This window comes from Halorientalis pallida (assembly GCF_049605515.1).
In the GTDB taxonomy this organism is placed as follows: domain Archaea; phylum Halobacteriota; class Halobacteria; order Halobacteriales; family Haloarculaceae; genus Halorientalis; species Halorientalis pallida_A.
In genome coordinates this window covers 57,672-115,342 of record NZ_CP187156.1, presented here as the reverse complement: position 1 = coordinate 115,342, position 57,671 = coordinate 57,672, and the positions used below count along the sequence as shown (strand labels likewise).

The 57,671-nt window shown below is 55.1% G+C and carries 49 protein-coding genes and 1 pseudogene; 21 read left to right on the top strand and 29 right to left on the bottom strand.

The features are described 5' to 3' along the window. Positions 1 to 112: 112 nt before the first annotated feature. Entirely contained in the window at positions 113 to 1,795 is a 1,683-nt protein-coding gene (locus ACOZ4N_RS00435) for an ATP-dependent DNA ligase (protein WP_424016265.1), read from the bottom strand. Positions 1,796 to 2,972: 1,177 nt separating this feature from the next. Here ACOZ4N_RS00435 and ACOZ4N_RS00430 point away from each other — a divergent pair. Then, complete coding sequence (locus ACOZ4N_RS00430; RefSeq protein WP_424016270.1) at positions 2,973 to 4,247, top strand: orc1/cdc6 family replication initiation protein; 1,275 nt, start codon at positions 2,973 to 2,975, stop codon at positions 4,245 to 4,247. Positions 4,248 to 4,701: 454 nt separating this feature from the next. Then, a complete protein-coding gene (locus ACOZ4N_RS00425) occupies positions 4,702 to 5,091 on the top strand; it encodes a hypothetical protein (protein ID WP_424016264.1) in 390 nt (129 codons plus the stop codon). Positions 5,092 to 5,212: 121 nt separating this feature from the next. On the opposite strand, the gene surE is transcribed toward ACOZ4N_RS00425, so the two are convergent. Beyond that, entirely contained in the window at positions 5,213 to 6,052 is an 840-nt protein-coding gene (gene surE, locus ACOZ4N_RS00420) for a 5'/3'-nucleotidase SurE (protein WP_424016263.1), read from the bottom strand. Between the two features lie 595 nt (positions 6,053 to 6,647). Here surE and ACOZ4N_RS00415 point away from each other — a divergent pair. From ACOZ4N_RS00415 to ACOZ4N_RS00405, 3 genes are all read left to right on the top strand, one after another. Then, positions 6,648 to 7,079, top strand: a complete 432-nt coding sequence (locus ACOZ4N_RS00415; RefSeq protein WP_424016262.1) for an Hsp20/alpha crystallin family protein — start codon at positions 6,648 to 6,650, stop codon at positions 7,077 to 7,079. A gap of 308 nt (positions 7,080 to 7,387) precedes the next feature. Further along, positions 7,388 to 8,059: a helix-turn-helix domain-containing protein gene (locus ACOZ4N_RS00410; RefSeq protein WP_424016261.1), complete on the top strand. Its 672-nt coding sequence runs from the start codon at positions 7,388 to 7,390 to the stop codon at positions 8,057 to 8,059. Next, complete coding sequence (locus ACOZ4N_RS00405) at positions 8,056 to 8,751, top strand: nucleotidyltransferase domain-containing protein (RefSeq protein ID WP_424016260.1); 696 nt, start codon at positions 8,056 to 8,058, stop codon at positions 8,749 to 8,751. Before ACOZ4N_RS00410 ends, ACOZ4N_RS00405 begins: the two co-directional genes overlap by 4 nt. 4 nt (positions 8,752 to 8,755) lie before the next feature. Here ACOZ4N_RS00405 and ACOZ4N_RS00400 read toward each other — a convergent pair whose 3' ends face one another. The 4 genes from ACOZ4N_RS00400 to ACOZ4N_RS00385 form a co-directional block, all read right to left on the bottom strand. Continuing rightward, positions 8,756 to 11,665 (bottom strand): UvrD-helicase domain-containing protein, encoded by a 2,910-nt coding sequence (locus ACOZ4N_RS00400; protein WP_424016259.1) that lies wholly within the window; start codon positions 11,663 to 11,665, stop codon positions 8,756 to 8,758. Next, a complete protein-coding gene (locus tag ACOZ4N_RS00395) occupies positions 11,662 to 14,241 on the bottom strand; it encodes a PD-(D/E)XK nuclease family protein (protein ID WP_424016258.1) in 2,580 nt (859 codons plus the stop codon). Before ACOZ4N_RS00395 ends, ACOZ4N_RS00400 begins: the two co-directional genes overlap by 4 nt. A 395-nt stretch (positions 14,242 to 14,636) precedes the next feature. Beyond that, entirely contained in the window at positions 14,637 to 15,392 is a 756-nt protein-coding gene (locus ACOZ4N_RS00390) for a hypothetical protein (protein ID WP_424016257.1), read from the bottom strand. Then, entirely contained in the window at positions 15,392 to 16,270 is an 879-nt protein-coding gene (locus ACOZ4N_RS00385; protein WP_424016256.1) for a hypothetical protein, read from the bottom strand. Before ACOZ4N_RS00385 ends, ACOZ4N_RS00390 begins: the two co-directional genes overlap by 1 nt. A gap of 211 nt (positions 16,271 to 16,481) precedes the next feature. Between ACOZ4N_RS00385 and ACOZ4N_RS00380 the strand changes: the two genes are divergently transcribed. Both ACOZ4N_RS00380 and ACOZ4N_RS00375 read left to right on the top strand, forming a co-directional pair. Continuing rightward, on the top strand, positions 16,482 to 17,801 hold the full coding sequence (locus ACOZ4N_RS00380; protein WP_424016255.1) for a hypothetical protein: 1,320 nt from the start codon (positions 16,482 to 16,484) through the stop codon (positions 17,799 to 17,801). Further along, positions 17,794 to 19,218: an argonaute/piwi family protein gene (locus ACOZ4N_RS00375; RefSeq protein WP_424016254.1), complete on the top strand. Its 1,425-nt coding sequence runs from the start codon at positions 17,794 to 17,796 to the stop codon at positions 19,216 to 19,218. Before ACOZ4N_RS00380 ends, ACOZ4N_RS00375 begins: the two co-directional genes overlap by 8 nt. Before the next feature lie 76 nt (positions 19,219 to 19,294). Here ACOZ4N_RS00375 and ACOZ4N_RS00370 read toward each other — a convergent pair whose 3' ends face one another. From ACOZ4N_RS00370 to ACOZ4N_RS00350, 5 genes are all read right to left on the bottom strand, one after another. Further along, positions 19,295 to 23,242, bottom strand: coding sequence for a helicase-related protein (locus ACOZ4N_RS00370; RefSeq protein WP_424016253.1), 3,948 nt, complete (start codon positions 23,240 to 23,242; stop codon positions 19,295 to 19,297). Positions 23,243 to 23,259: 17 nt separating this feature from the next. Beyond that, positions 23,260 to 26,151: a DUF1156 domain-containing protein gene (locus tag ACOZ4N_RS00365; RefSeq protein ID WP_424016252.1), complete on the bottom strand. Its 2,892-nt coding sequence runs from the start codon at positions 26,149 to 26,151 to the stop codon at positions 23,260 to 23,262. A 4-nt stretch (positions 26,152 to 26,155) separates the two neighbouring features. Beyond that, positions 26,156 to 26,716: a DUF7680 family protein gene (locus ACOZ4N_RS00360; protein WP_424016269.1), complete on the bottom strand. Its 561-nt coding sequence runs from the start codon at positions 26,714 to 26,716 to the stop codon at positions 26,156 to 26,158. Between the two features lie 80 nt (positions 26,717 to 26,796). Beyond that, a complete protein-coding gene (locus ACOZ4N_RS00355) occupies positions 26,797 to 30,096 on the bottom strand; it encodes an ATP-binding protein (RefSeq protein ID WP_424016251.1) in 3,300 nt (1,099 codons plus the stop codon). Further along, on the bottom strand, positions 30,089 to 30,316 hold the full coding sequence (locus tag ACOZ4N_RS00350; RefSeq protein WP_424016250.1) for a hypothetical protein: 228 nt from the start codon (positions 30,314 to 30,316) through the stop codon (positions 30,089 to 30,091). Before ACOZ4N_RS00350 ends, ACOZ4N_RS00355 begins: the two co-directional genes overlap by 8 nt. 209 nt (positions 30,317 to 30,525) lie before the next feature. Here ACOZ4N_RS00350 and ACOZ4N_RS00345 point away from each other — a divergent pair, with 209 nt between their 5' ends. The 4 genes from ACOZ4N_RS00345 to ACOZ4N_RS00330 all read left to right on the top strand — a co-directional run bounded on the left by ACOZ4N_RS00345 (position 30,526) and on the right by ACOZ4N_RS00330 (position 33,365). Continuing rightward, positions 30,526 to 31,434, top strand: a complete 909-nt coding sequence (locus tag ACOZ4N_RS00345) for a hypothetical protein (RefSeq protein WP_424016249.1) — start codon at positions 30,526 to 30,528, stop codon at positions 31,432 to 31,434. Positions 31,435 to 31,566: 132 nt separating this feature from the next. After that, positions 31,567 to 32,022, top strand: a complete 456-nt coding sequence (locus tag ACOZ4N_RS00340; RefSeq protein WP_424016248.1) for a hypothetical protein — start codon at positions 31,567 to 31,569, stop codon at positions 32,020 to 32,022. 45 nt (positions 32,023 to 32,067) lie between these two features. Further along, complete coding sequence (locus tag ACOZ4N_RS00335; RefSeq protein ID WP_424016247.1) at positions 32,068 to 32,310, top strand: hypothetical protein; 243 nt, start codon at positions 32,068 to 32,070, stop codon at positions 32,308 to 32,310. 197 nt (positions 32,311 to 32,507) lie between these two features. After that, positions 32,508 to 33,365: a hypothetical protein gene (locus tag ACOZ4N_RS00330; RefSeq protein ID WP_424016246.1), complete on the top strand. Its 858-nt coding sequence runs from the start codon at positions 32,508 to 32,510 to the stop codon at positions 33,363 to 33,365. A gap of 52 nt (positions 33,366 to 33,417) precedes the next feature. Here the strand turns inward: ACOZ4N_RS00330 and ACOZ4N_RS00325 are convergent, their stop codons facing one another. Further along, on the bottom strand, positions 33,418 to 33,666 hold the full coding sequence (locus ACOZ4N_RS00325) for a hypothetical protein (RefSeq protein ID WP_424016273.1): 249 nt from the start codon (positions 33,664 to 33,666) through the stop codon (positions 33,418 to 33,420). Positions 33,667 to 33,695: 29 nt separating this feature from the next. After that, positions 33,696 to 33,881, bottom strand: a pseudogene (locus tag ACOZ4N_RS00320) (SOS response-associated peptidase family protein); the annotation flags it as partial. A gap of 322 nt (positions 33,882 to 34,203) precedes the next feature. On the opposite strand from ACOZ4N_RS00320, the gene ACOZ4N_RS00315 reads away from it, so the two are divergent. Beyond that, complete coding sequence (locus tag ACOZ4N_RS00315; RefSeq protein ID WP_424016245.1) at positions 34,204 to 34,806, top strand: 5' nucleotidase, NT5C type; 603 nt, start codon at positions 34,204 to 34,206, stop codon at positions 34,804 to 34,806. A gap of 96 nt (positions 34,807 to 34,902) precedes the next feature. On the opposite strand, the gene ACOZ4N_RS00310 is transcribed toward ACOZ4N_RS00315, so the two are convergent. Together ACOZ4N_RS00310 and ACOZ4N_RS00305 are read right to left on the bottom strand one after the other, a co-directional pair. Beyond that, positions 34,903 to 35,628, bottom strand: a complete 726-nt coding sequence (locus ACOZ4N_RS00310) for a hypothetical protein (protein WP_424016244.1) — start codon at positions 35,626 to 35,628, stop codon at positions 34,903 to 34,905. Next, positions 35,628 to 36,362, bottom strand: coding sequence for a class I SAM-dependent methyltransferase (locus ACOZ4N_RS00305; protein WP_424016243.1), 735 nt, complete (start codon positions 36,360 to 36,362; stop codon positions 35,628 to 35,630). The genes ACOZ4N_RS00310 and ACOZ4N_RS00305 overlap by 1 nt, the downstream gene beginning before the upstream one ends. A gap of 1,023 nt (positions 36,363 to 37,385) precedes the next feature. Here ACOZ4N_RS00305 and ACOZ4N_RS00300 point away from each other — a divergent pair. Further along, positions 37,386 to 37,601 (top strand): HTH domain-containing protein, encoded by a 216-nt coding sequence (locus tag ACOZ4N_RS00300; protein ID WP_424016242.1) that lies wholly within the window; start codon positions 37,386 to 37,388, stop codon positions 37,599 to 37,601. On the opposite strand, the gene ACOZ4N_RS00295 is transcribed toward ACOZ4N_RS00300, so the two are convergent. Beyond that, positions 37,598 to 37,807: a winged helix-turn-helix domain-containing protein gene (locus tag ACOZ4N_RS00295; protein WP_424016268.1), complete on the bottom strand. Its 210-nt coding sequence runs from the start codon at positions 37,805 to 37,807 to the stop codon at positions 37,598 to 37,600. The two genes, ACOZ4N_RS00300 and ACOZ4N_RS00295, sit on opposite strands and share 4 nt — an antisense overlap. 308 nt (positions 37,808 to 38,115) lie before the next feature. On the opposite strand from ACOZ4N_RS00295, the gene ACOZ4N_RS00290 reads away from it, so the two are divergent. Then, positions 38,116 to 38,961: a hypothetical protein gene (locus tag ACOZ4N_RS00290; RefSeq protein ID WP_424016241.1), complete on the top strand. Its 846-nt coding sequence runs from the start codon at positions 38,116 to 38,118 to the stop codon at positions 38,959 to 38,961. A 320-nt stretch (positions 38,962 to 39,281) separates the two neighbouring features. Here ACOZ4N_RS00290 and ACOZ4N_RS00285 read toward each other — a convergent pair whose 3' ends face one another. Both ACOZ4N_RS00285 and ACOZ4N_RS00280 read right to left on the bottom strand, forming a co-directional pair. Further along, the gene (locus ACOZ4N_RS00285) at positions 39,282 to 39,770 is read right to left on the bottom strand and encodes a hypothetical protein (RefSeq protein ID WP_424016240.1); all 489 of its coding nucleotides are present in this window, start codon (positions 39,768 to 39,770) and stop codon (positions 39,282 to 39,284) included. 152 nt (positions 39,771 to 39,922) lie between these two features. Continuing rightward, the gene (locus ACOZ4N_RS00280; protein ID WP_424016239.1) at positions 39,923 to 41,326 is read right to left on the bottom strand and encodes a hypothetical protein; all 1,404 of its coding nucleotides are present in this window, start codon (positions 41,324 to 41,326) and stop codon (positions 39,923 to 39,925) included. Between the two features lie 235 nt (positions 41,327 to 41,561). Between ACOZ4N_RS00280 and ACOZ4N_RS00275 the strand changes: the two genes are divergently transcribed. After that, positions 41,562 to 41,756, top strand: a complete 195-nt coding sequence (locus tag ACOZ4N_RS00275; protein WP_424016238.1) for a hypothetical protein — start codon at positions 41,562 to 41,564, stop codon at positions 41,754 to 41,756. Between the two features lie 21 nt (positions 41,757 to 41,777). Here ACOZ4N_RS00275 and ACOZ4N_RS00270 read toward each other — a convergent pair whose 3' ends face one another. Further along, entirely contained in the window at positions 41,778 to 43,775 is a 1,998-nt protein-coding gene (locus ACOZ4N_RS00270) for a hypothetical protein (protein ID WP_424016237.1), read from the bottom strand. A gap of 660 nt (positions 43,776 to 44,435) precedes the next feature. After that, complete coding sequence (locus tag ACOZ4N_RS00265) at positions 44,436 to 44,834, bottom strand: hypothetical protein (protein WP_424016236.1); 399 nt, start codon at positions 44,832 to 44,834, stop codon at positions 44,436 to 44,438. Positions 44,835 to 45,077: 243 nt separating this feature from the next. On the opposite strand from ACOZ4N_RS00265, the gene ACOZ4N_RS00260 reads away from it, so the two are divergent. Beyond that, complete coding sequence (locus tag ACOZ4N_RS00260) at positions 45,078 to 45,689, top strand: hypothetical protein (protein ID WP_424016235.1); 612 nt, start codon at positions 45,078 to 45,080, stop codon at positions 45,687 to 45,689. 37 nt (positions 45,690 to 45,726) lie between these two features. Beyond that, positions 45,727 to 45,975 (top strand): type II toxin-antitoxin system HicA family toxin, encoded by a 249-nt coding sequence (locus ACOZ4N_RS00255; RefSeq protein ID WP_424016234.1) that lies wholly within the window; start codon positions 45,727 to 45,729, stop codon positions 45,973 to 45,975. A gap of 3 nt (positions 45,976 to 45,978) precedes the next feature. On the opposite strand, the gene ACOZ4N_RS00250 is transcribed toward ACOZ4N_RS00255, so the two are convergent. The 4 genes from ACOZ4N_RS00250 to ACOZ4N_RS00235 all read right to left on the bottom strand — a co-directional run bounded on the left by ACOZ4N_RS00250 (position 45,979) and on the right by ACOZ4N_RS00235 (position 48,658). Then, entirely contained in the window at positions 45,979 to 46,431 is a 453-nt protein-coding gene (locus ACOZ4N_RS00250) for a type II toxin-antitoxin system HicB family antitoxin (RefSeq protein ID WP_424016233.1), read from the bottom strand. A 163-nt stretch (positions 46,432 to 46,594) separates the two neighbouring features. Further along, positions 46,595 to 47,116: a hypothetical protein gene (locus tag ACOZ4N_RS00245; RefSeq protein ID WP_424016232.1), complete on the bottom strand. Its 522-nt coding sequence runs from the start codon at positions 47,114 to 47,116 to the stop codon at positions 46,595 to 46,597. Positions 47,117 to 48,247: 1,131 nt separating this feature from the next. Further along, on the bottom strand, positions 48,248 to 48,433 hold the full coding sequence (locus ACOZ4N_RS00240) for a hypothetical protein (RefSeq protein WP_424016231.1): 186 nt from the start codon (positions 48,431 to 48,433) through the stop codon (positions 48,248 to 48,250). Positions 48,434 to 48,472: 39 nt separating this feature from the next. Continuing rightward, entirely contained in the window at positions 48,473 to 48,658 is a 186-nt protein-coding gene (locus tag ACOZ4N_RS00235) for a group I intron-associated PD-(D/E)XK endonuclease (RefSeq protein WP_424016230.1), read from the bottom strand. Between the two features lie 766 nt (positions 48,659 to 49,424). Between ACOZ4N_RS00235 and ACOZ4N_RS00230 the strand changes: the two genes are divergently transcribed. Continuing rightward, positions 49,425 to 50,540, top strand: a complete 1,116-nt coding sequence (locus tag ACOZ4N_RS00230; protein ID WP_424016229.1) for a hypothetical protein — start codon at positions 49,425 to 49,427, stop codon at positions 50,538 to 50,540. A 5-nt stretch (positions 50,541 to 50,545) separates the two neighbouring features. Here ACOZ4N_RS00230 and ACOZ4N_RS00225 read toward each other — a convergent pair whose 3' ends face one another. The 5 genes from ACOZ4N_RS00225 to ACOZ4N_RS00205 all read right to left on the bottom strand — a co-directional run bounded on the left by ACOZ4N_RS00225 (position 50,546) and on the right by ACOZ4N_RS00205 (position 54,293). Continuing rightward, the gene (locus tag ACOZ4N_RS00225; RefSeq protein ID WP_424016228.1) at positions 50,546 to 51,799 is read right to left on the bottom strand and encodes a hypothetical protein; all 1,254 of its coding nucleotides are present in this window, start codon (positions 51,797 to 51,799) and stop codon (positions 50,546 to 50,548) included. Next, the gene (locus ACOZ4N_RS00220; protein ID WP_424016227.1) at positions 51,735 to 52,256 is read right to left on the bottom strand and encodes a hypothetical protein; all 522 of its coding nucleotides are present in this window, start codon (positions 52,254 to 52,256) and stop codon (positions 51,735 to 51,737) included. Before ACOZ4N_RS00220 ends, ACOZ4N_RS00225 begins: the two co-directional genes overlap by 65 nt. Before the next feature lie 9 nt (positions 52,257 to 52,265). Next, positions 52,266 to 52,778 carry a DUF4065 domain-containing protein gene (locus tag ACOZ4N_RS00215; RefSeq protein WP_424016226.1) on the bottom strand — a complete coding sequence of 171 codons (513 nt, stop codon included), beginning with the start codon at positions 52,776 to 52,778 and terminating at the stop codon, positions 52,266 to 52,268. A gap of 262 nt (positions 52,779 to 53,040) precedes the next feature. After that, a complete protein-coding gene (locus ACOZ4N_RS00210) occupies positions 53,041 to 53,250 on the bottom strand; it encodes a PRC-barrel domain-containing protein (protein ID WP_424016225.1) in 210 nt (69 codons plus the stop codon). Between the two features lie 266 nt (positions 53,251 to 53,516). Continuing rightward, positions 53,517 to 54,293, bottom strand: a complete 777-nt coding sequence (locus tag ACOZ4N_RS00205) for a methionyl-tRNA formyltransferase (protein ID WP_424016224.1) — start codon at positions 54,291 to 54,293, stop codon at positions 53,517 to 53,519. A gap of 83 nt (positions 54,294 to 54,376) precedes the next feature. On the opposite strand from ACOZ4N_RS00205, the gene ACOZ4N_RS00200 reads away from it, so the two are divergent. From ACOZ4N_RS00200 to ACOZ4N_RS00190, 3 genes are all read left to right on the top strand, one after another. Further along, positions 54,377 to 54,982 (top strand): hypothetical protein, encoded by a 606-nt coding sequence (locus ACOZ4N_RS00200; protein ID WP_424016223.1) that lies wholly within the window; start codon positions 54,377 to 54,379, stop codon positions 54,980 to 54,982. Positions 54,983 to 55,209: 227 nt separating this feature from the next. Beyond that, a complete protein-coding gene (locus ACOZ4N_RS00195; protein ID WP_424016222.1) occupies positions 55,210 to 56,712 on the top strand; it encodes a lamin tail domain-containing protein in 1,503 nt (500 codons plus the stop codon). After that, a complete protein-coding gene (locus ACOZ4N_RS00190; RefSeq protein WP_424016221.1) occupies positions 56,709 to 57,011 on the top strand; it encodes a DUF3006 domain-containing protein in 303 nt (100 codons plus the stop codon). Before ACOZ4N_RS00195 ends, ACOZ4N_RS00190 begins: the two co-directional genes overlap by 4 nt. The last annotated feature ends 660 nt before the right edge of the window (positions 57,012 to 57,671 follow it).

Below are 57,671 nucleotides of genomic sequence, written 5' to 3'. Positions count from 1 at the left end.
CGGGCAACTCAACCTCGATACCGTCGGTGTGCCGAACGGTCGTCACTGCACCATCGTAGGGGTGGCGACAGCAAAACGATTCTGCCGCCCGAAGAGCATCGTGTGGGAAGATTCACTGGTCTTCGTATAAGCTCTCGACACGGTCGATCGAGTCAACATCTGTCGGCGAAAGATCATCGCGCACGTCGAGAAATCGGGGGAATCGGAGTGCGTAGCCGGAACCGTATTCGGGGGACTGCTGGATCTCTTCGTACTCGACTTCCAGGACGACCTCGGGTCGGAGGTTGACCATTCGACCATCTTCTGAGACGATCAGGTCCGTCAGTTCGTCGGTGAGTGTGGCCAGTTCCTCGTCGGTGTACCCAGTCGAGAGGCGACCGATTTCGACGAACTCGTCGTCATCGTCCCGGCAACCGAGGAAGAGTCGGCCAAGATAGTCGCTCCGACGCCCCTCGCTCCATTGGGCCCGGGTGACGACGAGATCGAGTGGCTCCATCACTGGCTTCACCTTCATCATGTAGCCCACCCGCTCGCCGGGTTGATACGTCGCGTCGAGGTTCTTCAGCATCACTCCCTCGTGTCCGGCCGCGAGCGCATCCTGATAGAAGTCGTCCGCTGCCCCCTCCGTCTCGAACTCCTGGTAGGCAGCGCGTTCGATCTTACCCTCGCTGGGCTCGAACGCACTGTCGAGTTGAGCGAGCCGATCTTGGAGCGAGGTCTCGAACAGCGAGTCGCCGTCGAGACTGAGGATGTCGAACAGATAGAGTGTAACCGGAATTCGTTCGACCATTTCCGCGATGTCGTATTTGCGTTTGATGCGCCGCGAGAACTCCTGGAATGGGATCGGATCGCCAGTCTCCGGGTCGTATCCGACGAGTTCACCGTCGAGAAGACACCGATCCGCCGTGACGTGCTCGGAGACTGCCTCGACCACATCCGGGAACTGTGTCGTGACGTCTTCGAGTCGGCGGGTGTACACACGAATGTCGTCGCCGTCGACGTGGATCTGGACGCGAGCCCCGTCGTACTTGTACTCCATGTGTGCGTCGTCGGGTTCGTCGGCAACGTCATCGATACCGGCGGCGAGTCCCTCGGCCTTCTTCGCGAGCATCATCTGGACCGGCCTGAACAACTCAACGTCGAGATCAGCGAGACCGTCGCGACCATCGTCCCGGGCGGTCCTCGCGACGAGTCCATAATCGTTCGTCACCTGATGGGCGCGTTCGACCGCCTCACTGGCCGCATCGCTCCCGTCGAGGAACGCTGCGGCAATGGCGTCACGCATCGTGCCATCACCGACGCCGAGTCGCATATGTCCCAGCGCCGTGCGCACCACGTATCTGGCCTCGTCCGGGTCGGCGTCGGCGATTAGCCCGGCGACTTCACTGACCCGACGGTCTTGGCTCCCCTCGCCATCGAAGTCGGCGAGATCTCGAAGTGTCTCGTAGACTCGTTCGAGTGTCAGCGGCTCACTGAACAACGATTGCTGAGTCTCGTGTTCGACTGCCCAGGCGGCGGCATCCCCGAGGTCGCCCCTCTCACTCCAGACCGTTTCGATTCGATCAGTCCCGACTCCCGTTGCCGTGTCGATGGCCTCCACCGTTAAGCTCGAAGAGACGCCGAGTTCGGCCGTCTCCCATGGTTCGAACACCTTCCCACGAACCATTGCGACGACCAGCGGTAACGTGTCCGAATTCGTTTCGGTCAGCCAGTCTGCCAGGATCTGGACCTGCTCCAGATCCGCGTCGGTTGCCGCTAACCGGTCACAGACCGTTGCGAACTCGGCGTATTCCATCAGAATCTACTATGGATTCGAGGTGGTTAACTTCCAGTCTCGATTCATCAGCTCGCAACCTCGAAAACGATCACACTCGAAAGAGTGCCTTCCATGCAGGTTCCGAGGCTGTGGGTTTTTGAGAGTTACCCCACATATTGGACCGTATCTGAATACGTGGGGTAACGCTTGAATCGGGATGGTTCGAGGGAGCTGAGTTCACCCTCCAAACCAGACACACCTCTATCGATGTGTATTCTTTCTGCGCATCGGCAGTGCTCGAGAGAGGTCAATGGAGAGGAACTCAAGGACTTCTTGGATTGCCTCGATGGTTGATTGTCGATTAGAGACGAGGAGAGATACACCGACACCCCTCTATCGATGTGTTCCGCAATGAAGGGGCGGGGGGCTGAACGGTCGCGGGATGAGTTACATGAGAGAAGAACTGACGAGAAAACCAGGAAGAAGACATCAACGGGGAGATTCTGCACCTACACAACAGTCGGAAACTCACCATTGATAGATCTCGCTTCTATTACCGAGCTTCAGCGCGAAGTGAACACATCGAACACTTCGATAAAGGGGTGTGTGTGTGTCTAGTTACTAGTTAGCTAGAAGAAGAAAGAGAGAAAGGGAAAAGGCAGCAATAATAACCGCTTCATTCAGTAGAACGCTCTATCTCGAATTTCTGTACTGCCCAGAACCGTAACTTAGCGGGCTCTTAATGACGGTTCTCTGAGTCTCAACCCAATTCCCGACTGCGCTCTCACCCCCCACCCTCTCGATCTCTCGAACACATCGATAGAGGGGTGTGGGAGTCCAGGGTCTTTCCCTGAGTGCCGAGGATCACTTCGTCGGCCCCTCAAGAGATATTTTGTATCGAAAGAAGAGACCTGCTCAATTCGAGAGTGCTAGTTCCACTATCGGCTAATCACACTTCGATAGAGGTGGAGCAACACTTTTCATCGTTGCCTGAATGGGTGCTGACATGGATACTGACGGCTCCGAGAAGGTTGATGACGATTCGGAGTCCGAAGAGCGGTCGCAATCAGTCGAATCCGATCCCCCGTCGGAAATCGCAGATGGGGACTTCGGGACGGATCAGTCAGTCCCGCCGGTCGAAGGGGAACCGTCGAATCCGACTGAATCGGATCTGGATCAAGTCCCCAGCGACAACGAGTCGGAGTCAATCGAAGAAATGCTGTTGGAGTTCGACGAACAGGAAGGGCTGATCCGGGACCGGTCCTTGCTCGATCCGAACTACGTCGTTGAGGAGAATCGAATCGTCGGTCGGGACACCCAACTCCAGGAAGTCACGAAGATGTTACGCGTCGCGCTCGGCGACAACCGACCGCCGAACCTCTTTCTCTACGGCCCGTCGGGGACGGGCAAATCCCTGATCACGAAAGCGGTCTGTAAAAACATCAGCAACATCTGTGAGCAAAGGGATATCAGGTTCGGGACCGTCGAGGTGAACTGCCAGGACCTCGATACCCTCGGTATCGCCGTCTACGAACTGGCCGAGCGAGCCGCTGACGAAGCTGGTGTCTCCGTCGAGGTACCCAAACACGGGGTCGCGACCAAAGAAAAGTGGGACGAACTGTACCGTATCGTTAGCGAGAACTTCGACTCCGTGGTGTTCGTCCTTGACGAGCTGGACATGCTCGTGGGTCGCCGAGACAAACAGGACCCAGCGTTCTCACGACTGCTCTACCAACTCTCGCGGTCGGGAGCTATCGACGACCTCTCTGCCCACATCTCGGTCGTTGCGATCTCCAATGACACGAAGATGATGGAGGCGGTGGGGAGCCGGGCCCTGAGTTCGTTCACTCCGGAAGACGTCCACTTCGATGATTACGACGCGAACCAGCTCAAGGCGATCCTCCGGCGTCGCCAGGACGCGTTCTACGACGATGTCCTCAGTGATGACGTCATCCCGCTGGCGGCGGCATTCGCGGCACAGACACACGGGGACGCACGGAAGGCAATCGATCTCATGCGGGTGGCCGGTGAACTCGCCGAGCGCGAGGGGGATTCCGAAGTCCGAGAAGAACACGTCCGGAACGCACAGGAGAAAGTCGAGAAAAATCGCGTCCTCGAAGTCATCCGTGGGATCAGCACACAAAAGAAGCTCTGTTTGTATGCGACTGCGACCGTCGCGAACGAGACAGAAGACGGCAGTGCGCGCAGTACGACCGGCTATCGAGTCTACCAGTTCCTCACCGACGCAATCGGGGCCGACCAGTACCACCAGGAGACCTACGTTAACAAGATGAAAGAGCTGACGACCTACTCACTGGTCGACTTCGAGCGCCGCAGCCACGGCCCCAGTTCAGGGATGTTCCTCGAATTCCAGTTCGCCGAACGGCCCGATACCATCCTCGATACGCTCCGGGAAGACTCCCGTATCGACATGGTCTCCCCGGAAGAAGTCCAGACGGTCGTCAAGGCACAACTCCGCAACCAATCCTGAGTTCTCAGGTGCCGACCCCTTCTCAGATTCGACCGCTGTTTTGGGCAGCCCCGATTCGGCGGTACACACCCCTCTATCGATGTGTACACCACGAATGCTGGCAATTCCCACAATTCGTTCGAATGAAACAATCCGCCGAACGACGACTCAATTGAGTTACCATGATTGACGAAATATCGGACACCCCTCTATCGATGTGTAATATCAAGAAATAGCCCTTCTAACTGGTAGTATCTCTACTTCGAACACTGAAGTCGCTGTGTGATTTCCCTGTCGACAGACCTCTCTCGACGGTGAAGCGATCTCGTAATTCTCGGCAGATCAACGCTAAAACCACGTGACGGGACACACCTCTATCGATGTGTTTCAAGCGCTCTGGGGCCGATGGCAACAACTGGCCTCAAAATCACTTGTTACCCCACAGATTGAACTCATCTCGTCACGTGGGGTAACTATGGCTGACGACCCACAGCCCAGGCCTTCACCGCCGGACCTGCCGACCTATCTCCTGGACCCACTTGAGAACCAATCACCGGACCGGCTGGAAGCGGTCGCGACGTACGCGAACGAACTCGCAGCGTGGAAGCGCAACCAACGGCAGTCCGAACTGGAGACACGGCGGTCGGACGAGGAGATCGACGAGGAAGAGCGGGAACAGCTGGAGGAGCGCGGTCTCTCGACGGACCCAGCCGACTACGAGGACGTGCCGAGCAGCGGCGCCTACATCACGATCAAAACGACCAAACAGACGGCTGAAACCGAGTATCGCTACTACTACTGGCAGTGGCGTGAGGGCGATTCCTGGAAAAACGAGTACATCGGCCCAGTGAACCCGAAAGAGTGAGCCAGAGGCCGAAATGTCCCCAAATCCGCAGGAACGTTGGCTCTTCTCCATTCGCTGTCACCACAGAACACGCGGGACAGACCGCAAATCACACACAGGACCGATCGATCGGGGACATATACTAATCCGCTACACCATCGAAGCAGTCGTCGAGTCTGTCGATGATTCCATCATCGATTCCGCTCTGTGGCAGGGTGAGCGGTGAGATACTCACCCGCTGATCCAGCACCGCCCGTCGGTCACTACCGTCCTCGTCCGGGATGTCCCCCTGTGCCATCTCGGCCCACAGCGGGTTGTGGATACTGAAGCGACCGTCCGCGAGGTCGGCGTGCATATCGTACTGTGCTGTCGGATGTGTGATCGCGACCCCTTCGATGGACCGATCCGGTCGGGGGACATTGACATTGATGTAGTCGACGGCGTCGAACACATCCGCAGTGAGTGCCCTGTCGACGACGTTGCGTCCGATCACGGACGCTCGTTCGAAATCGGCCGGTTCGAGCGCTGACCGATCCAGTCCGAGGACGTCCATCGACACGGCGATGCCGGGGACGCCGAGCGATGCCGCCTCGGTGGCGGCGCTGGCGGTTCCAGACCGAGGCAAGACGTGCATCCCGAGATTTGCTCCTGCATTGCACCCAGCGACGACTACGTCGGGCTCAAACGTATCGACACCGAGGATCACGCAGTCACAGGGTGTCCCATGGATCGCGTAGCCGAGTTCGTGTGTCTCGTGGGGGATCGTCACGGTGAATGGATCGTCCGAACCCTCACCGAGGCCGACTGCACCGTCGTTGGACCCGTCGGGTCCCATTCGTCCGTAGGAGAGCCCGCGACCGACAGCGCTCTGGTTCTGGGCGGGGGCCACGACGGTCACATCGCCGATCGCTTCGAGCGCCGCCGCCAGCGCTCGCAGGCCCGGCGCGTCGATCCCGTCGTCGTTCGTGAGGAGGATTTCCATCACTTTTACTGTGGTTTGCGCGGCTTTTTACTCGTCGAAGCGAACTTGTGATCTCGGGTCAGGAGTCAAGTGTCACACGCTCCACCGTCACGGATCGGTTGCCGAAGACGGACCTGGCGAGCCCCGCACACAGACTCGAAAACGACTCCGTGGACTCAAAGCCAATCTCGGGGCCCCATCACAATCACCTTTTTCGGTCGTCTGACAGGGGTACTCAGTCGAATAATGTTCTGAGAGCGACGCCTGACGTTCCTCAACCTCCCTTGGCCCAATCGAATCTTGGGGGATACCCCGTAGTAGTCTGGAATCGCATCGTTCAGACCTGATCACTCGAACATAGGGTTCGAATTCGAGTAGTAGCTCATACTGCGGATGATGTAAATACTATAGCTATACTTTATAGCTATACAACAGAGTTATCCCTTTCTCAGTAACAGAACATCGACATCGTCGTGTACGACTGTTGATTGCGTACACCGAGCTGAGGAAACCCATGGGTCCCTAGGCGAATTGGGGAAGGCCGGAAACTTAGAAAACAAAGATAGCGGTGTATATCGATGGTCAGGTTTCAGTCAGATGTGATCAATGAAAATCCATGCAGAATCCAGTCTACGCATCGGTCACATTCGTCCTGCACCGAAGTCTTATCCGCGTGACGGCCCTCTATATAGTGATGAGACGGAATCCGGACGACGACGATAATCCGTTCGGCGATCTCTTTGGCGAGATCAACGACATGATGTCTGGGATGGCTGACGAAGAGACGGAGCCGGTCGATGTTCACAAGTACGACGATGAACTCCGTGTCGTCGCAGATATCCCCGATGCGAGCCAGGAAGAGATTGATATCCAATGCGACGGGCGGAACCTGGTGATCCGTGTCGCACGCGACCCGCACCCGGTCGTCAAGCGTGTCGACTTGCCAGCGTATGTCGACGATCAGTCCGCAAAGATGAGCTTCAATAACGGCATCCTCGAAGTCACACTCGACCGGACAAACGATCCTGCGAATATCGGGTTCCAGTAAAGCGGAATCGGGAAAACACTCAATTTTTTGATCTTTGACCACAGAGGTATTGAAGAGTGTCTGTGCTCGCCGAGGCCGTCGGCGGGGTGAGCCAGAACTGTTTGCATATCTGGTCGCAGACAAGCGTGAATGTGGGGGCGAGTTTCTGTCAGGGGGCCTCAATACTCCAGGAATAATTCTGATCGTGGAAATCAGCCTCTTTCCAGACTGTGTACTGAAACAAACAATATCTGTATAAAGATAACTGAATCTCCGTTTTCCAGGGACAAGACTCATACTTTTGGGTGTGTTACCGATAATTAGCGATGATGGAGTTCGTCGACGAGACTGCGGCGAAAATCATGTTAGCGGTTCGGCCGGGAGATTCGATCCGGCGGATCGCACAGAAAATCGACGGCTCCTACTCGTGGGTCTATGACTGGATCGACCGGTTGGAGAATGCGGGCTTCATTCGACGCGATGACGGCGTCTATATCGAAGACTACGACGTCAGGGGCTGTTACTACGACATGGCCGCAGCCATCTGCCGAGCAGTTCCACCCTCGATCGAGGACGGCTACGTCGTTCCACACTTCGCTGGTATGCCGTTTGCATACACGAAAATTGACGGCGTCTACGTCTGGACGCATGGCGGCTATCAGATTGCCCGTGGCCACGACGACTATCCGATCTTCATGCAGGTCGCTGACCAGGACATCGAACGGTGGACCGCCTTTTTTGATGAATTCGGTATTCCAAACCAGGTCGAAGACCGACTCGACGCGACCGACTACGAGGGGTCAGTCTCGTATGTGTTGTTCCCGACAAGCGAGAATATCACTCCCGAGTGGGTCGATGGCAATCCTGTCGTCCCATTGGACGAGACAATCGACCACATGATGGAGTATCGGGTGAACTACGAACCGGCGTTGGAGATGATCGCAGACGAGTACGACCGTGATATCGACGCGTCTCACGAGGACCCACGCCTGAAAACATGAGCCTTGGCGAGCGCGAAGACGAGCTGTTAGATACATTGGAGGCAGTTATCGATGCCGAGCTACCGTACGTACTTGTCGGGGGCTGGGCGATTGCGGCGTTCAACCAGCGGTTCACGACTGACGTCGATGTCGTTATCCCGGCACAGGCGGTCGACGATTACACTTCGCTGCTCGCTGAGCGTGGCTACGAGAAAACGGCCGACGTTGAACGGAACGATCTCTACGAGGGCCGCACCGTCCGGTACGAAAAGGACATCGGGAATCCGGTACAATTCGACGCGATGGTCGACGCGCTTGGTTGTCGGCAGACCGAGGCTGAGTGGTCCTACCGCTACTTGGCCGAGAACGCCGTGACGAGGAAACTTCGCACCGGTCGGCCGATCACAGCACAGATACCCGAACGGGAGCTGCTATTTGCAGTAAAACTCCACAGCGGGCGCAAGGCGGACTCACGCGATCTCGTGGTACTCGCTACTGACGCGGACTTCGACCGTATCGCGACTCACCTCCATCGTGGGAACCTTGAGAAACTCGCTGACCGTATCGATACCGTCCTCGACCGACTCACGTCGGATGGGTTCGAAGACGCGTTCAAGGGTGTCTTCGAACAGGAAGCCGTTCCAGAGGGAGATATCGAGGCAGTTGTGGAGTTCTTGCGTGACCAGCGGCGTCGTATCGATTCTGAGCAATAAGCCATCAGACGCCCATCTCTCGAACGATAGCACGCAATTCTTCGACCGACAAAGGTTCGATAGCCGCCCGCTCTCCGTCACTGGTATAGAAGATCGCGGTCTCCACACGCCTGTCATCGAACCACTCAGAGAGCACGTGGTAATAGACACTCAGCTGTTTGCGATACTCCGGCTGTGCGTGGCGGGTCCGATCCGTCTTGTAGTCGATGATCTCTACGGTATCGGCCGTGACGTGGACAAGATCGGCAATCCCAGAGATCGTCACCCGCTCGCCGTCAACGTCGAGGGGTAAGACGACGGGCTCCTCGACGTGGAGTTCGCCACTGAGGCCGTCGAGCAAATCGACAATCCGCCGCTCGTGTTCGTTCGAGGGTGAGACATCCTCACCGAGTGCGTATGCCTCGGCGAAGTCATGCACTCGTGATCCAAAGTCAATTCCACGAGTCGGCTCGTCGGGGTCAACGCTCGCTTCGCGGGATTCCCCAGCCTCCTCGAACACTGAATCGTCCATCAGCGAGTGTGGCGTGTGACCGATCGGGCCATCGGGTGTCCGGACGGCAAACGGCAGTTCGGCTTGCGCCGTGGCCTCCCGATCAACGGTCTCGACTGCGGGTTCGATGGGGTCGAGCGCAACCGGGAGTTCCTCGAGGAAGGTGTTGGGGTCATCGCCACCGACGAAGAATGCGTGGTTCTCAGCGCGTGTGATCGCCACGTAGAGGAGGCGGCGCTCTTCGTCGTACTCCCGTGGCAGACACTTCCGGAGCACGTCGTAGCGCCAGTTGTGATACACATGTGGATGCGCGTGGTCGTCGATCTCGGCGTAGAGTTTGCGCTGCCGGAGGCCGACGGGATCCTGATAGCTGATGGTGGGACTGTTTCCGGATGATGGTGGGAACCGGCCGTCGTTCATGTTCGCCAGGATCACGATGGGGTACTCCAGCCCCTTCGCAGCGTGGATGGTCTGCACAGTGACAGAGTCCTCACCAGCGCTGGTATGGATCTCGTGGGTGGCACCCGCTTCAATCCCACGCTCGATGAACTGGATGAGTTCGCCACGTGTGAGTGTCGTCGAATCGTGAATTCCCTGGATCGTATGAAGAATCACATCGGCGTAGTCCCCATCACAGCCATAGCGGTCGAAGACACGCCGGGCGATGGCACCGACGGCCGCCATCGAATCCAGATCGTCCCGGAATGTCCACATATTCTCGGGATAGTCGCCCGTCTCAAGGATGTGGTCGACTTCGTCCAGCGTATAGCCAGCCTGTTCGAGGACGACTGACCAACCACGGTCGGCGTCCGAATCGAGAATCCGAAGCCAGGCCAGCAGGAGTTTCGCCGGGTCCGTTCGGAATAATTCCACCCCGCCATCGTAGGCGATCGGGAAGTCATACTCCGCAGCGATGTCCATGAGTTCCCGGCCGAAATCCCGCGTCCGTGTGAACACGGCGATATCCTCGTACCGTGGCGGGCGTCGGCCACCGTCATCGTCCCGGACGGCATAGTCGTCGTTGCCGACGATGTCCTGCACAAGCGAGAGCACTGCCTCGTGGTCGTCCTCGTGCTGGTAGCCAGCCAGTCTCGTGTTATCGAACGGGGCGTTCGAATTCAGGCTGACAACATCGTCGAGGGTACTTGCATCGACGTCTTCCGAACTCGTCGCCGGCGTCACGAGCGCCTCTTCGGAGATGTCGATCAGTGTCTGAGTCGAGCGGTAGTTTTCCTCCAGGGGAATCCGATCGATCGCATCCATATCGAAGTCAACGCGGTCAGCATCACTGTTGAGGTCAGCCGCGAAGCTCGCCAATCGATCTCGGAACTCGATGATGTTGTCCACGTCGGCGTACTGGAACGAGTAGATACTCTGCTTCCAGTCACCGACGACACAGAGATTGTCGGTGCCGGCGAGCAACAGCGCAAGTTTGAACTGGATCTCGCTGGTGTCCTGGAACTCATCGACCATCACATACTCGAAGCGGGCCTTTTCACGTAGCTGGGGGTTCTCACAGAGACAGACGAAGGCAAACAACTGGAGGAACCCGAAATTCAGATAGTTTCGCTGGAGGGCGAACGCCAGATACTCGAAGTACACGTCGTGGACGAATGCCTTGAGGTCGGTGCGGTCTTCCTCGAACACGTCACGGGCGACCGAGTCATCGAGCTGTTTTGTCCCGCGACTCCCCCGGAGATCCGACTTCGAGGGCGCGTCTGGCAGGTAGGTCTTGTTTCGGCCAAAGCTGCTGAGGCCGTCACGGAGCTGGGATTGCTTACTGCCGCCGTTCCGGGGCTGGTTCACCGCGTCGAACCGCTCTTTGAAGACTCCAAAGTCCCCGTCGAGAATGGCCTCACCGTCGCGATACCAACCCTCTGCAGTGGGAAAGACGCCTTTCGCGGCGAGTTCACCGATTAGCTCCAATAGTTCTGTTGGTGCCAAGAGCGCTCGATAAAAGTCGGCGTATTCGGGATGGGCGTCCCGGAACTGATCGAAGAATTCTCTGAAGAGTTTGGTCTCGACCAGTTCGTCCTCGATGACCTGCGTCGAGCCCGTGATCCGACCATCGAGGCCCAGATGGGACGGGGCGGCGTGGCCGTGTTCGCGCAGGATATCGTGGCAATGGGAATGGAAGGTCTGGATCGGGGCATCGGCCAACTGGCGCATACTGTAGTCGGCGTGATCGACGATGCGCTCTTTCATTTCGGTGGCAGCGCTTCGCGTGAACGTGACGAGGAGCACGTCCTCGGGGTCGACGGCCGGTTGGTCGATGATATTCGCATACCGGCGGGTCACGGCGAAGGTCTTCCCAGTCCCGGGACCGGCGTCGACGAGATAGATCCCCTCCGTACTCTCGATGAGCTGGCGCTGGCGGTCGTTCGGGGTCAGTTCTTGGGCTTCGTCACTGGGCTGCTGGCTCATCGGTCCCCCTCCAGCAGCAGATCACGGTTATCGACCCGTCGATAGTTGGGCTCGCCGCCCGGCCCCTCGATGGGGAATCGGTCGTCGCCAGCGCGTCGCTGGTTCAATTCCGCAAGACGGTCGTCGATGAAGGCTTCGAAAGCATCCAGATCCTCGCGGAAGAAGGTTCGCTGGCGGATCCCGTTGAGCTTCCGGATCGCCTGATCACAGCCTTTCTCGTGGTCGATGTCCTCGGCAACGACAGCGCCGACGGCAGTCGAAAACTCCGTGGCAAAGGTCGAGGCCCGGAGCTCGTCTTTCTCGGTCGTGTCTGGGAAAGAAAGTTGGGCCATGATGTCGCTGTAGGCCGAATAGCCTACATCCTCGAAGGTGGCCGTACAGTCGTTGTAGTGATCGACGAGTTCGTCGTAGGCCTCTCGTGAGCCAACGTATTCGTCGAAGGTGAACGGATAATACGAGATGGTCGTCAGCGTGTCTTCGATGTCGGCGTCGCCGGTGATGATATCGTCCAGCGTCTCCAGGAAATGGAAGAAGGTGAACTCCAGGGGCTCGTCGGGTTGACGTGTCCGGTAGTGACTCAGGTAGAGCGCTGCCTGGAAGTTCGGTGTGTCCCCCGGTGGATCGATGGCGGCATTCTTGACGACCGAGTAGGCGGATTTCTGCCGGCCACTCTTGTAATCGAGCAGTTGGTCGGGGGCCTGGACAAGGTCGATTTTGCCCTTGATCCCGAGGGCGCTGTTTTCGAACCAGCGTTCCGTGAGCGGCGACTCGACGGGTTCGTGGAAATACTCGGCGAAGAAATTCGTCCCCCACCCAGAGGCCGGCGTGAGAAAGTCATCGCTTGTCGGCCCGTACTCATCGAGATACTCGATTATCGTCTCGAGGCCAATGCGGTATTTGCGGCGGGTCAGGGGTTCGTCTGTGCCGGCCACAAACGGGGCTGCTTCCTCAAGCATTACATCGACGAGGGTGGAGAGGTCTGTGTCCTCGATGATCGCTGGGTGAGTGACGTAGAACTCGGCAAAGTCGTGGAACAGGTTGCCCTCGACGAATCGTTCCTGGTCGGGTATATCGAGCAAGCGGCTGAAAAAGTAGTCCCGTGGGCTATTGACGTAGGTGTTGAGACTCGACTGGCTGATCGTCTCGACGGATTCGGTCTCGACATCGTAGTCGGTTTTTTCGAAGCCGGGGCTCGTGGTGGCAGTCGGGCGTGTATGTGTGACTGCATCGAGATCGCTGAAGCGGTCGAAGCCCTCGTCCAGGAGGTCCCCGAAGTACAGACACGGGGTGACGGGCTGGCCACCGCTGGTATCCTGAACAAGGTAGTACTGCTCAGCGCCGCTCTGCAGGAGGAGCTGGAACTGTCGAAGGTAGCGGTCGAACTGGGCATCGGTGTCGACCCAGGGGCGCTGTGGGGCCGAATGCGTCCAGTCCTGATCGAGGCCGAGATAGAACACGACTGGTCGGTCGACATAGCCCGAGGACTTGGCGTCGGCCAGCAGGACGCCCTCGTTCTCACGGTCCACTGGGACCTCGTAGGTCTGGAGGTAATAGGCCAGGTCGTCGACGGCGTCGCTCGTGATCGAGTGGTCCGCAAGACCGATGGTCTGTAACTCTTCGTCGAAGCGGGTGAGTTCGATCCCAGTCTGGTGTTCGTAGTCCGCGAGTGCCTCGGCAAACGTCTGGGTGTGGATACTGGCGGTGAAGTCCTGAATCCACGCAACGGTTGGGTGGTCGAGTGTATCGAGTCGTTTCTGCGTGTGGTCGATGGGGATGTCCTGGCCCATCTGGGTGAGGACGGGGCGAACATCGCCGACAGTCGTTGCAGAGCCACGGAACGCCGTTCGTAAGAGCTGGACGAACGCGCGGTGGTGTGGATCGTCGATGAAGCCGGGGCCACCGTAGAATGGGATATCGGCCGCCTCGAAGGCAGACTCGACAAGGGAGGAGTAGTGGCTTCCGCTATCGAGGACGACAGCTACGTTGTCGGCGTTCTCGGCGGTGATGGTATCCAGCAACGCGTCGACGATCTCGGTCGGAGAGTCGAAGATGTGGAAGGCCGGTGGGTCGAAAGCGTCGTTGGTGAACAGGTCGATCTGGTCGTACTCTGCGGGGAGGATACTCCGTTCGAGGGTAGTCAGCTGATCGTAGCCGACGACGGCGATGTCATCGGCTTCGATCGTGTACTCGGTGAGTTGCTGTGAGGTCGTCTGGAGGGACGACATGACCTCGACCACTTCCTGGGTGGCCTCGTCGACGTAGGCGTCGTAGTCGAGCAGGGCGTCGATAGTACCCTGATGCTCCCAGCACTGGAGGACGTTCCCGATGGCGTACGCGATGGCCTGCCAATTGTACTCGGTCTGGTCGACGACTTCGAGAAAGGCCAGGCGGTCTTCAGCCTGTTCTCGGCGGCCGGCAGCGAGTCGGCGTGGTGGGATGGCGAAGGTGCCGAAGTGGGGGTGGTCGATGCGGCGATTGATCGCACTCGCAAGCGGGGCGTCCGGGACAATAACGCGGTCGTAGGCTGCGATGTCAGCATAGAGTTGCTCGGGCGGCTTCGCACGCTGAATAGGCACGCTCTGATGCCCTGCTGGGAATCTGATAAAGATTGGTATCGAAACTACAAGTGAGCGTTTTTACCCATGAACCCAGAGAATGACGCGATCTTCCCTGTCGGCGACTCCTCGGTGTGCGATAGTAGATACACTTCTTGTGGCCACACTACCGAATATATGTTACATCCCCTTTCTGCGGAAGCGCAGGAAGCACTTCCTTTCTGAGATATTCGGAATTTGCTGGGTTGGAGTGTATCACAGAATCCATCTCATCGTCTCTCTCAGCTCGGGCCGTTTCCTCGTCCGTAGTTGCTGGTTACAATAACGAGCCGTAGGCAGAGTGGAATGTGGCTGGACACACCTAACCCAGAAGTTATCGAACTACGAAATAACAGACAAACCCCTCTCAGTAGCTTCTAATCGGTAGATTGAGGGCCGGGTTTTTTCGCGAATTCATCTTTTAAATATACAACAGACAGGCTTGTGATAGCATCGATCTCTTCTCTATTCGAGTACATATCACTCTTGTCGCCGGATACGATCTTGTTGATGATGCGGCGATTCTTGAGATCCATCGCGTCACAGAGGACATGAGCATCAGCACAGTACTCTTTTTGCCTACCTTCGATGAGATGAGTTAATTGGTCGACCTGGCTACTGTAGTCACTTCCAGATCGGCGGGGACGGACCTTCAAGCGTTTTCTGAGTTCGTCTTTTCGATCAAGAGAGGTAGTGTTGATCCGGTTGATGAGCTTGTTTAACGCCTCTTCAACATCGGTGAGAGTGCAGTCCTGCGCCAGTTCTTTCTCGAAGTAGTTCTCTACCTTGTGCTCGATCTGCTCCTCGACATCAAATTCGTCTATAAAGACCTCTGAAACGGTTTCAGGATCAAGTTCTGTTTTGTCTTTGGACTCCAGCTCCAAGACGGTGAGACGCTTGTACTTCCGAAGATTCCGTTTGACAGTTCCGACTACACCATCTTCCTTTGACCAGTCCAGTGGTACTCCATTTCGAGGGCCGGGGTGCCTCTTGACGCAGTACTCATACTTGGTGGTCTCACCTGTGTACAGGGTGTTGTTGGTGGACATCAGACGCTGGGTGTGATCCTGCCACCTGTTGTGTAGAAAGGTGTATCCGACCAGGACGTTCGTGTCCAGGAAGTAGCTGCTCATTATGCCCGCCTGCTCTCTATAAAGTCCAGCTCGGAGGCAACGACAGAGTCAGCTGCCGCAACCAGATGATTGCTCTCCTCTTCGATATAGAGATGCTCTCTTTCTTTCTGCCGTAGCTCGTTTCTGAAGTATTGTTGCCTCTTTCGTAGATCTCCGATTCCCAGTTCCCGTTTAATCGTTTGAACGTTTGGGCCGGTATCGATGCCTACTGCCAATTCGAGACTGAAGATAGACCAGAACAGCTCAACGAGGTCCTCTATCTCACCTACTGTCGTAGATTGGTCTGTAAGCCGATTGCTGAGAAGGTCGTACCAGAGGAAAAGATCGTTTTCGTATTCAGGAAACTCGTGCTCCGGGAAAGAGTCAATGAACTCGTTGATATACCGGCGTACTTCGTCCCGTTCGAAGTCAGTCTCCTCCTCATCTTCTGTGTAGAGTTGCCATTGGACGAAGTCATCCAGCTGCCGGTATTTTCGCTGGGCTTCGTATGGTGCATCTTCCTCGTACATCCTATCTGTGAGGCCTTCTGTGTCGATATCGTCGTATTCTTCGAGGACTTGCTGGGTCGCGGTCCGGATGATATCTTCCTGCTCATCTGAAAGCGTCAGATCATCCGTTCGACGGGAGCAGAGAACTTCAGATTCATCTCCAGAATATTGGATCGTGACGGGGCTGTCTTCCGTCACGGTCATCGTGCCGAACTTATACCAGAAGTAGGGTAAATCGAAGTCTCCGCCCAGTTCCTGAATCCGTTTTTCGATGAAGTAAGTGGTTTTGTGGAACGTCTTCGCGTGCATCGTACTGGACCGGCCAAATTCATCAAAAAGGATGGCGGCGACGTCTCCTAACTCGATTTCCCCGCCGCGGCGCTGACTCATTGATAAAGAGTCTTGGCGCAAATTACTTGTAATTTGAGGAAATTGCGCTGCGGACAGCTAACGACACCCAAACGAACTTAGCAGAGAAACTCCTCGTGGTAGAATATATCAAATGTTTCGTAACCATCAGGGTGGCCGTGAAGCCAGTCATCATCACGGTGAGCTCTACAAGGACAGGGTCCGAAGGTATTGGAAGGCCCGTGGATACGATTTGATAGCAGACTCTAAGGACGATAACATCACTCCTGACCTAATTTTCCGGCAGGCCCATGAACACGGTAACATCGACATCTGGATTGAATCCAAGGACACCTCATTGTCACGGACCGACTCTGACTTCATCCGGGAGTTCGTGACATTCATCGTCGAGTTTCAGGAGCGGAGTGAGCGGAACCCGTTTGACCTGCATATCTTTGCCCGAGAGCTCGAAGCTGTACGCAAATGGGAGAAGATTTTCAAAGTCTCTAAGCAGGAAGAAGAGTGGGTTAGGAAGTTCTACAAGCGTATTAGAGATGTGGGCGAGATTAGTGATGTAGAACGAGAAAAATTCCTGAGCTACTCATTTGAGGACTTCAGGAACTTCGTGACGGAGACAACGACTATCCATCAGATGTCTCCGGGCAAGCTCGAACAGGCAACCGAAGATCTGGAGAAGAGTGACCGCTACGACCGAGACACATTCACCGAGGAAAGAGAGCCGATCAATAAAAGGGAAGAGTTAGAGCCGAACTTCGCTGGGATCACTGACCCGCCTGAACACATCTATATCGGGAACGTTGACGTAGCGAATTTCCACAACGGAGTTAGGCAGCGAATGGATGACACCGACCCATTCCGTTTTAAATCGAATAAAGTGTTCAGTCTCCGGCCACCAGAGAACTTCCCACATTACATCGAGACCGTAACTGAGATGGACACTATCTCCCCACAACCCTTCGATGAGTGGGCAGCGCAGGACGACGTCACAAATCTTGCGTCATCCCTTCTACTGAAACAGGTCTGCCGACAGATGGTTGAGAACTACGAGTTCGACGACTGTGTTGCATTCAAATACCTCGGAGACTATTTCCTGATGTTCGAACACGACACCCTGGAGATCGAGCGAGCGACAGTCAAAGATCGGCAAGTCTCACGAGTGTTCGATGAAGGAAGTTCGAGATTCGTCTACCACAGGACAGCAAAGCTTGATATCCAACGTTTCAACGACGACTACTTCCTGACGGTCTTAGTGAAAGACCACTTCACAGAGAACGGAGACCTCTACACATTAATTCGAGGGGATAACAAAAAGCGGCTTCATGAGCATTTCAACCAGAACCGGTACAACAACAGCCAGACCTACAGCCGTTACAGGCATTGGAGGGACATCTTAGGTATCCACAACAGGTCTGTGGATAAGGAGGGCCAGGAAATCGGGTTCCGACAGGTGACCGAGGTCTCGATAGGAAAGAGGCCGGCGGAAAGCAAGAAACAGATCGACACACGGGACACCGATACTGTTCAGCGCAAATTGGGTGAGAACTTTGACTGAGTTCTATGCAAAATGGCTCGGTGAGCCTTCTCTGAAATTCGGTACTGGAGAGGCTAAGGATCCCCGTGCAGGCCTATTGCAGCACGGACCTTGGAGTCCAGGTGATGGAGGCAGTCACACTGATATTTACGTGGGTTTTCTTGGTACGAGCCAGTCTATCAGTGCTGTCAAGAGTCTATTTAAAGAGATGGAGACAGCTATTCCACGGAAGGATGACGAGCCTCAACGGAATAAACCGCCGTTCCCTGGTCTCGGAGAAGATTCTCCCTTCAAGGCCAGTTTCGTGATGCTTGATCGGTGGAAGTGGGAGATCCCGCAGGTAGATGTCAATCTTATTGCCGATGAGCCTACCACGGATGATAGCGTTCGGATGCTGCTGGACTTGATGGAGAAATACATTAAGAACCTTGCTGAGGATGATCCTCCGCCGAATGTGATCGTCATCTCCCTCCCTCCGGGGATCGTGGATGCCTGCACTCACCCGGATAAGAGCCGTCCGAAAATGAAGGCGGGGGATACTGATTTCCACGACCGTATCAAGACGTTCGGTTTAGAGTACGATGTCCCCACTCAGCTGATTCGGCCCAGTTCATTGCGGTTTGGAAAGAACGAAGACGGTCAGGAAAAGGCGCAAGTGGCATGGAACTTGGCCGTAGCGATGCTGTATAAGTCCAAGGAGGGACATCCCTGGAAGTTAGGACACTTAGAGAATGATACCTGCTACGCGGGGATTTCATTTTACAGGGAACGTCACGGTGATCAAAGCCGGACACACGCTTCGCTGGCTCAGGTCTTTCTCGGGACCGGTGAGAGCTTTGTCCTTCGAGGTGATCCTGCGGTCAAGGATGATTCCTCAGGGAATAACCACCTGACCAAGGACAGTGCTAAGGATATTGTGGACCAGATTCTGGAGCAGTACAAGTTCAAACGGCGAGGAGCTCAGCCAAGCCGGTTTGTTCTCCACAAGACATCTCGGTTCGAGCCTGAGGAGCGTGAAGGATTCAAAGAAGCTGCTGGAGATATCGATAAACTGGACTTCGTAACAATTCGTGAAGGAGATCCCATTCGGTTGTACGCTTCCGGCAACTACCCCCCTCTTCGAGGTACAGTATTAACTCCCCAAGGAGAGGACAAACACTTCCTGTACACACAAGGATACACACCAGCAGTCCAGACCTATCCAGGCCCACGAATTCCGACCCCGATAACTGTCGAACCCGACCCTGATGTGTGCCACACTTCTTACGAAGATCTATGTAGAGAGATCCTCTCATTCACGAAGCTGGACTGGAATACCTCTGACTTTGCGAAGAAAAAGCCAGTGACAATCAAGGTCGCTAGGGCTGTTGGCGCAATCCTAGCGGAGGCAGAGAAGCGCAGCATCAAGGTGAAACCACAATATTACTACTATATGTGATGGACTTCGAGGTGTAGTCGTCCCATTTGTCTTCTTAAGTGAAGCTGGGTAAGACCAGTAGTCACCAACTTCTCGATTACGGTGAATTTCTTGACCTCTCTCGGTTATCGAGAAATTGATTGCACCACGTCGGAAGGGAATTCATCGGTCCATTTTCAGTCACTGTCCCATCGCCTGCAATCCGGGTAAATACGCCGTCCCGCCCCCACGCACAAACTACTGGCTCCTGGTCTTGATCGGGTCGAGTTACGATTCGCTGTCGGAGTCGTGACGGCTCCTCACTCACATCCTGCAGTACTGTGAGGAGCTGTCCTAGAAGTGGATGACCCGGTGCAAGATGCTGAACCGATGGGAACTCGTCAGCACACACAGCCGAGAACGTCACCGCGACTTCATCATCAGCAGTCGCAATAGCCTGTGCAATCGTCTGTTCCCCATCCCCAGCTGGGACCTCAATGGGTGCGTCACTTACCGAGAGGCAATACGTACTGTCCGCAAAGTCGAAGTCCCCGTCATCGTATTCGAAGTCAATCTCGTGAACTGGGGTGAATTCGACACCGGCCTCGGCAAGAGCGTCGTTATCGACCAACACTGACTGGAGGCTCGGTGTCTCGAACGGAGGTTGATACTCGTATTCCTCCTCGCCGACATCGACGAGATCCGGGTGACTGTAGGACTGCCACGCATCAAGTTTTGCTTCATCGACGACGTCCTGAGCGACGAGATCGTCGACGTCCTCGAGTGACTCACCGACATCGACGCGGTCGCCCTGATCACGTTCTTCGAGTTCTTCAGAGAACTCGCGGTCAGCTGACTCGACCGCAGTCTGGTCGTCAGCGCTGTCCGCGTTCAATGTCGCATCTCGAATCTGTTGGCTGACGCCGGAGAGTATGGGTTGCATCTCACCGACGACGTTTTCGAAGAGGCCAATCCGGTCGTCAAGGCGATCGTAGATGTCCGTCTCAACCGTATCCTCGTAGCTGTAGTTGAGAATACGAATCTCGTCGAATCGTTGGCCAATGCGGTCGATCCGACCAATACGCTGTTCAACCCTCATCGGGTTCCACGGCAGGTCATAGTTGATGAGTGCCCCACACTCCTGGAGGTTTAGCCCCTCACTCGCGGAGTCGGTACAGACGAGGATATCGACCTGCCCATCATCACGTGAGAATTCACGCTTCACGCGCTCTTTACCGACATGCTCCCAGGTTTCAGAATCGGGATCATACAGCTCGCCGCCACGACCTGAGTAGGTCGCAATAGTCGCTCCGAGAAGGTCAGCGAGACTGTCACGGATGAAGTCCATTGTGTCCGCGTACTGCGTGAAGACAATCACCCGGTTGTGACCAGCCCGATCCAGTTCGTCGAGGTCGTTGTACAGCTGCTGAATCTTCGGGTCTGTATCAACCAAGTCTAAGTCGTTGACGAACGCTTCCAAGGCCTCGATTTCTTCCTCGATAAGCTGTTTCCCCTCTTCAGTCACGCTCGGGATAAGTTCAGAAAGGTCCAGATCGTCGCTACTAGCGTCGAGTTCATCCAGAACGTCCCCGTCGTCGAGGTCTGCGTTTTGTAGCGTTTCTAGGACGACCTGCTCCGCATCACCATAGTCCCGGTCACGAGCGCGCTCCCGACCGGCGAGCACGGTTCGTTGTGCCCGGAGTGTCTCAAGCCGGTGTTTCAGGCTCTGACTAATCGCATAGACACTTGACGTGAGTCGCTGTCGATACGTGGTCATCACGAACCCGATAGCGCGTGTTTGGGCTTCATCGGTCTGCTGGGCTCGCTTGTAGAACTCACGTGTGTACTCGTCGATTTGGTCGTAGACCGCCCGTGCCTCCTCAGTGAGTTCGATTTTCCGTTGTTCGGGATTCCGGTTCGGAACGGTCGTATCGAGGAGACCAACCGTCTCGTACTTCCGAAGCGTATCCCGTGTATTCCGATGGATGAGCGCGTCGACCGGTGTGGACTCCGCGAGAACATCGCGAATGACTCGCCAACCGCCCGGAGAGAGTTCGTCTAATGCGTCCTGTCGGTCGCTGCGGGACGCCATCAACCACTCGTCGGCGTCTTCAGGATAGAGGAGCCGTTTGAGTTTCGTATCCTCGCTCGCCTCGAAGTGGTCGATGTCATAATCTGCCATCGCGTCGTCGACATGGTCGAGATAGCCGTCGTAGGCGTCTCCATAGGCTCGTGCGAGCCGGCACGCGGTTAGTACACGCTCTTTGGCGATGGCACGGTCCTGTCCGTCCTCATTGATCTCGAGTTCGTCTGCAAGGTGCTGGAAGACTTTTGAGGAGAATGGTCGGTCCGTCGGGAGCCGATCTTGGTGTTCCAGTCCATCGAGCGTGGCTTGTGTATGCCGGGAAGCGTCCGCTTCATCGGATTCAGAACTGGAGTCATCAAGGATCTCGTCGAGTACCTGTGACAGCCCGTCTCGGGTTTCGAAGAACTCCATGAACGTATCCCGGTTATCCCATCCACCCGGAAGATCCAGCAACTGCATCAGGTCGTAGAGTTCTCCAGCGTGCAATTGCATCGGAGTGGCGGTCAGAAGGTAGTAGGCGTGCGTATAATCGCGAAGCTGTTCGAGTAGAGCGTAGAAATTACTGCCACGCCGAGCGTTGTGCGCCTCGTCAACGATGACGGCGTCCCACACGCCCATCCGGTCTTCCGTATCGTGGTCGCGTCCGCGACAGCTTGCCGGGATGCCGTTCCGAGACCGGTCGGATACCCGGTCTAAGGGAGCGACCTGATCCCACCGGTCTTCGAGACGAGCCGTGTGCCAGGACATAATGACGACCGTCGGCCCATCCAGCGGCGACGATACATCGGCATCAGTCGACTGCCGTTCGTAGAGGAACCGCCAGATGGGGCTGTCTGCCCACTCGCGCTCCCCAGTGAGGTCGAGGTCCGTTGCCGATGGTGGATAGTGGTCGCGACCGCGGACGTCCCGGAATACGTGATCGCCCGCTGTATCCCGGTCGAATCGGACGGCGTTGATGTTGAACTTCTCCCAGAGCTCTTCCTGCCACTGCCGCTGCAGACTCGCCGGAACCAGCAACAACCCGGTTTCCAGCTCGCCGGTGAGTCCGAGCCGGGAGAGTGTAAGGCCGGCCTCGATCGTCTTCCCGAGTCCCACCTCGTCACACAGCAAGAAGCTCTGTGGATACGTATTGACGAGTGTGTCCGAGACAACTCGTTGATGCGGCCACGGCGTGATCGTGCTCGCCTCCTCGGCCAGTGCGAGTCCACCGGGTGAGAGCGGACTATCCTGAATGATGTTCGCTTTGTCGCGCTCCGTCGGGGGAGCTGTACCGTTCGCGATCTGAATCGCTTCCTGGAGATCGCTCTCGGTGTCTGGGGCTTTCCAGTCGATGATGTCCTCTTCGATCGCCTCGGGGAGGTCATACACTTCGACGAAGGGGTGTTCATCACTCCACAGTCGCTCGAAGGTCTCCTCGTCGCCGGCGACGTAGTCCGCCTGCTCTGGGACCCACGAGCGGTGAACCTTGAAGCGCTCGTAGTTGCGAGCCCAGCCGCCGACCGTCTCGTTGACGCTGCCCTCGAACGAAATCGTGTTTCCGTCGCTATCGTGGAAGAGTCCAACTTTCGGATGGAAGATCTCCCAGTCGTGAGAGGGAGAGCGTGGATAGGCGACCTTGATGTGGATCCGGCCCTCGCGGAGGAGACGCGCGAGAATACGGAGGTTCGCATCCAGGCGTTCGTCATCGAGGTCCTCGAGGTTTTCCTCGAGACGGTCGGTGAGCGTCTCTAGAACCGGTCGATCTGATTCGTAGAGTTCGGTGCCGACGATGAGACGCATTTCACCATCGTTCTCGACGAGGGCGTGAATGCCGTTGGCAGCAGCCGCGAGTGCCGTACTGGAGAAGTAGCCCGCAATCCGGTCGTATTGTTGGCTGCGTTCCAGTGCGGGTTCGTAGAAGTCCTTTACGAGATGGGCGCGTCCCTGCTCGGGCTTGCTCTCGTAGATCGACTGCCACTCGCGGTCACGTAGATTAGTCATACTGGGGGAGATTCGAGTTAGGTGTGGTCACCGAGTTCGGTCTGTTCCGGCCTTTCTTCTGTGACGTCAGTGAAATCGGTCGGTGTGAACTCGAGACCGAGTGCGTCGTGGGTCCGACCTAAGGCAAGGTCGCGAGCAGCCTCCCATTCAGGGTGATCCTGTGGAAGCACCTGCAACAGTGCCTTTAGAGTAGCTTTGAACGGCGCATCCGTATCGAAATTCCGTTCTTTGAGCCAATCAATTGTGACGTCTTCACCTTGCTTCGCGTAAATATGCATTGCCGCATGGACCGCATCCAGTGCAATCGTAAATGAGATAGCATCTGGGTCAACTGGTTTTCGGCTAGAACGTTCCTCTTTTGGAAGGGTTATATCTTGGACTCTGTCGTCGTAGCCGCGCAATTTGATGTCTCCTCGGCGCTTTCGCCAAAGTTTGGTTGAACGTTTGATATCGTCGATATCTACTCCAATACCAAGGCCTAATTGGTGTCCCTCGTCGTAGTTGAATGTGTCAGATTCGTGAACAAGCCACGATAAGACATACCATTCGGTAATGTCATCCAGTTCTCCAAGACCTTCACCCTCTAGATACTCATCGACAAGGATCTGAGTCACTGCCTCTCGTGCTTCTTCTAACGCACGTCGAGGCGGTACTGGTTCATCTTGATCATCGACTACTGGATAGGCATCAGCGTATACCTTTAGAGTCGGACCGAATGCGGATATGATGACATCAGTCTTCGTGAGAGAAAGGCCCGAATCAAGAAGATCCCGTGCAGCATCTTTCGCGGCCAGCCTTGTATCGGCACGCACATCACTCCAAAGAGTTGGTACATCACTATCAAGTGGAGATGAGCCCTCGGTAGTCTTCCGTCCAGTGAGTAAGAGAGTACTATCAGCAGATCCACTATCCTGAGTGTCGATTCTAGCTGGCATCTCACTAGAAATCGGGTGTGTTGATGTTATTGTGAAGCCAGAGTTGATCAGGGATTTAGTGAGGGTATCCCAAGCATCAGTTTCTTTATGAGTGAACATCACGGTCATTACTCCACCAGGCTTAAGAACACGATATAATTCTGAGAAGATCTCACTCATTTTCTGCTCGTATTCATTATTTGCTAGTTCTCGCTTGGAATCAGAGCCGCCTGCAATACCTCCAAATCGGCTGGGGTTTGCGACCGCTTCGTCATCCTTGTTCGTAAGCTCCGACCGGAATTGGTCAGGGTAGACATCGTCCAAATATTCTTTCATCCATACATAGAACATATCAGACAGTTCAGCATACATAATACTACTATAATAAGGGGGATCGATCACAACGGCCTCAACTTCGTTATCCGAATATGGTAGACTCGCAGCATCTCCTGTAGATAATTCCGCAGGAGAAGCATCGTCGGGGAGGTAAGAAACCAGTTCTTCATAAGATTCGATTATCTTTCTAATTGCAGATTGGTAACTCCCCATTCCACCGACGGACATATTGATATCGGCAAATGATTTTGCAAGGGATAGGTGTTTTCCCCCCATCGCGTTCGAAGGATACCCTTTTCCAGTATGCCATGGTGAGAAGCGGGAATTATAGTCTACGAGTTTGCCCGGAACTAAGGAGAGAACAGTCAAAAGCGCCTCTGCTTCACCTTCTGGATACTCTTCTTGGATTTCGTCTTTTTTATCTTCAAATGCTCTATAATACTCATAGTGAGAAACCAGCTGGCGTGGAGTGAACATGTCCCTCCATTCACGAATCCCATGCTCCCGTGGTTCCCGGGTCTTTTCGCCTTCTGGAAGAGGAGTAGTTAGGAACGATGCAAGATCAAAATCTGACTCAATACGTTGTTCAGCGCTTTCTAAAGCTTCATAATCAGCTTCATTGGGGGCCCGAAAACTGTAGTCACCAGAGGAGTCCATATAACGGACACAGATTATGTCATAGCTGAAATCCCCGTCCTGATGCATCTCTACAATGTCCTCTGATTCAGTGACGATCCCACAATTCAAACACTCAGCGTCACCACCTCGAGAGACCGTTCCCTGTTTGTGATCAAATCCGTCTAGTTCTTCCTCAGCAGGTTCAATTAAACAGTCGTACTCAATCGAGCCATCTTCAGCCACTTCTGGGACAGAGATAACGGTATCTGCACTCCGTCGTGTACGAATTGACCACTTCGAAACTAACGGTATGTCTGTGCCACAGTCGGGACAAGTGACAACATGAGCACAGACATAAGAATCAACGGAGTCATGCTCTCTTTCTGAGGGGAAATACTGTTCCAGTCGCTCTTCCGCAAGATCATCAATACGTTGGCTCCACAGCTCCAAATCGTCCTGGAGTGACCCCACTCTTGGTGCGTAATTCAACAATACCTGAAGTATCACCGAAGGGACCGGGTTTAGCTCGTTAGCCTTAGTCGGTAAACCATATCTAATTGCCTCGTATGGAATTACACCCCCTCCCGCACACGGGTCTAATACTGTCGGAAGTTCACCACCCCATGTCTCTTCCAGAATTTCATGGATATCGCCCCTCTCTTTTTTATTCGGTGACTGTGTAAATGGTCGAGGGTAACCGTAATGTTCTCCCAGAGAACCACTTCTATCACCCTCACTGGCTTTCTTTTTCTCAACATATTCCGAGATATCTCCTTCAATTCCTTCTTTGGGGCCTATCTGAATCCAGCTGAGTATTTGATCAGAATCAACCCCTTCTGGCAAGATAGAGGCTAAGGTCGCTAACCTAGCTGCAGGCGTAGGTCTGCGAGCAAACCAAGGGTGAAGGTAACGATGAGGAGGCATATGTTTGGGATTTGCCTCCTTCAGATTCTCTATCCCTACGGCTTTTAGTGGTAGTTTCCCTTCTATTGCAAGACTTTGCCCCTCAATACCGTCTGAATTAGACTTATTCTCGGTCATAGTTCTATTTGATATGGTCAGTCAGCAACACTCTAAGCGCCTTTTCACCGTTCGGACTCGACGGGGACCGACACTTCGCGTACCAGTAGTAACACTCTTCATCGCTCATCCGTGCAACGCCCCGAGCCAGCGACCGCATCCGGTCGACACGTTGGATTGGCTTCACGCCACGAAAGGCAACAGCAAGCCGGACGCCTGCCGTCTCGGGGAGGAACACGAATCCAGCCCCACCAGTGAGGACTTCTGAGGAATCTCCTGGCGTGCCCTCTATCGCTTCCCGGACGACGTCCTGGAGCGCACGGACGCGGGTCGGGTCAAGCCGTGCGACCTTTGCGCCGGCCCACTTATCCCACGTCCAACCATCGAGCTTGGAAAGGAGGTCGTCGCCAGCGATGTCCGAGACGAGATCCTCGACTGGTGTGATACTCAACGAACGACCTTCCCGTTCTAGGCGATCACGGCGGGCTTCAGCCTGTTCGCGAGGGAGTAGTTCATGGAGAGTCCACTCTCCGCCACCGTCTGTCTCTCGTCGGACGAGCGTGAACGTTGGGCGGCCACCGAACATACTCGTCCCGTAGCGAACCAGCCGATCCTCCTCTGTCCCCTCGGCGGGTGAGGTCTCAAATTCCGAACCGCGACTCGCCATCAGACCGTCACCTCCGAGCTCGCCTGAATCGGGCCACGCCCTTCGACTCGGACGTCGATGTTGCCCGCATCAAGGTCGTTATCGAGGGCAGCGAGGAGGTCATCACCCTCGTCAGTAATCGGTTCGGGCTCGTCAAACTGGAAGCGGAACTGGATGGTCTCTCGATCATCACCGAACGAGCCGGGCTGGTCTATCACGTCCCGGAATCGGCTCGGTGACCCCGTGAATTCCGCGCTGTACGTCCCGTCGTCTGTTCGAGTTTCGTACTGCATTCGAACCGTCACCGCGTCTTCGCGGGCTTTGAATCCAGGTCGCTGACTGATGAACTTGGCCGCTTGGAAAGGTTCGTCCCCACCGACCTGGATAGTCACCTCTTCAAGCAGCGGCGTCCGGTCAGTTCCAGCCTTCGATTCCGCATCGCGACGGACTTCCGAGAATGCTCGTGAAGCGGACATCATCTTCTTGCTCGCCTCCCAAGATTCCTCGGGTTGGCACTCTTGGCATCGGCCGCGTTCGTCCAGCAGCTGCTCGCTAGCGACCTCTTTGCCGCAGGAACTACAGGTCGTATCGGACTGGTGTTCCTCACAGTAGTAGGGTTCGCTGCCTTCTGGGTTTTCAACCTCCGCCCCACACTTGGCACAGGTAGCAACCGTCTGTTCTGGCCGGTCGATTTCGTCGAGGTAGTCGTCGACGAGCGCATCTATATCTCGATAAACGACGAAGGCGCTCCCGATCTGGACATCGCTGTCCCGAATCGAGGTCTCGACATCGGGGGATTCCGCGAACGGTTCCGGGTGTGGCCACGTCGACGGCTCTGTCGTCCCGGCCCAGTACGCCGTCCCAGACTCGCCATCCCAGTATGCGTACCCGTGGTCACTTACGAGAGAGGAGACAGTCTCTCGAATCGGTTTCGTGCTGAAGAGGTAGTCCAGCCCCGGCTTCTTCGCGTATTGGTTGACCAGCGCTTCAGTAGACATAGCGTCCTGGGTCTGCTGCCAGAGTTTCTGTTGGACGTGAGCCGACCCACGAGCGCCGGCGTCGCGTTTCACGATCTTATCCTCAAGCGTTGTCTGGACAGCGTCGACCAGTGTCGTCCCGCCGTTGGATTCGGTCGCACCGATGGTGATGTGGGTAAGCCCGTCCCGGTCCGGGTAGTAGAGATGGCGGTAGACGTTCCGAACGAGCTCTCCGAGCATTAGCTGTGCCTCATCGCTCCGTTCTCGGAGTTCCTCGATTTGCTCCGAAGAGAGGTCGGCTTTCTGTTCAGGGCTATCAAGCAGGGCCTCGATAGCCTCAAGACGCCGAGCCTCGTCGATCGCTGCATCCATTCGATCAGCGTCAGGGGCGAGGAACAGAGCGTAGTTCTTGTAGATTCGCGTCTCAGTCTCTCCCTCGTGTTTTGCGGCTTGCTGCTCGTAGAGCTGAGTCACCCGGTTCGGCGGCGTATCGCCGCCGTCTTCGACAGCAGCGGTGTCTGGATGCATCACCGCGAGCTTCGGCGTATCCGGGGTATCCGGTAAGTCCGCCGGCGATTCAGGGAACTCCACCGGCTGGAAGCCACCATCCCCGATTTCCTTCGAGGTGAGACGGTTCTCGAAACGCGAATGAGCGCTCGCTTCGGGGGTAGACTCGATCCGCTGGTCGATAATTCGGATCAGGTTTGGTTCTTGCTTGAATCGGAGCCGCTCTTCCTCGTAGAGGAAGTAACATGCGACGTCCATATCGTCGCCCCGGAGTGCGGATAGTGCGGCATCGTAGTCGTCGAAGTTCAGATCGGGATGGCCGATGGCGAGGTTCAGATCGGCGTGAGTTAGGCCTGCGGCCTGTTCACCGTATGCGAGGCTGTGCCAGAGAACTGTTGTCGTTAGATGGGTACCGAGAGGCGGGAGACCGTTTTCGGTCCATTTTCTGTCCTCAAGCTGGGAGTGCGCGGTACCATCGTCGTCGTAAATGTCGGCGGTCACTGCGGGACCGAGATCGACGAAGTCGAATAGGCGCTCACGAAGTATCGTCTGAATCCCACCGCCAGGATCGTCGTCGGCGACTGTGAGGTCGTAGATCCGGATCCAGTGGCGGTCGTAACTGTCGGGCTGGTGATTCCAGAGGTAGTAGACAGCTCGTGCAAGTAAGCGGAGGGCGTCACGAGTGCGCTGGAATCGAGGGATCGTATCGATCTTGTCCGTGAGAGCGTCGATTAAGGAGGGATGGAAGGGATATTCGCGAGCAAGGACATCCACGTAGCCAGCGTCGGTGGCTTCCTGTGGATACTGCCGGTCTTCCTGGTCATAGAATTGGAAGTATGAGTCTGCGGCTTCGCGCGCGGCGTTTTCTGGGACTTCCGAGAAGAGTCGGTGCTGAAGGACTTGTCCGATCTCGTTTTCGTCGGTCGGCGTGACTGTCTTATGCTGCCGCCGACCGATCTCATTGACCTCCTCGATATGGTCACGGACGCCATCACGAACCCGGTCAGCCTGCTCACCAAACGCCGTATCCGCGATAGAGTAGACGACCGTGACGTGCTCGGATTCGGCAGCCGCTTCGAGGAGTGCCATCACGAACGAAAGCGTCTGATCGGCAAGCGTCTTGTCGCCAACAGGCGTGCCCGCGGCCTTGTTCATGTAGTCGGCGATTTCGTCGATCAGAATGAGAGCCGGCTCATCGTATTGAGCGAAGAGTTTCGAGAGCGTCCCCTCACCGGGAGCGTCCCGGTCTTGGTCGTAGTCCTTGAGGTACTCGTAGCCATCGAGCCCGTAGAGCTGGTACGCGAGTTCACCCCACATCGTCCGGGTATTCGGGGCATCCGGATCGTCGTCGGCGTGTCGAGCATCCTTGCTATCGGCTTTCGTACCGATGAAGACCCCCGTAGCGATGTCGAGGCCCTCGGCTACCGCATTCTGGTAGTCAGCCGCAAGTTCCTCATCACCGTCCAGCAGGTAGTGCGAGAGGTCGTCAATACCGTCAGGGTTCTCAGCAAGATGGTACGAAGCGATGAGGTCGTGCGTTTTCCCACCACCGAATCGCGTGTCGAGACAGAGAATACTTGAGGTGTATGTTCCCGGATCGTACTCTGTCGTTGCCAAGAAACGGCCCGTGAGATTGGAGAGCAGCGTACGGAGCCCCTCCGTGGGGTAAGTCATATCGTAGAACGAGTCGGGGTCTCGATAGACGGGTGCTGCCTTCTCAGGGTTGTGTACGACAGTCGAGAGTTTTGCAGCGAACTGTTCCTCCTGGAGCGAGCCGTCTAAGACATCGTCTCGTGGCTGACAGCTCTCGAAAAGAGAGGGGTACTTGCTACTCATCGATTTCCTCCGTGGATGATGAATCAGCTGCTGGTTTGGACACGATCACGAACTCAGTCTCCGTGCTGTTCTCGATGATCGCTTTGGCGATTTCCTTCGACTCGGCGACATCAACCTTGATGGCGTCCCCAACCTCTGCATCGAATTGGTCGAGTTCAGGTCCCGACAAATTCACCCGGCCCGATTGACCGGTGTTCTGTCCAATTGTCTTCTGAGTCATCTGGATAGTCACATCACCTAGCGGGAATGTTATAACCTTTACTTAGTCTAAGTTCCTGATTTGTAGTGTGCGAGTTCTTCTTTAGCCCCTCCCCCCACTACCCCCTGAATACTAAGTGACTGGGGCTAATCGGTCTACCCACAATGCAAATTAATCGCGGTCCTCGCGACCACCGATATGGGACGTACTGGAATCGTATCCCGGATTGTATGCCGAGGCACGTCCCGCTAGCAGACCTGGAAGACTTCTCCATACCCCGTAAAGAGACGGGAGTACCCTCTAGAGAGGAGTTTCCCTATCCAGTAGTCCCGGTCGGCGACCAATACCAGTTACATCTGTTTCCGGCACCTGACCATATCCGGCCGATGCTGGTTCAGCTCACCGATGGCGAAGTGCTCACCGATGGTCACGAACCGTACGGATTCTGGCTGACCGTCGATGGGATTGCCGAAGCTCGAGAGACTCTTATTGCACAGGTAGAGAACTATACGAACCAGACGGCACCTCGAGAGCTCGGAACCGCCCTCCAAGACGCTCTCGCCACGGATGAACTACTTCACGACATATTCTCAGAGCAACTCACTGAGAAGCTCCGTCCACCGACCGTTCGTTGGCTTCGTGACCGTACCAAGTCTGTAAGCGCAGACACTGTCGAATACACCGGTGGAGCGTACGTCAAAACGGAGTGGACCATCGAGCTGGAGCCTGAATCAAACAGGGAAGAGAGATCCCCACGGACGCTCGAGTTCCATACCGATGATCTCATCCAGCAGGATTCGCAACGGTTCACGGTTGATTACCGGCAGCTCTTCCGCCAGCAAATTCGATGCTCAAACACCTGGTGGACGGATCTCAGCAGATACTGGATTACCTCGGCAACGGTCGAAGATATTGTAGACGATGATTATCCCACAGAAGAGGAATCTGCATTTTCGCTCCGCCAATCTGGGAAGGCGAAGTACCACCTCGTACGGAATGAAACTGGGACGACCGTCTGTGGTCATGAAGCCCGTTCAGGCGATATCCGGCAATTCTCCCCAGATACGCTTCCGATGCCAGCGGCACTCTGCAATCATTGTTCCAGAGAAATCAAACGACACCTGATTCCCAGAGAATAGTGTCAATTCGAGCTGATCGCTGATCGTGAATAGCTGAACACGATAGAATCAGGCGGTCCGCATCACCTGTTTAAACCAGACAGAAGCGGTACAGCACCAGAATATTATGACGTTCCAGTCGTGGTGTTTTGTATGAACATCCCCGATCTCACCCCGATACGAGAGTCTCTTGATGCCAGAATTGAGGAGCTGGAAGAGGAACAAAAACGCCAGGAAGAGCGGCACGAAGGAGATGGAAGCACACCCGCGGTTTGGGACAAGGTGGAACCGAAAATTCGGCGCGATGTCGTGGAGGATTGCCACGATGATCTTGATGGCGTGGACGAACAAGACGAGGTACTCCGAATATTGGCAGAATGGCGCCGTAGCGAAAATCGAGAGTGGGAATTCAACCGGAACAGTTCCACGGTAGAGAACGAACGAAACAACATCAAGACGGCTGAAATTCGGATCTGGAAGGAAGAGCTCATGGAACTAATTCCCGAGTCCGAATTCAAGACCTGCGGCCTCTGTGAGTCTCTTCAAATGTCAAAAAGCGACCGGCGCAAGAGTCGAGGGTATGTCTGGGAATGTCCTGACTGCTTCTAGTCTGGGCCCACGAACCACTATTATACTGACGACAAGAGGGGAAGTATGGGCGCATCTGATTTGGCTGGCAGGATGTGTACGCGGCTAGAAGAGGAGTTTAATTTAAGCGAGGACCGGGCCCTCCGTATCACGACACTCGTTCGACTACTCCGAGGAGAAGATGAGGATGTCTTTGGCGAGTACGGAAGCAAGCGACACCAGAAACTCCAAGAGCAGCTGATCGACGAACTCGATAAGTCACTCCTCGAGCAGTCCGGAATACGATCGAAGAACGCTGGAATAACTTGATGGATGAGTTGGACTGTCAAAGTCGCGCTGACAACGGAGTATACCTCATCCCTTGGAGTGAATACGAAGCCGACGATTGGCAAAACCCCGGTGTAACGAGTTCCCGCCCATGACCTGATTCCGGAAATTCCGGAAGCCTTGAATTTCCACGAACAGGAAGACTCGACTGAATCAAAAACACCTCCGAGGAAGTCAGTATGGGGAAAATAGACCCTGCTATAATCTTCAGGAGCGAGTGCAGCGACCAGGTAGACTTCGAGATCGCCTTTACTGCCCTTGTAGTAACAGTTGTCCTCAGCGTTCCCATCAACGACTTTGGATACACCCTGCTGAAAGCCTTAGTAATCTCCTTGAGCGGACTTACCTTGCTTAGGAAGATGGCGGTCTCAAACCAGCATGCATATTCTAGACCGGTGCTTCGATGGTCGATGCCGTTCATTCAATCGATCACCCTCGTAGCAACGGTGCACATCTTCTTGGAAGCAGGTGCAGCTCTCTCCTACCAATTCCCTATGCCGATATCTCCAGTGTTAATTGCTTCACCGCTAATCCCGTTGTTCGTTCTCGGAGTCTTCGGTTTCCACGAGAAGGTGACCAAGGACGCAAGCCTCTACATCGCACTCCTAAGTCACAATACCTCGAAACGTGCAGAAGAAGCAGAGATATTCGGCTTGACTGAGGGCCTAGATGACTGGTTTCTGGACCAAGCCGGTCTTTTTGTAACCTTCTCGAACAGCGAGAATATCCCTTCAGAACTGACATGGCTGGAACATCGTGTTGATTCGAAGGCTTCACCCCCGCTTCTCAAACTATTCGCGATAGGTGCAGCTGGCTATGCTTTGATTTGGCTCTTGATCGTCTGGGTCTTCGGATCTACCGCTCTCAACTTGGTTTTCCTCTTCTTTATTTTCTTCATCAAATATCCAGTCCAGTTCTGGTACTCTCGGTTCGGATTGGCCCGGTTTACTTCAGAGAGATCTGGGTGGGTTGACGCACTGATCATCCTCCTCGGCTTACTCGCTGCTAACCTGACTATCTTGCCCAGATACGGTTGAGCGGCGTCTCAGTTATTCTCCGTCGTCTAATTCTTCGTCACCGGTGGAAAGTTCAGAAGTGAATACCCTGTCTCCAGCATTGAAGGCCACCAAGACGTTTCAACAAGTTCTCGTCTATATCGGGGTTGAAGCAGAACACCTGTCTCTCGATGTCCGGAGAGTTCAAACTTTCTGAAAGCTCGAGATTGGCCAAGATATCGAGATCCTCGATGTTGTTACCGCTAAACTGTTCTGTATCCTGGATAGCGACCAGTTTACCACGCATCAAAGCCGGATTGTCCTCCCCTTCCTCAAGAACCATAATATGGCCGCCTTCAGCGTACTCCCGGACATCGTGACGCACGAGATCGTCTCATCGTCACCTTCACAGACGTCCCAGAGGCCGGCCATCGCGAAGGTAGGGTCGTCCTCGCGGTAAATCCGGTAGGGCTGTTTCTACCCGCCACTTGGCGATTTCCACTCGTAGAACTCTAACGAGAGGACCAGATAGGGGCGGGATCCCCACGCTCGCTTGAACGCGCCCACATAGTAGCAGTGCAGACAGCCGCAAAAGAAATATAGTGGCTGATGATCTCATGTTCCAGAGGAAACTCGAACACAAGATGGTCGAACAGCGGTCCTGTCTCGTTAGCTGCCGCATTCAAGAGATCGTCTATCAAAGCTACGTCTTGCAGGGCGATGGTACTGTTGGATACAGTTTCCAAACCCTACGGCCTAGACCTCGAACGGGTAACAATTGAGAGCACCAAACAGAATCGGTTTATGTTCTGAACAGCTACTATAGTCCAGAATTCCCGAGCTCGTCGAGGAATCAGAAACATACGATTGGTTGATTGAAATGAGAATTGCTGTCGATGTCGATGGTGTCCTCGCAGACCATGTGTCAGCGGTTCTGTCTCAGCTGCGGGCCGAGCACGATGAATTTGCGAAAGTGAAGTCGGAGATGACTCATTGGGACGAGCCACTTCCAGAGTTGGATACTAGTCTCAAACCAGCTATCGAGGCCGCTGAGTCAGAGCCAGCGTTTATCCGTAACATGCCGCCTGTGGAGGGAGCTATTGAGTGGACAACTGAGTTAGCCGACCGTGGCCATGAGTTGATCATTGTCACTGCTCGGCCAGAAGCGATCCTTCCAGCGACTCATGAATGGCTCGAAGCCAATGATATCCCCAATCGCCGTGAAGAAAGTCTCTCCACTAGGGGTGAAATGAAGACCATTGCGGATGCAGAGATCTTGATTGATGATTTTCCGGGGCATATTCGTGACTTTGCGGCAGCTGGAAAAGAAGCGATTCTCTTCGTGCAGCCGTGGAATAAGTCAGAAGTTGATGAGTTGACGGAATCTCCCCGAATCTTTGCTGCCGAGGACTGGGAGCAGGTCCCCACTATCGTTGAGTCACTTTACGAAGCTTCCGAGAGAGAGGGTCCGAGAGACGCTTGATGATCCACTGACCTCTGATAGTTTGAGGAGCCCTGCTGGTGGTCCCTTTCTGCAAACTTTGGGGAATAGCTAACTCACTCGCCGCGTACGCTCCGATCACCCATTCTCCTCCACTCGAGCAATCTTCTCCTCTTCACCGCGGAACCGCCATTCGACCTTGTCGAATCGGTAAGTAGTGGTAATGAGGAATAATACCAAAATGATAGCAGCATCTTTCCAATAACCGAGACCCTCGAAAACACTGAGGACCTCAAAGAGAAACACAGGAAGCAACAGGAGAAAATATACAAGCGAGCGTCGTTCCCATAACTTCTGGTGGAGATGGCACACATATCCAACCTCTTGATTCTCGTCTCCCTCTTCATCAAACGGTCCTCGGCGATACTCGGCGAGTTTCAGCAGGTCCCAGATGGTGTACAACAAGAAAATCAGCACGAGAAGAGCGACCACGATTTCAAGCTGCTCATACACGATTAGCATGAATCCGTAGAGGACGACAAGAAATGCATCCAAAAAGAACCGCAGCATTCCCGCTAGAGATCCATACAAAACGGGAGTATTGCTGATTGAAGCATTAAAGCCGTACCAACTGAACAGCAGCGTACTGACGCCGAGGAGGAACGTCCCAAGATTGGTCACAAAGGCCAGATTAGGGATAGCAAGGACCCAATCTTTGGAAAGCAGTCCTTTTCCTCCAACGAGCTCCGGTGCAATACCAATCGTCAGCGCAAGAGTGAACAGGAAGTCCAGTAGGTCTGGTTTTACCTGATCCTTGTAATTAGGGCCGCTATCGGAACTACCGGTCTTGGTACCTGGTCGCATTAATTGTTGAAAACTGCTGACACGATTGAGCGCTGATATGAGTTGCCAGCCACTTCATCTTCGAATAGTAACTCTATCGCGACTGTCGGGACATCTCCGAACGGTAGCTCCGCAACCAAGTTCCGCGCGTTGTAGAGTTTCTTCGGAATGTCGTTCAGTGGGTCAACAATCATGTTCTCACCCGGATGGGAATCAGCAATACTCTGGTAGTATTCATCTTCCACGCCTAATCCGGACCAGTAAAACTGTCCATCGGGGACAAGGGAACGGCGGACATCAGTAAAGTATGCATCCAGTGTAGCTTCCTTGAGAATATGACACGAAAAGTAGGAATCCACGATGAGATCGGCCGACTGATCTGCAACGGGAAGACCTGCTGTGGCATCAGCTAACAGAACGTCGACTGATCCACTCACTGTCGAGTGGGCGAGTCGTTCCTTTGTGCGAGCGACTGCTTCAGTCGAGAAATCGAGTGCAAGGACGTCGATACCTTTGTTTGCTAAATAAACCGTATTACGCCCGTTACCACACCCGACATCAACTGCAACATCGATTGATTCGTACTCTAAAGGTCCATCTGCAGCAATGAGAGCACGCGAAGGATCGTCTCGATCACTGCTCGGAATAGCCTTGTGCCGAGTATATTCTTGGTCCCATTGCTTGCGTTCAGCTGCCGTCGGTAGATCTGAGGAGGAACTCACCCGATTAGTGATCGTCTTCGGTCCTTCGGCCATTCTTGGAAAGGCTTTATTCTCTGAGTATTTGGTAGTGTGGGGTAAGCATTCCTAGGAAAGAGTGCACTCTGGGAAACCGTCTGTGTGAAGCACGTTATTGTTCACAGGAATCGGCGAAGAGATATCTGTTTGCGCGTGTTGTAGAGGTTACTGAGAAGACAAAATACGCACCCACACTGAGCAGCTAGCTCGTCCCACCGGTTCCGAAATTAACCTTAAAGAACGGTCCATTGACTCCGTCGCTGCGACTCGATTTGCTCGTCTGTCTCGCGCTATTCAAGGTGCCAGCTCTCTCGAAGAAAACTGCTCGTGATTATCGCGCTAATCGAGTATAGTTTGGGGAGTCCCCGTGATACTCGACTCTCGATAAGATTCCTTCTCTGTTGATTGCTACCGCTGACAGTCGTGGGCTTGAATCCGTTCTGCCATTCCAAGTCGTCCACAGACTGGACACTCCACCAGCTCATCCAACCCCTCATCATCGAACTCCTCCAATGCCGACCGCAGATGGGCAACCACATCGGGATGCACGGCACGGGTGTACGCCTGGACCAGTTGATGCCGAACAGCCGCTGTATCAACACACTCGCTCATACTGAACGCACCCCCACAGCTAACGTATCGCCGAAGGTTTCGAAGAGGTGTCGATCCCTCCAGCCGCGTTTCTGAGCGACGAAGGCCATCCACTCGTCGATACTCGCAGCTGCCAACTCGGCGACATGCTCACGATCGCCATCCGGAGCGACGGCGACGACTCGACCAGTGACGGTATTGTAAATGTGATCGGTACCAGTCTCGTCCGTGCCACAGAAGAGCCACCGTGGTCGGACAGAAGCGTTTTCAGCAGTGCGTGTGTTCGCTGCCATGGGTTCTCATTGGATTTGGAACCCCAGCTCGCCTGTCTCAGCAGGCGGGCGGCTTTCTGAGTAAAACCACCCCGAGGAGCTAGCGTTCCTAATTGATTATGTACACTGGTGGGACCATAATACTTTTGCTATTGGTAAATTATAGAGTCGGGTAGGGATGACTCGTGGAAAACAAACAGTCTCTGACAAGGATATCCTGAGTACATTCAATTCCAATGAGGCTCCATTCCTGACAGCAATCGAGCTAGCTGAGGAGTTCGGGATGACACGACAGTGGGCACACAATCGACTGCAGGCCCTTCACGAAGCAGGTGAAATAAATCGCAAGAAGGCGGGGCCACGAAATGTAATCTGGTGGCTGCCAGAAGACTAATCCTTGTCTCTAGTCTCCGCTAAGTACTGTTCACCAGCGGTTGTAATCCAATAGAATCGAGCGCGGCCCCCTGGATTTTTGCTCTCGAGATACCCATCCTCTTTGAGCTGCTTGAGTCGTCGATCTGCCCATTGACGAGTCTTTTCGAACTCGTCAGCGAGTTCTTGAGCAGTGAATGCAGGGTCCGGAGACTCAACAAAGAACACGAGCACCTCGCGTATCGAGACTGACGGTTCCGGGCCGCGTGTCACAAACCCAGTTGAAGGAGCGATGAATTAGGCATTCCGTCACATTACTGTTTACCATTAGCAAATATTAAGTGCGCCCTGGGTGTCACTCTGACTCAGACTCTACGCGGTGGTGTAGTCGCCCACGAAAATGGCGACCGTGTGCCTGCACGGCCGCCGCGTGGAGCCGGGAGAACCGACATGTTTGATACATTCACGGGGACTATTCAATCCCCCGCACGCCCAGTCGCATCGCTCGCAACCACACCCACCACGGGAGGTCGCCAATGACGGACCTCGAAACTCTCGAAGCCCGCATTGCCGATCTCCAAGAAACCGTCGAGGCCCAACAAGCCCAGATCGACCAACTCCAGACGGACCTCGAACAGGAGCGCCAGGCCCGACACAACGCCGAAGCCCGCGTCGACGACCTCGAAACCACTGTCGAAAAACAGTCAGCCCTCCTCGACGCCCTCCGTAAACGCACGGACACCACCCAGTCCCAGCTCGCCGAACTCCAGGCCCGCGAACTCGAGAAAGGCGCGCATCTCGAATACGAACACGTCACGCCAACCCAAGACCAGCTCGACCTCCCCGACGATCGCCTCGAACGCTTCACCGACGAGGACGGCACCCAGTGGGTGCGCCTGCCCGACCACGAGGATCCACTCGATCGGGGCCCGGACACACTCCCGGCAGCCGACCTCCTGCCAATCCAGCAACTCGCCCGGATGGACGAGGATGCATTGGCGACGGCCACCAACACCAGAGCGGACTACATCGCCGTCCGTATCTGGAAAGCCCGGGCCACCCATAGCCCGGGCAGTCTCTGGACCCAGGGGTGCAAGGGCGTCGCCGAGTACGTCGACGCCAGCGACATCCGCGTGTTCATCAAATCCAACTGCGAACGCGACGACGAGTCGCTCAGCCGTGACTACGCCAAGAAGTTAGCCGGGCGGGCGATGGAGCGGTTGCGCGAACTCGCCAAATCTCGCGTGTATATCGAACGCCGCACCCACCGGAAGGACGGCCTCGAGTACACGGAACGCCGGCTCGTCCTGCCGAGTGATGCCGAGATTCCTGGTAGTGTTGTGACAGACGACCCACCGGGGACAGACGCTGTCACCGGGTAAGACTGTCCCCGGGGGGTGATTGCACCGCGGTTGATAAACGAATTCCCACAATCGGCGAAACTCCACGTCCTACGCGCGGTTGCTAGCAAAGGTCGGCTACTGTGTAGTCTGTCTCTCGAACGGCTGTCGACGGCACTCGCTGGTACCACTCTACAGGACCAGCACCGGAGACAATTTCTGTCACCGGACGGTCGGGGCTGAATCAGTAGATTACCTCTCAATGCAAAAAGTGTCGTGTGCTGCTTTCAGAGATAGCATCTCCTGAATACAGGACGTGGGTCGGTCACCGGTTCGGTAGACGATTTACCGGCTCGAATCGCTCAGTACACTACAGAAGCGAGGAGTGTTGCTCCTGACAGCAATAGAATTCCCACAGACACGGATACTTGAATTCGAGAGATTGCCTCCGCATGCTTGTTTGATATCTGCTGATAGGTTCTGTCAACTTCATCGAAGGCGCTGTTCAGTTGCCTCAAAATCGAGTTCCGATGGTCATAGAATTCATTCTTTGCTTCGCCATTGAAATTCTGATCGACAGCGTCGAATTCGTAAGGTTCTGTTTCAACTGCTATTCTAGCCTCGATCAGCTCTTCGTAGAGATCAACATATTCCTCTCGTAAATTTGAAAGGCGTTTTCGTGCAGAATAGCCGGTTAGGTCAATTGGGACTTTGGCGGCCTTCAGTCTCAGTTCAGCAGCCTGACGGTCTATTCGTATAAGTTCAGCGTAGAACTCTGTGGCCGGCGTAAAGCGTTTTGTATCAAGACGACTCTGGGCGAGATTCGCCAAATCATCTCCATCTTCAACCATACTGACTAGTACACTAGTCCCTTACACTACCGTCATCACGAATTCCAAAAGAGGGTTTGGTTTATCCGGCACACTCTCTGCTCAGTACGCACACTCACTGAGCAGTCGTTTCAGCCGATCCCCTGACTAACGAAACCGGATTCACGACACTGTTAGTCGTCATCAGCTGTCGTATCGTCCTCAGCGCTATCTTCGCGTTCTGCGCCCCTGATCGCATCGAACCACGTCGAGAGTTCGTCACCAACGAGAATAGACCCAATAACGCCCAGCAGGAAAGGGGGTACCATCAACAGGAGTGGCCACTGTGCGAGCAGCGGTCGCGGGAGCCACTGCCACTGGCTCGTGTAGGCTGGCGCGGGATCGGGCCGATCGCCGTCCAGAACGGTAGCCCGTGTCTCGTTGAGCTGGCTGTCGTTGAGCCCGCGCTGTGCCAACTGCGCCTCAAAGTCAGCATAGGTCGTACCCTCCCTGTTCACCGTGTCGAACACGCCAGCGAGCGTGTGCCCACGTTGGATCAGTGCCGCATCGAGGCGGGCCAGAACGACAGCACCCCAGCGATAGGCAACTTCCTCTGCATTGGCTGTCGCCAAGTCCGTCGACGGATCGTACTGCGCATTTTGTGCGAGTGCCGCATCGTATGCAGCCGACGAAATCAATCCCTGTTCGAGCGAGAGCCGAGCGGCATAGTAGGTCGCACTCGCTTCCTGGAACCACGTGAAGTTCTGCCCCTCGTAGACAGCCTGTCGGGTATGGATGTATTCGTGAACCCACGGGTTCTCTGCTGACCGGAGCGGCGCATCAGCCTCGATGAGGATGTTGTTCTGAGAGCGGGGAACAAACCCACCAACTGCAGTGATTGGTTGTGGCGACGCGAAAATCCGGACGGTCGAATACGCGCTCCCAACCGATACTGATCGGGCAGCACCAGAGAGCGAGTCAAGTTTTGGCTTGGGGTCCAGGTCGGCAGCCGCTGGCACGACAAGCGTGATGTTCTGGCAGCCGACTGTCCGAGTCTGTGCCGTGTAGTTTCCCAGATACAGCATATTCGCGCCGATCACGCCCGAGCCAGCGGGCTGCAGTGTGGTATCAGCGCCGTTGTGTGCAGGCGTAGGCGCTATCACCCAGTCCGAGCCGGCGACATAGGACATATTTTCGAACGCGGTCGCGCCGGCTCGCCCGAGTTTGGTCAAGGCATACCGGAGCGTGAGCTGATCACCGCGTTGGACCCGCGCGTCCAGCGACTGGCCACCTGCGGAATCGAAGCCAGACTGATTGACCAGTGTCGCTCCCGGTGGCAACGTAATATACAACTCGTCGAGGAATGGCTGTTCGCGGGCAGTATAGTTAATTTCGACGATCGACTGATTCTCGGTCGCCTGCGCGACCGTGCCGGAGATCGCCGCGTCACCCCCACCAGCAACTGGCCGATCCGGTGTCGGCTGGCACTGCTGGGGTACGGTGGCTGTCTGTGATGGGATCACAGCCGGCTGGAGGGTGGCCAGTGGGATGGCAATGGCAACGAGGAGGAGACCAAACAAGAGCCGATACGTGTTCACGGAACCTGTTTCTAAAGAGACTAAAATAAAGATCTAGCAACAGGGCCTACAGCCGGAATCGTGCCTTCGTGTTCCGGATATGATGCGTACTGAGCGGAGATCCGATGGCTACTTTTCGTTAACCAACACTCCTCATCGATCCCTGCCGTATATTGGTTAACGGGTGCCGCCGACGGCAGACGCGCCGGCTTTTCGAGACGCTCGGTGATTCCTGGAACAGTCGGGTGAGCGCGTGATGAGCGAGGTCGATCCCGATGTCGTCGAGATGCAGCTGGCCCAGGCCTACACGCGGGCGTTACAGCCCACTGCGCGGGAGCATATTCACGCGGCACTGCTGGAACTCGATGCGGAGATCCCGAAAGAGCTCGCCGAGTGTCCCAGCTGTGGGCGCGTGGGGTTGCCCGAGCGAGTGCGCGATCACGACTGCTGAAGTAGCTTCAGTCCCCGTTGTTTACCGATCCCAGAGCTCATCCGCTTTTTCCTCAAAGACAGCCTGAGCATCGCCTGTTTCAGCAATCTGTTGTAAATCGTCTTTATCAAGAGTTAATATATTAACTCCCTTGCCGCGAATTTCACGGATTGCTTGGTCACCATTCCGGCCTTCATACGAGTCTGAAATCCCCTCCCAGCAAACAAGTATAATACCTTTACAATCAGGCGAAGTTGCCCTTGCCTTCCCAAATGCAGTATAAATCACGTCTACGCCTGCTGTGTCTGACCAATTTTTACATTCGACATTGATTGGAGATCCTAATTCAGTCCAGGGATATTGTCGCTGATTACTTGTTAATTGTAGATCGATCTCTTCAACGCGGGTTCTAACGTTGGTTCCCCGAACCTGAGTATCTGGAACAGCCTTCTCAAATATTAGCTGCATCAGCCGTTCAAGTGAGTTACCTTTGTCCTCTGTTGTCTCAGCGTCTTCCGCATCCGAATACAATTCTGAGATACGTTGGTGGACTTCATCGCTTGTTGTGTAATCCTCAAAGGAGGGCGGAAAACCAGCCTGGAAGTGAGACATCCGCTCTTCTCGCATATTTACGTAGAACACTTCTACTAACTCTTGCTCTCGACAGTACTCAGCTGTCATTTCATCCAACTCAGATTCAAAAAGCAAGATTAGATTGTGATCAAACTGAGATGATTGTAGCGTTTCAACGAGGTCGCGTATTGTTTCAGTTGAGCGGTCTGCTGCTCGTAGAGCACGGACTATTGAAAGAGACTCCTCTTGCTCTACAACGAAATCATGGTCAAGATCTATTCTCTCATCACCAGTCCCTAGAGAGGAATCAGAATAGGTGCGAATCGTAAAGCCAGAATCAGAAAGAATGCGAGTCAGTGTAATCTCTGGAGCAAGGGCTTCGAATTCAACAGAATCTAAATAAGATAACGGATCCTGTGATCCGGATTGTTGTGAGGTATCAGACTCAAGATCGTATAGTTTCTTAGCTACTTTAAGAACGAAGGACCGGTTCTTTACAGTTAAGTTTGAGCCGTACTCATCAACCTCACTTCGGGAAATCATCGGTGGATCCATCGCACTAGCCACAGCAAAAAGGAGTACTAACGCATTCGCGATCCAGATCTGGTTTTGAAGTCGGAAATTTTGATCAAATAGCCCAGGTGTTTGCGTAAATTCTGGAATGAATAGCAGATCTCGATTTTCTAGTTCACAAAATAGCTCGATTCCCCTTGGTGAGCCAGATGTCCCAGATTGATGCCGGCAAAGTTCCCGTAGTGTATTAAGCGCCCGATCAACGATTTTTGATAGTCGAGTAACAGTATCGTTGAAGAGTGAGTGCTTTGTGAGGCCAATTCGTGCACCCTCAAAACAGTATGCAGCTGATTGATATCGCCCATTGCGTAGATTTCCGATACCCGAATTTATCAGCCAAGCATTACCACCTTTCCAATTTGATCGAGATACAACGGGATGAATGTGTTCAGAGAAGTATTTATTATATTGTTCGTTCGAGAATTCGATATTAGAAAGTCCATCTGGGATCGCGTCATCAATCTCTTCCTCAATATCCGCCTGAAAATCTAAAATATCGTCCAGAGAGACGCTATCGACATCAACACTGTAATCCCCAGATTCAACAACCTCAGAATACGGGACTTCTGTGAGACTACTCTCATCAAAAAACCCAGTCTCAATAGCGATTACCATTTCAGCAGCAATCAGTTTGCAGAGAGGCTCAATATCCTCATTATAAGCTCTAAAAGAGATCTGAGCCCCGCCCCAACTAAATTCTCTGATGCCCGGCTTTCTATCATAATAAAAATGTAATATATCCTTGATCGAATCAATACAATCATCTGCAATCCGATACCGCCCTCCTCTACCAATCCCATCAGGAACAATCGTCTCATCTTGTTCTAGCCGGATCGGGTCAAAGTCCACTTTCGAGCCAACAATATCAGCATCCCGCTCAAATCCAGGTAGCATAAATATTGTATCAAAGCAATAGAATATAGGAGTTCCCACTCAAAATTGAGAGGCTGAGAAACAGAGTGATCAAGACATCTCAGCTAAACCACGCCGCCATGGAATCGGGGGGACGTGCGCCAGAGCAAGACTTAACTCTGCTCTTGAGATACTAGTATCCGTGGAGACGCGTGGGGCGTCCGGCACGAGCCGGCACCCCTACGCATTGCTACAGGACAAACCCCAAGCAGGCAGTTGCAGCACCACCAAGCCCGCCGAGAATTTTCACTCGGTGGACCCAGATCCGGTGGCGCAACTCCCTAGCTCGGAGTTTGCCGAGTTGATTCGTGCTGTCAGTGTTGTGGTGGCTTTCGTTAGACATACCTACGACTATGCAGGCTGCAAAAGGACGCAGAAGCGCTGTGGAGACGCGTGAGGCGTCCTTTGAAACCTGCAACTAGAGGGTGTGCTTCTTTGCTTAAGAAGGTTCGCAAACCCTGCATAAACAAGCAATAATTGCCTTTAATCGAGAGGGATTGCTGGTTAGATTCCGTGAGAACCCGGCTAGCACATTACTACCCTCTCAGCAATTTTGGCACCAGTCCCGGCTATGAGTGAATCTCAAGCAGTCATAAAAGACGGCTGGAAGACAGAATAGCCCAGTTGTGCTGTCACGGCAGCTCAATCCGACATAGGGTGGTCGTCGTCAAGAATCCGAAGGAGTTGCTCAAACAGGGCCTGCCACTTTCGTTGAACGTGCTTGTCCTCGATCATGAATTCCGCTTCGTCGAAGAGTTGCTTCCCGCACCACGTCTGGATGTCTGAGAGTTCTGTGTCGAACGCCTCACAGGCTTTGTCTTGGCCGTGTTTCCGCTTGTCCGCGTAGGTGTCACACTCGGATGCAAGGGCCCAGTGGACTACAGAGAGGACAACCACCCACCAGTCCTGCTCGTATCGCCATCGGTTGTTTTGCAGAAGCTGGTCGATCTCTTCGGTTCGGGTCGCATCTACCTCGTCGGGAAGTTCGTAGGTGCTGTTACTCGACTCTCTAATCATTTCACCGAGACCGCTTGGTGTCATAGACCAGCATAGGAGATTGAAGTTGAAAAGTGGGGCCGAGTTTACGGATCTAGTGGGCTAGCAGCTGCTTGCCGCTAGCGAGAAAAGACCGGCTTCGAAGAATGAGCGTCTTGCCATGCCGAAGATCAAAGACAACCTGTGGTTGACGCCAGTGTATTTTGGTTAGGTGCTGGACAAAACCAGTCAGCTACAAGCGGACTTTCTGGAGTTAAATATTTATGTCATTAGCTATAACGTCAACCTGTGACTGACGTACTGGAGAAAGTCGAAGTAATCCAGCAAGCGGGCGAGATCACTCTCGACCTCTTGGAAATTGGGTTTCCGCCAGCAGGATACGGTTGTCCGGAAGACGAAAACGGCACTCCAATTCTCGAAGAAGACGAGCGGTACTGGAGTGCATTCAAAGAAATCGAATCTCGTCTCGAAACATTCGGGTCAGTTGAATTTACTGACGAGTTCTTAACTCCAGATAACCCGTTTCTGAGTCTTACTGCGAGGAAATCACTTGGTGGGGGGGTTTTTTGTCAATATAATATCAACTACGGTGCAGATGGCGTCGGTACGATTGTTGTCGAATACCGCATGAACGAGGGGTGGCACACTGCAATCGATCACCACCCTTCAGAACTTCACCCAGTCGATGTCGGGCGCTACGTGGCACGCGCTGAACTATCGCTCCTCGCCAACGAGTTGGAGTCACCCACGGAGACGCTCGATTACTGGGTCGTTGAGGGGTCTGACTACCATGATTCTGAATTTAGCCAGTCACGGTGGGCAAAGGTTCGGAATGTAAGCCGACAAACGGTTAACGATCGGGTTCAATCAGCCCGCGGGAAACTAACTGACGAGACATAGCATCCATGACGCCCCACATCACCAGGAGGGACAGCTAATGTCGCGACGGACCTTCTCCGGTCGCGAGGTCGCGAAAGTCCTCGTGCAGTGGGGATTCAAGCCTGTCGGCGGCCAGGGCAGCCACCGTGTTTTTCGCTACGAGCATCCCGAGACGGGCGAGGCCCGGACGGTCTCCGTCCCGATCACTCACGATCCGATCAAAACGGGGACGCTCCGGGAGATCGCGACGCAGGCGGGCGCGGAGAATTTCGAGGCGTTCTGTGCCGAACTCGACGCGTGGCTCTAACTCTCAGTCCCAGGGCGGGCTCGCATCGGCATCTACCTCGTCGGGATCAAGCTCCAGCTCGGCATAGATTTCCTCTGGCGTCATCTCTGACTTCCCCTCGCTGACCTCGATTGCTTCGGCGAGCATCCGCAACGCCTCGGGCCGCGTGGCGCCCTGACTCGCAACGCCAGTTTCTGAGTCGATGCTCGCATAGCCCTCGTCGTCCTCGACCAAGACGACCACATCGCGTGGCCGCCACCAGACCACATTCCGCCGCCCAACCTCGACCCGCTCGATTTCGTCAGCCTCGCTGAGTTTGCTAAGTCGCCGGTGGGCCTGTGACCGATCCAGTTCGAATTCGGCCGCCACTTCCTGTGCACTGTAGAAGTCGCGCTGTCCCGACTCGAAAAAGTGGAGAATGGTCTCGTCGTCGATGGTTGCTGTATAGCGGCCCCCGTCGCCGCGCTCCTTCGACATGGCTGTACGTAGTGAGGGCACGCTATTTATGCCTTACCACGATTGTTGTGTGGCGACAGCGGGAGTCGGTAGTGTTGAATTGCCGGCAGGACTCGTGGGGCGTCCCAGCCGTGAGCGCGTCGAGCTGCCCGATTGCGTCCGAGAGCACGACTGTTGACTCAATCTACAGCAACGAAACTATTGTAGAAGCCAGTCCAGTGGCGATATTCACACTCTGGAGTTCCGGTATTTGCTGCTCGAAAGCGATTTTTCGGTCTTCCCAGCGCAATGAGCGGAACTCATTCTGTTCCAATTTCCGAAACATCATATGCAATATTGGCTCAATTGCTTCCCCACTATCCGTGTAGCCGAGATCAAATCGTATTGAGGAGTTCTCCTCAGAATAATCATCAGGATGAGTGTCAGTTATGATTAACGTTGGTTCACCATCGCCTCGCGATTCTACTCCGAATAGTTCATAGGCAGATTCCAAAGCTTCAGCGGAAGGGTCAATGTATAGACAATTATCAGGGATATCGAAGCCGTTACCACCCGAAATTCGATCGTTGAGCGCATCCTGTTGCACGTTCTGTGCTTTGGATATTTCAAATATGAAATATTCATAGCTCTCAGGAACAGCGGGGAATGTCTCTATCTCATCTTCATCTGGATCGTTACCGAGGTCCGTGCTGAGATAGAATATCATACACAGACAATATCACAGAGTTGCATTAAAAATACGGGCCCTGGTGCACACTTTTTACAGAGTGTCAGAAGCGATGCGTAATCTTATGGGCAGAGTGACCACCGTGGATTGTGTCTGAACCGGCCCAATCATTCCATCAACTTCCCCCACACACTGATCGACGATATCACTGCTCCGGTCCAAGACAGCAAGCGAACCGAGTCCCCCGTTAAAACAGCCGAACCCCCTCTTATTTCGACTGGAGTCACCAACGCCATCCCCGAAATCGTGGCCCGGCTACGATACTTTCACTCCGGTCTGCCCAGGCTTAAGAAGTGACCTATCTTCCAACTGAAATGGCGGAAAAACCCGTAGAGGCGTTGCCTGTACGGGATGGCATCTCCGAAGCGACACAAGAATCGCTTCGGAAAACCCCCCGACGGCAACGGTTATTTGCCACCCGCCAAAACACGCATCCCGCCGCGACGGTGAAAGCGTCCGTTAGGGTCCCTCTGCAAGCCCACGGAGGGTTCTGGCGGACACCACAGATAGAGACATGTACGCCACACAGAACCCGACCGTACAGGTCATGATCGTACAGCAAGCCGAGACACCACCAACAGGTAGGCGGGGGTGGTTCTAACAAATGGCAGAACCAGCTCTCCTCGCGCTCGTCGTGATCCGCGCGATAGCAACGCTACTCTCGCTGGTTGTTCAGCTGAGTGAACACGGTATCAGCGTCGAGGTGACGATCAAGCGCGGATGATATGCGTCGCTAGGCCGTCTTGTGGTTGGGCCTGGTACAAGTAAACCAGGTCCCTCTGCAAGCCCGTCTATTCCTTCTCAAGCAGATCTCTATAAAACTTTGGTAGTTTGCAAGACCCAACACTAACAGACATGAAGGCCTGTTAAAACGTCCGAAGACAAGGGGAAGAACAAAACGTAGCGCTGGGCCGTGAGCGAGCGCGCCCGGACGACGACTCCCCGTACACGTTCTCGCGCATGGTACCCGTGTCCGGGCCGTGGCTTGCCAGCTAGTCCCAGCACCAGCGCGGTGTGTGGGCCCATTCGCAGCACGGCCGCCGGACGCGTGTGAGAGTATGACTGCGAAAGCGTAGTCGACATCGACACACCAAGACAAGTCAGTGCGAATCAGACCCGCTGGACTGCCGCTGCAAACCGATAGTCGCTAATATGGTTCGCCCGCTCGCGATTCGCCTCAGACCCCATGTAGTCAAGGTCCGTGTAGGTCACGCGCTGGGGCTTCCCGCTGGCCTCAGATACCGGGATATAAAACGTCGCCACCTCGTCCTCTGAATAGCCGGCGAACAGGTCCACATAGGCCTCGTCGTACTGCTCAGCATCGGCCGGGATATACTACCGGTTTCCCTCCTCCTGCTTTGCGGTTTTCACCTGAATCCGGTATAGCTCGCCGTCCCTGTCGGCGATGAGATCGTATTGATGCTCGTGCCCGAACGGGAACGACACCCCATACCCTTTCATCATCAACTCCGACGCGACGGCGACTTCCGATTGTTCCCCTTGCCGCGGGCTTGTGTCCATGTTGTGCGTGTCTGCTGTGCGCTGTTAAATAGTCCCCGCACCGACAGATCCTGACGGTGTCTCAGTCGGGAGCCGACTGAAGAGAGCGATTCGCGGCCGGTGCTGCAGGGAGGGGCGATAGCGCTGCCCCTTAACCAACACACGCCCTGAACCCGCCATATGTTGGTTAAGGCACCCCACCCCGAGCGCGAACGCCCTGCCCCGACACCAGACTCCATAACGACTAAGCCGCCGGCCGCAGCCGGCTGGCAATGATGCCCTCCACCCTTCCCGCGCTGGCCCGTCAGCAAGCGCGCCCGTAATACGACTCACGCCTTGCCCGCACACGATATCTTCCATGCCACCCGCGTCCGGGCCGTGGCCTGCGAGCTAGCGACCCAGCACCCGGCGAGTGTCGACCAGGAGCTTCTGGCCGCGGCCGCGTGGCACCACGATATCGACCATCCACGCGAACGCGTCGGCAAGTCAGTGCGATCGAGCACTGCCTGTGCGCCCACAGCATCCGCGCGAGTTCGCCCACACCGGAGATGATCGAGGGCACAACTCCTCTGTGATGCGTGGTGGAAACCACTTTCACCGCGGCAGGCAACTCCTTATGCTCCCACAGAAACGACCAATGCAGTAACAGATGCCGTGGATCGGAGTCCACAACGGGGAGAAAAAAGCACCGCGGCAGGTTCCCGAACAGACACCGGTGACCTGCCCGTCGTGTGCGGGGGAGATGGTCGTGCGGAAACGGTCATCCGATGGTCGGGCACGCCATTTCATGCACACAGGGAACCACGACAGCAGTGCCGGTGGGGGTGGCGGGGGCGGTGGAGCCTGTGCATCGGTTGCGGAATCTGACAAACACGCCAAATGGAAATCGTTGGCCGCCGACCGGCTGGAACACGTCTTCGAAGATCGGGCCGCCGACTGCGAGATGGAGTATCGGCTTGCTGCGCCACAGACTGAGAAACAGCATCGTGATGGTGACGCCGCCGTCATCTTCACTTCACCCGATGCACAGCTCGGGACTGGCGTCATCATCGAGGTCCAGCACAAAAACGAGTCCAAAGACAGGCGCGAGACGGTCCTGGACTATGACTCACAAGGGTTCGCAACCGTTTGGGCCACTGCCGAGGACTTTGCCGATGACCGCTGTCGGCTTACCGAAGCAGACATTCGAAAACGGGCCCACGAGGCAGTCTGGCCCTGGACGATCCCCGAACAGGAAACGTGGCCCGCGTACGAGTGCAGCGTCGATCGTACCCGTGCAAACGTGGCAACACAGATGCTCGTTGAGCGCGAGATCGAAATCCCGGCGACGTTGCCGCCAGAGTGGTATGACGATCTCGCACGCTGGCTCTGGCAATGGCAGGACTGGGAGACGCTTTTCGATCCCCCCGAGGACCATACGGACATTTGGCCGTACGCGAAGGTCCCTGCGACACTGCCACCCAAGTGGCACGACGAGCAGGCACGCCAGTTATGGCGCGGCACCGACTGGTCGAAGCTCGTTCGTGGGACCGATGGCGATCGACATGGAGGAACCGGACAGACCCGGGCGATAGATCACATCGTGTCGCTCCGTGATAACCGCGAAGTCCCAATCGAGATCGACATCGCCTCATTCATTGACGAGGCGCATTGGCGGCTCTGGTGGCAAACAGGCACCGGAACCCAACGGACTAAAGAGGTCGATATCGACCTACCACCGACGCCGTTTGATGATGTCCAGTGCCACGAGTGTGAACACTATATCGGGGCCGAGCAAGCGGGTGGACGGTGTTCAAACTGTGGGACGCCATATGACTGGGTCTGGAATGTCGAAACAGGTCGCGTGTCAAAATCGGCGGTCCCTGTCGAGATCGACCTCCTAGATATAGATCCGCTCCAGTAGAGAGGTTATGAAGTAACGTTCTCGATAGCGTGTTTCCATCGCAGTAGATAGTCAAGCTTCTTTTTTTGACCAACCTGATTGGAACGGCCAAATGCCGAAGCATACTTAGAGTGGTCACGCTCCAATTCAGACAGCGTTTCGTCAAGTAACTGTGATTCAACGGTGCGGATTTGATGCCACCGAACACGGACGTGGTGTTTTTTCATCGGTGCCTGGACGTTCTGCTCAGGATCATTAGCCAGTTCCGCCAGATCGGACCAATCGTCGAACTGCCGCGAGCAAACGTCACAGGGGCACATCTCTGCGTCCACACGCTGTTGAACGTCGACAGCGGCGACCGGCTTCAGGAAATCTTTGACCCCATCGAGGTAGTACCGGGTCGCAACTCCAGAGCCAGATGTCCGTTCCCGTCGTTCGCCGCCCTCTTCACCATACATCGTTCCGTAGGTGGTGCCAGAAAGCCCCAGGTGGGAGAGCATCATCGCAAAGTAATCACCGTAAAAAAAGTGCGGAGCAATCCCTGCCTCAGCCAACTCGACGATAAGCTCAGCGGCGTGGGTGTAGTGTGACTCGGCAGTCTCGTGCTTATCGAGATCCTCAATCCAGACGAAGCATTCTGAGAGATCATGCTTCAACAGCAGATCCGCGAGGGCTTCGGGGTTTGTCTCCTGTGCGATGAATGACGGAGTCACAAACAGACAGGGCTTGAGCGGGAGGTCAGAAGCATCCACAGCAGCTGATAGAATTGTATCGTTTGTCTGGAGGTCGGACTCCTGGCTGATCTTGTGGTACCAAGGAATGACCGCTTCCGGCGCGTATGATTCGACATCTTCGATTGGATCATAGCGATCGCGCTCCTCAGTCAGCTGATCGATCACGAAGTTTTCTTGAAACTCGACGGAGGCTGCTGTCAGGGATTCAATTTGCTCCGGAGGTAGATGCGCAGCACTGACGTTCGAGTTGTTCTGAAGCAGCTTCTCCAGCGGATCGCCAATCGCTTCAATATATTTCAGATGCCAAGACCGGATATTGCCTTTTTCATCTCGAAAATTATCACCAACACGGAAATCGGACAGCGTTGGGTTGAGGTAGTAGCTGACACCAGCTTCGTCAGCGTAATTCTGGAGGTTTGAGGGGAGAGCTTTCCGATTTGCGGTAAGCATCCGAGCGGGGATAACCAGCGAGTCCAGATATTCAGTCGAGGAGGCGATGGTGTCCTTGTCGCTGGGACTGTTGTACCGGAGGGTCGCTTCGAACATCGTCAATCAATTCGAATACACTACTCCTCTTACAAAGTTGTTGACTATTTTTCGATGGCGGGGAGTAGATCCGAACACGATCATCCACGCCAATCAACCCGATATCGAGATCGGCAACGCGGTCAATCAACGTCTCTGTGACATTCGACTCCCAGACAGACAGAAACGAATAATCAACGTAATCCGCGTTCCGACATGCTTGTTCGATTCCTTTGCCTACGTTGCGAGATTTGAGCTCAATCGCAAGCGTCGTATCACGCTTGGCAGCGACGATATCGATCGGGTAGCAGAAGATATCGCCTTCTGTGGTATAACTGATTTCGTGACGGTCTAGATAGTCGGTGACAATGCCGAGTTGGTATTTTTCTGGAACGTAGTAGGATTCGTCGTTCTCAAGTGCCTCTGCCCACCTGCGTGTGTACGCTTCCGACGCGGAATCGAGTGGTGTTTGACTCATCAGACAGCGTTACTCAGCCGCCATTTCAATCTCCAATTCATCGATGATTTCCGAGTCAGCTGCATACTCGGGATACTCAGTGTACACGTACTTGAGGAGGTCCTGTAGTTCCAGTGAATTATATGTTGTTACTGTGTCAGACAGTTCGTCGCAGTATTCGGGCTCGAGTTGGGATTCCAACTGGGCAGCTATTTTCTCGCCTTTCGCTGTGATCGTAAACCGTTGTTCGGCGAATTCTGAATCGGTGGGGTTGGGATCAGCACCGGGGAGTGGTTCAGTTTCGATTGCGTCTAGAGATAGGAGAAATTCCAGTTCTTCGTAGACGTGCTTGGAGAATGGGCCCATCTTGTAGGGAGCAAACTCAAACGCAATATCGTTCTCATATGCCTGGAAGAATTCCGTTTCCTGCTCGATCAGAAAGAGCAGCTTTTGGAGTTTTGTGACACCCTCAATGGCCTCAGCGTACGAAAAAACGAGGAAAACAACGTCAGTCCGGCGGTCTATTTTGTCAATGCGGGCCATTGGGATGTTCCTATTGCGTTGTTTGTCGCGCCTGTATTCAACCTTTACAGATGCCGCGACCCGCTACCGTTGTTCAATTCCGTCACCAAGCGCGGCCGCCGCGAGATCGAGGTGCGTCGCGAGTGGGAGCAAGACCACCTCGACTGGTAGGCACCCGCCCAGCCAGCAGCGTCCTGGCCTCGATCCGACCGCCGTGGTCGAAACAGACGCTCACACGCGACGGTCTGGGACTCGCTGGGTTTGCGGACGATCAGGAAATCACTCAAATCGCCAATGCAGCGTGCTGGAACGCGGAGCCGGCCGTTGTCAGTTGACTCAAACCTGGAAGTCGAGGAGTCTGCAAGCGCAACGAGCACCGCTTCGATTGCGCTGTCTTGGCATCCAAAGTGAGGTTGTACACGTGTCCGAGTTCTTCCCCATCCGTGCTGAGGACCAGTTTGTTGGAGATCTGTTTGGCGAGTACCACTGCCATAGCCGCCAGTAGAGCGGTCGCTGGCAAAAATCGTCGGGTATAGGACTGCTGTGGCGGGTATTATGGACCAGTTCGCAGGCTACATTTAGGACCGCCCGGCGAACGGTCATTACAGTGCGTATATCCGGTATGCTTTGTGGTCAGGGTAAGTGAGTAGGTTCGGTCAGTACAGGTAATCCACATACCGACACACAGTACGGATCTGCCGACATTGTGTCAGAAACCCCGTGCGAGATACAGAGAGCATATCGGTCATAGAGAGTCCATTAAAGAAACGCGTTCCCTCGCTCGTAGAACAGCCGTCGCTCCTCGGGGGCCGGAAGCCCGTGGTAGTCTGCAGGGTTTGTCTCATTAAATCGCTCGGCTGGCAATTCGGGATATGCGGCAAGCAACTCAACCGCAAGTGAGGCACCCGCCTCAGCGAGTTTGCGGTACACTGAATCGACGGTGTCAGCGTCGTCGAGGGGGAACGCCTGCTGGGCAAGAATCGGGCCCGCGTCGAAGCGCTCGGTCATGCGATGTGCTGTGACACCCGTTCTGGCGTCGCCGTAGAACAATGGCCAGAAGGCAGTCGCCCGGCCACGATACTTCGGCAATAGCGACCCGTGGAGATTCACCGCGTCGTCGGCACTCTCCAGCACCGGCCCGGGCAATCGCTGGCCCGCCACGATCGAGAGCAAAAGATCCGGTTCGGAGGCCTCCATTCGCTCGATGAAAGCTGGGTCACTCACGTCGGGGATGCGCTCGACGGGGACGCCATAGGCTCGCGCGACCGCCGAAACCGAGTGATACCGACCAGTGACGCGCCGGGCGACTTGCCCGGGCAGTGCGTCGAGCGCCCGACTCCGTCCGTAGCGGAGCGCCATTCGGATGCCCGCGCTGGCACCGTACATACCTGCCTGCGAGCGTAGTTCCTCAACAGTGGATGTATCGAAGGGTGCGATGACGACCTGGTCGATGGTGTCGGCGTGGGTCTCAAAGATCGGCTGGAGGTACCGAGGGAGATAGAGTGGTTCCGCACTCGTGAACAGGACGACTCGCACAATCGAGGGAGGATACCCTGAGGCGCATATATCTTCTGCTCGGTTGGCACAAGGCCTATTCCATCCGCTTTGAATGCGCAACTATGCCCCCTCTCTCCACGGGCAACGCCCTCCGCGTGGTGTTCAGAGACGCCTGTCGGGCTGTCGGTGTCCTTTTCGTCGGTGGCCTCGCCATCGCCGTACTGTCGCTTTGGCACAGGACCATCTCGTCGATTCAAGCAGCTAGAGACGGACCCGAAGCTGAACCGCGCAACAACCCCGAAATCATCGAGTACGAATTCGACTGGTATCGGTATATCAAGGCCTTCGACGCCCATCACGGCCCTGGCGGAGGGCCCGACCGAGCCGTCGATTCAGGGGTATTCGTCCGCGGACTGCGCGTGTGGCTGTCAAATCGCTGTCTCCGAGGCTACACACTCGAAAATGAAGTGTACGTATGCCCGAAGGCGCCCCGGGTACTGCGCGTCCACCAGGCAGGCCACGCGCCCGCGTTCGGGAAGGGGTGTGAGACGCTGGTCCAGCCATATCGCGAGAACGGCGGTCTCGACGACGAACCGCTCTACACTTTCGATGTGATGCTTCCGGGCAACTTCCCGCATACGTTGCTCCGTCTGCGCGACCCACGCGGACTCACGGACAGATATGAGGCGTGGCTACGAGACGGCAATATCACCCGAGTTCGGGCTTGAGGGAAACCACTGTCGTCACCGCTCATCTGAACTGAGCCTCTGTATTAAACAACACAGAGAATAGCAACAGTATGCATTTTTCAGAATCTAACCATCACTGGTCGAACAGCTATAACCGAATTCGACTGGCATAGCGAGACGATCTCTTGTACTGGTTCCGGTACCGACTTTTTTGGACGGTCACCAGCGCCAGCAGACCTATTCGCCTGGCCGTCCCCTTCGAACGTATGCGACGATGGGCTGTTATCGGTCTCGTTGCCTTGCTGGTCGTCCTCGCCGGGTGTGGGAGTACGACACCCAATGCGACGGAAACGACACCAGCAGCGACAACTGCAGCGGCTGGGGGCGACACGACGCAGGAGTCACCAGGCGATGACTCGACCACTACGACACCAGCCGGAGCGATACCCACGACTGGCTCGCTGTCAGTCCACTTCATCAACGTCGACCAGGGGTCGAGTACACTCATCGTCGGTCCGACCAACGAGACGATACTCGTCGATAGCGGCGACTGGCAGGACGACGGGGAGTACGTCCTTGAGTATCTGCGGGCCAACGATATCGACCGCATCGACCATCTGGTGACGACCCACGCCGACGCGGACCATATCGGTGGGCACGCGGCAGTGATCGACTACTTCGAGACCGAGGCCAACGGCGTCGGTGCTGTGTACGATCCGGGCATCACGTCGAGTAGTCAGACCTACGAGCGCTATCTCGACGCCGTCGAGGAACACGACGTGACGCTGTACGAGACGCGAGCTGGTGATAGCATTGCGTTCGAGGGCGCATCGGTTGACGTACTGGCACCACCAGCATCGTATGTCGCCAGCGGAGACCGCAACGAGAACAGTATCGTTCTTCGGGTGGCTCATGGCGGATCCAGCTTCCTGCTGCCCGGTGATGCTGGCCGCGAGGGTGAGGAGTATCTCGTCGACGAGTACGACTCGCCGTTGAACGTGACGGTCCTGCAGGCGGGCCATCACGGCAGTGATACGAGTTCGAGTGCAGGGTTGCTGAACGCAGCCACGCCGTGGGTGGCGGTGATCTCCAGTGCTTACGACTCCCAGTACGGCCATCCCGACGAGGCCGTGCTGGAGCGATTCGACTCACGGTCGATCCAGACCTATTGGACCGCGACCCACGGTGACATCGTCCTGACCAGCAACGGGACGGCGATCACAGTCGCCACCCAGCAGGCGGCTCCAACGTCACCACTGGAATTACGCGCCGGTGACGCGATCGCACCTGGTGCTGGCGGTGCCGTCCAGCACCGAACAGTGGTCGATCTCGATGGAACTGAATCCATCGCGACCGACGGTGGATCGGACACGCCGACGGACACGCCGACAACGACGCGGACGCAGACGCCAACCTCGACGCCCGAACAATCCGGCGGTGCATTGGCAATCACCGCGATTCACGAGGATGCTGCCGGTGATGAGTTCGACAACCTGAACGACGAGTACGTCGTCTTCGAGAACACTGGTGGCGAGCCACTGGAGCTGTCCGGCTGGACTGTTTCGGACGCCGCCGATCACACCTACACGTTCCCGTCCGGGTTCACGCTGGATCCGGGTGCCGAGGTGACGGTGCATACCGGGAGTGGCCAGGATACTGCCACGGATCTCTACTGGGATTCGGGCAGTCCGATCTGGAACAACGGCGGCGATACGGTTACCGTCCGAGATGATGCGGGTAACATCGTGATCCAGGAGGAGTATGCATGATCGACGACGGCACCTACACGGCGGCAGTGGACCGATTCGAGGATGACCTCGCGGTACTGCTGGTCGAAGATGAGAACGACCCAATCGGGGAGTTGGTCGTCGACGAAGACGAACTTCCAACGGACGGCCAACACGTCGATGCAGTGATTACCGTAGCGGTTGAGGACGGAGAACTGGTCGAGGCACGCTACCAAGCCCAAGAGACTGAGGCTCGGAGTGAAGCGGCCCAGTCCCGGTTCGATCGGCTGTCGGAGCGACCGCCCGAGACTAGTGATGAAAACTCGGAAGATATGGAATAAAGCCGCGTGGCCGTTCGCTAGTTATTTCTCGTAAAAATCGCCAGCGCCAGCCGTAGGCACCCAGCTGGAAGCTTGAAGCAGCGACAGGTGAGTGGATACGTACGAGGTTCGGACAATAATGCGAGTGACGACGGCCTCTTTCGAACGGGAGGCCCAGGCGTTGTTCGCTATGTATTCCACTTGGTCAGAAAACACGGATAGACAGCCCCACTAACGATATCTCGCATGGTCATTTCTGCTTCCCTAAGTGTCCACTGTGAATTGACCGTCTCGTCGACCAATAGGACGGGATCCGAACCAACAGCCTCTGTCACTTCGAACGCTCCTTCCACGTTCCAGCGTTACTGGTACGAATTGGACAGTTCGTGTTGGGTATAGGTCTGATTGACTTTTTGGAGGCCTGTTTCAAAGGGCGATCCCAACTCGTCTGCGATTTGGGACGCCAAATCAGCAATTTGGGCATTGTCTTCCTGTGATGGGACAGCCGTCACCCACGTTGGCACCGGTGTCGGCTCCCAGACGGTCTGGATGTGTTCAACCGCAGCTTCGACCAGTTCCTGACCGTACAGTTCACCGCTGCTATGCTGTTGGCGTACGAGTTCACCGAGACCGGGATCACCATAGACTGTCAGCGCACGTCCATATTCGGGTTTGCGAGGA

Bases quoted from the DNA above. Each gene is read 5' to 3' on its own strand.
- ACOZ4N_RS00335 (WP_424016247.1), top strand. From the start codon at position 32,068: ATGGGCGCATCTGATTTGGCTGGCAGGATGTGTACGCGGCTAGAAGAG.
- ACOZ4N_RS00215 (WP_424016226.1), bottom strand. From the start codon at position 52,778: ATGGCCCGCATTGACAAAATAGACCGCCGGACTGACGTTGTTTTCCTC.
- ACOZ4N_RS00235 (WP_424016230.1), bottom strand. From the start codon at position 48,658: ATGGACACAAGCCCGCGGCAAGGGGAACAATCGGAAGTCGCCGTCGCG.
- ACOZ4N_RS00250 (WP_424016233.1), bottom strand. From the start codon at position 46,431: ATGTCGAAGGAGCGCGGCGACGGGGGCCGCTATACAGCAACCATCGAC.
- ACOZ4N_RS00425 (WP_424016264.1), top strand. From the start codon at position 4,702: ATGGCTGACGACCCACAGCCCAGGCCTTCACCGCCGGACCTGCCGACC.
- ACOZ4N_RS00315 (WP_424016245.1), top strand. From the start codon at position 34,204: ATGAGAATTGCTGTCGATGTCGATGGTGTCCTCGCAGACCATGTGTCA.
- ACOZ4N_RS00190 (WP_424016221.1), top strand. From the start codon at position 56,709: ATGATCGACGACGGCACCTACACGGCGGCAGTGGACCGATTCGAGGAT.
- ACOZ4N_RS00340 (WP_424016248.1), top strand. From the start codon at position 31,567: ATGAACATCCCCGATCTCACCCCGATACGAGAGTCTCTTGATGCCAGA.
- ACOZ4N_RS00195 (WP_424016222.1), top strand. From the start codon at position 55,210: ATGCGACGATGGGCTGTTATCGGTCTCGTTGCCTTGCTGGTCGTCCTC.
- ACOZ4N_RS00270 (WP_424016237.1), bottom strand. From the start codon at position 43,775: ATGCTACCTGGATTTGAGCGGGATGCTGATATTGTTGGCTCGAAAGTG.
- ACOZ4N_RS00210 (WP_424016225.1), bottom strand. From the start codon at position 53,250: ATGGCAGTGGTACTCGCCAAACAGATCTCCAACAAACTGGTCCTCAGC.
- ACOZ4N_RS00390 (WP_424016257.1), bottom strand. From the start codon at position 15,392: ATGAGCAGCTACTTCCTGGACACGAACGTCCTGGTCGGATACACCTTT.
- ACOZ4N_RS00400 (WP_424016259.1), bottom strand. From the start codon at position 11,665: ATGAGCCAGCAGCCCAGTGACGAAGCCCAAGAACTGACCCCGAACGAC.
- ACOZ4N_RS00225 (WP_424016228.1), bottom strand. From the start codon at position 51,799: ATGTTCGAAGCGACCCTCCGGTACAACAGTCCCAGCGACAAGGACACC.
- ACOZ4N_RS00350 (WP_424016250.1), bottom strand. From the start codon at position 30,316: ATGACTCAGAAGACAATTGGACAGAACACCGGTCAATCGGGCCGGGTG.
- ACOZ4N_RS00290 (WP_424016241.1), top strand. From the start codon at position 38,116: ATGACGGACCTCGAAACTCTCGAAGCCCGCATTGCCGATCTCCAAGAA.
- ACOZ4N_RS00275 (WP_424016238.1), top strand. From the start codon at position 41,562: ATGAGCGAGGTCGATCCCGATGTCGTCGAGATGCAGCTGGCCCAGGCC.
- ACOZ4N_RS00370 (WP_424016253.1), bottom strand. From the start codon at position 23,242: ATGACTAATCTACGTGACCGCGAGTGGCAGTCGATCTACGAGAGCAAG.
- ACOZ4N_RS00415 (WP_424016262.1), top strand. From the start codon at position 6,648: ATGCAGAATCCAGTCTACGCATCGGTCACATTCGTCCTGCACCGAAGT.
- ACOZ4N_RS00435 (WP_424016265.1), bottom strand. From the start codon at position 1,795: ATGGAATACGCCGAGTTCGCAACGGTCTGTGACCGGTTAGCGGCAACC.
- ACOZ4N_RS00300 (WP_424016242.1), top strand. From the start codon at position 37,386: ATGACTCGTGGAAAACAAACAGTCTCTGACAAGGATATCCTGAGTACA.
- surE (WP_424016263.1), bottom strand. From the start codon at position 6,052: ATGGAAATCCTCCTCACGAACGACGACGGGATCGACGCGCCGGGCCTG.
- ACOZ4N_RS00220 (WP_424016227.1), bottom strand. From the start codon at position 52,256: ATGAGTCAAACACCACTCGATTCCGCGTCGGAAGCGTACACACGCAGG.
- ACOZ4N_RS00265 (WP_424016236.1), bottom strand. From the start codon at position 44,834: ATGACACCAAGCGGTCTCGGTGAAATGATTAGAGAGTCGAGTAACAGC.
- ACOZ4N_RS00365 (WP_424016252.1), bottom strand. From the start codon at position 26,151: ATGACCGAGAATAAGTCTAATTCAGACGGTATTGAGGGGCAAAGTCTT.
- ACOZ4N_RS00230 (WP_424016229.1), top strand. From the start codon at position 49,425: ATGCACACAGGGAACCACGACAGCAGTGCCGGTGGGGGTGGCGGGGGC.
- ACOZ4N_RS00345 (WP_424016249.1), top strand. From the start codon at position 30,526: ATGCCGAGGCACGTCCCGCTAGCAGACCTGGAAGACTTCTCCATACCC.
- ACOZ4N_RS00330 (WP_424016246.1), top strand. From the start codon at position 32,508: ATGGGGAAAATAGACCCTGCTATAATCTTCAGGAGCGAGTGCAGCGAC.
- ACOZ4N_RS00245 (WP_424016232.1), bottom strand. From the start codon at position 47,116: ATGATATTCTATCTCAGCACGGACCTCGGTAACGATCCAGATGAAGAT.
- ACOZ4N_RS00285 (WP_424016240.1), bottom strand. From the start codon at position 39,770: ATGGTTGAAGATGGAGATGATTTGGCGAATCTCGCCCAGAGTCGTCTT.
- ACOZ4N_RS00325 (WP_424016273.1), bottom strand. From the start codon at position 33,666: ATGGTTCTTGAGGAAGGGGAGGACAATCCGGCTTTGATGCGTGGTAAA.
- ACOZ4N_RS00305 (WP_424016243.1), bottom strand. From the start codon at position 36,362: ATGGCCGAAGGACCGAAGACGATCACTAATCGGGTGAGTTCCTCCTCA.
- ACOZ4N_RS00255 (WP_424016234.1), top strand. From the start codon at position 45,727: ATGTCGCGACGGACCTTCTCCGGTCGCGAGGTCGCGAAAGTCCTCGTG.
- ACOZ4N_RS00200 (WP_424016223.1), top strand. From the start codon at position 54,377: ATGCCCCCTCTCTCCACGGGCAACGCCCTCCGCGTGGTGTTCAGAGAC.
- ACOZ4N_RS00430 (WP_424016270.1), top strand. From the start codon at position 2,973: ATGCTGTTGGAGTTCGACGAACAGGAAGGGCTGATCCGGGACCGGTCC.
- ACOZ4N_RS00410 (WP_424016261.1), top strand. From the start codon at position 7,388: ATGGAGTTCGTCGACGAGACTGCGGCGAAAATCATGTTAGCGGTTCGG.
- ACOZ4N_RS00405 (WP_424016260.1), top strand. From the start codon at position 8,056: ATGAGCCTTGGCGAGCGCGAAGACGAGCTGTTAGATACATTGGAGGCA.
- ACOZ4N_RS00385 (WP_424016256.1), bottom strand. From the start codon at position 16,270: ATGAGTCAGCGCCGCGGCGGGGAAATCGAGTTAGGAGACGTCGCCGCC.
- ACOZ4N_RS00310 (WP_424016244.1), bottom strand. From the start codon at position 35,628: ATGCGACCAGGTACCAAGACCGGTAGTTCCGATAGCGGCCCTAATTAC.
- ACOZ4N_RS00360 (WP_424016269.1), bottom strand. From the start codon at position 26,716: ATGTTCGGTGGCCGCCCAACGTTCACGCTCGTCCGACGAGAGACAGAC.
- ACOZ4N_RS00355 (WP_424016251.1), bottom strand. From the start codon at position 30,096: ATGAGTAGCAAGTACCCCTCTCTTTTCGAGAGCTGTCAGCCACGAGAC.